The following is a 57,024-nucleotide window of genomic DNA, read 5'->3' on the forward strand; positions in this document are numbered from 1 at the left end:
TAGCCCTGGTAGCCGTGGCGGGCTTCGCTGCCCCAGCCGCCTTCGGACTCGCTGCCCCAGCCGCCCTCGGATCCGTAGCCCTGGTAGCCGTGGCGCTTGTAGTCGTGGCCCTTGTAGTCGTGGCCCTTGTCTTTCCAGTCGTGACCGCCCTTGCCCCGGTGGTCCTTGCCGTCCCGTCGGTCCTCAGCTGGCCGGAGCGGGACCTTGCCGGTCACCTTCGACCAGACATAGGCGTGCTCCTGCGGCGTCGGGCAGAACTGGATCAGCTTGACCTCCTGGCCGGCCCTGACCGCATGCGGCTTCGCTAGGACCTTGCCTTCATCATCCCGGTGATGATCGTCCGCGACCGCGATACCCGGCGCGCACACGAGCAGGGAGGCGCCACCGAGGGCCGCACCTGCCACGACCTTCCCGAGCAGCTTCTTTGCCATAACGTGCGTCACTCCATCCCCTGTTGTCCTGAACTCGGTGACAACCGAGCTAGGGCAGACGTTAGTCCGTTTCACAACCTATGAAGGAGAAATTTCGTCTTTTCCGACTTTAGGAGCTATGTAGGGTTTGATGACCTTCGGTCTCGATGGGCTGGTGTGCTCTTCCCGCGTTGTGCACCTTTATTCCGGCGAGGGTTGACGGTCAGAGTCGCTTCCGTCGAAGGATTGCGATGGAAGCGCTCCCATGGGAGAATCGGCGTACCTAGGGAGCCACACCAGCAGCGGCAGGGGCATCGAGGGCAACCGGTTCGCCGGACGATCATCCTGCCGGTCCGACCGACCTGCATCGCAGGTCTGCAAAGACCACCACCACCCGGTCCAGGACGGCCTCGGAAAATATCCGCTGGCATCGGTGGCTGTCCACGTCGGCATCCACCGGGCCGATCGGCCCGGCCGTCCACGGAACGGTCTCGCCCAAGGAGATCTGTGGCATGAATGTGTGGAGAAGACTCGCCGGCCCGCGCCCGTCCCTCGCGTTGGCCGGCGCGGGCGTCCTGGTCGTGGGCGGGTTGGTGACCCTGCCGGTCACCATGGCCCACGCCGCGACCCAGTGTGAGGTGTCGTATACCACGAATGACTGGCCTGGCGGTTTCACCGCCTCCGTCAGTATCAAGAACACCGGGGAGGCGCTCGACGGCTGGACGCTCCGCTTTACCTTCCCGAGCAGCAGTCAGCAGGTTGTGCACGGCTGGTCGGCTCGGTACAGCCAGTCCGGGCAGAACGTCACCGCACAGAACGAGTCGTACAACGGTTCAGTAGCAAGCGGTGCCACGATCGATATCGGCTTCAACGGCTCGTGGAGTGGTAGCAACCCCAAACCGGCGTCGTTCACCCTCAACGAGGTGGCCTGCAGCGGCGGCGGCGGACCCACCACGGCACCGCCGACCACCCCACCCCCCACCACCTCCCCACCCGGAAGCCGGGTCGATAACCCGTACCTGAACGCGGTGGGGTACGTGAACCCGGAGTGGAAGGCCAAGGCCGAGTCGGTGCCCGGTGGCGATCGGGTTTCGGATACGTCGACCGCCGTCTGGATCGACCGGATCGCTGCCATCGAGGGCACTGACGACAGCCAGTCCAACGGACCGATGGGCGTGCGGGATCACCTGGACGAGGCGTTGAGTCAGGGGGCGGACTACATCCAGTTCGTCGTCTACAACCTGCCGGGTCGGGACTGCGCCGCGCTCGCCTCGAACGGTGAACTGGCGCCAGACGAGTTGCCCCGCTACAAGTCCGAGTTCATCGATCCGATCGCGGCAATCCAGAGTGACCCGGCGTATCAGGACCTCCGGATCATCAACATCATCGAAATTGACTCGCTGCCGAACCTGCACGCCAACACCGGCAGCAACCCAGGCGCCACTCCGACCTGTGACCTGGTCAAGCAGAACGGCGCCTACGTCAACGGCATCGGCTATGCGCTGGCCACGTTGGGTGCGATCGGCAACGTCTACAACTATGTGGACGCCGCCCACCATGGCTGGATCGGTTGGGACTCCAACTTCAGCCCGGTCGCCCTGCTCCTAAAGGATGCCGCCACCGCCTCGGGCAGCACGGTCGACAACGTGCACGGCTTCATCGTCAACACCGCCAACTACTCGGCACTACGTGAGCCCTACTTCCAGATCAACGACACGGTCAACGGTCAGACGATCCGCCAGTCCACGTGGGTGGACTGGAATCAGTACGTGGACGAGCTGACGTTCGCGCAGGCGTTCCGGGACGAACTGGTTGGCCAGGGCTTCGACGCGGAAGTGGGAATGTTGATCGACACCTCCCGCAACGGCTGGGGTGGCAGCGCCCGACCAGCCGGCCCCGGGCCGATGACCGATGTCGACAGCTACGTCGACGGTGGTCGAGTTGATCGACGGATCCATGCCGGCAACTGGTGCAACCAGTCTGGCGCGGGCCTGGGCGAGCGGCCGCAGGCCGGACCGGAGCCGGGGATCGATGCCTACGTCTGGGTGAAGCCACCGGGTGAGTCGGACGGCTCCAGCGAGGAGATCCCGAACGACGACGGCAAGGGCTTTGACCGGATGTGCGACCCGACGTACGAGGGCAACGCCCGGAACGGCTTCAACCCCACCGGGGCCCTGCCCGATGCGCCGATCTCCGGTGCCTGGTTCCCGGCGCAGTTCCAGCAGCTCATGCAGAACGCCCATCCGCCGCTGCCCTGATTTGGAACTCAGCCGCTGGGGTTGTGAGGCGCTTGGGCGGCGGGTTTCCCGAGTCCCGGACCCGATCAGTTCGATCGGGTCCGGGGCGCCGGCGGCTACGGGTCAGGGGACCGTACGTTCGATCGCCGCCCGGCCCTTCTCGACCAGGTCTCGGCGGGCCCGCTCAACATTCTCCGGGGTCAGGTCCTGACCGCGGGCCGCCACCAGATCCTCCGGCTCCCACGGCTGCTCCGCGCCGGTGCGGATGCCGCCCCCACCGGCCCCGGCGTCGTACGGGTCGCCAAGGAGGTCCTCGGTCGACGGGCCGCTTTCGGCCTGCTCCCCAGCGGCCGCGAAGGTGGGGGTGTTCCGGTCGCCACCCCCGTCGGTCATCAGCTGGGGGACGCCGGTGTCATCCTCGACCGCCGCGGCTGCCTCAGCGCTCTCCTCCAACGGTCGGTACCGGTCCCGATCGGTCATGGTGTCGCCCTCCCGTCCGTACGTGCGCTACCTCTCCGCGTACCCCGTGCACTGGGTGCCATGCCACCTGCATCGCGCCGTGGCTCAGCGGTGGAGTCGGCGGTCCGCGTCGCGTCGTCCTCCCGCTGCTCGCGGTGGCTCTCGGCGGCGGAAGGCTCGGCAGTTTCCGAAGCGCGTTCGGCCCGCCGCTGCACCCATCCCGGGCCTCCGCGGAATTCGGCCGTCGGGTCTGCCCGCCAGCCTTCTCGCGCCACGTCAACGGCACCGTCGCCGGGTCGGGGGGTTGACTCGGCCCGCGCGTCCGGAGCTTCTGCCCCGCCGGCCAGCGCGGACGCGGCGACCGCCCCGCCGACTGAGGGTGCACCGAGGGCGCTCGGGACCGGGGCGGGTCGGTGAAATTCGGGCCGGTCGTCCCTGTCGCCGTCCGGCGTGACGCGCTGGTCGTTTTCGTCGCCGGTCGTCGGTCGACCACCCTTCGGTCGTGCTGGTGCGGCTGCGACGGGTGCTCCCTCTGGGTGCTCAGTGTCGGCCTGCTGCTCGTCCTGGCGCATTCTCGACTCCTCAACCTGGCTCCTCCGCTGCCTTGGGTATCCCACCTGATGCAGCGCATCAATCCCGGTCCGGCGCACTTTTCGGTGGCCGGAGGGAATCCCCCATTCGGGTTTTGCCGGCTAAAATCGCGTAATCAGGTAGCTAGTGGATGGACGGTACGCTGAGGTCGTGGCGTCGTGGGTAGCCGCCGTGCGGGGTTCCGTGGCCGTCTGGTTGGGGGCGGAGTACGTGTTGGGCGTCCCGTTGCCCGGGCTGGCGGCATCCGGCTGTCCCGTCCATGCCCAGGCAGACGGTAGTGCAACTGGAGCAAATTCCGTATCCTGCCCAAGGCGACCGCCAATGGCGCCCCGGTACGATTTGGGGCGCGTTCCGGCGGGTGCTGTCCGGCGTGTGCCGCGCCCCGCAGCCCCCCACGATCTGGGCGAGGTCCTGATTGAACATTCGCGACTGGCCGATCCGCTCCAAGCTGACCGCACTGGTCGTGGCGCCGATAGCCGCGCTCCTCGCACTGTGGATCTTCGCCACCACGCTCGCCTTTGGACCCGCACAGAGCCTGCTCTCCGCCCGGACCCGCCTCAATGAGTTTGGGCGGCCCGGCGAGGCGGTCGTCGCCGAGCTGCAACGCGAGCGTCGGCTCTCGGTCGTGTACCTGGCTGCCGAGTCTGCTGAGGTTGGCCTCGATGAACAGCGGAGGCATACGGACGAGGCGATCGCCGAACTGCGTCTTCGAGCTGCCGGCGACGACCTTCGGGACGCCACCAACGACCTGTTGGATGTGCGGTTGGACCAGTTCCTCATCGCCCTAGATGCGTTGTCAGCCGGGCGTGGTCAGATCGACCGGGGAGAGGCGGACACGTCCGACATCGTTGATCTCTACAGCGGAATGATCTCGTCGGCTTTCCAGGCCTTCGCGGCGCTGTCAGCGTTGCCGGACCCCGAACTACACCGGGAGGCGTTGGCGATAGCCGCGCTCGGCCACTCCCGCGAACTGCTCGGTCAGGCCGATGCCGTGTTGGCCGGGGCATTCGTCTCGGGCAGCTTCGCCGAGGGCGAGCACCGCAAGCTCGTGCAGACAATCGCCAACCAGCGGTTCCTCGCTGATTCGGCGGTGGCCGACCTACCGGCGGCGGAACGTAGCGAGTATCAGCGGTTGACCCAGCAGGCGGAGTTCCGCCGACTGGGTCAGATGCAGGAACTTCTGCTCGAGAACTCCGCCGATCGGCTGCCGATAGTGGCTGCGAGCTGGCAGGCCGACTACGACGCGGTCCAGCAGGCGATGCGGGACTATGAGCTGAACCAGGCCGACGGCTTGGCCGATCGGTCGAAGCCTCTGGCCATACGCGTCTTGCTACTGCTTGCCTCCGCCGGGTTGCTGGGCCTCGTCGCGGTCGTGGTCTCCCTGGTGGTGGCGGTTCGGGTCGGCCGTTCCCTGGCCAGCCGGCTGGCCGGGTTGCACACCGTACTCGAACGGGCGGAACGCCAGTTGCCCGAGCTGGTGGCGCGGATGCGCCAGGGTGAGACGGTGGACGTGGAACGGGAAGCGCCGTCCGTCGATTTCGGCACGGACGAGATCGGCCGGGTGGGGCGCGCCTTCACCGCGGTGCGGCGGACCGCCATCCGGTCTGCCGAGGGTGAGGTGAACCTGCGCCGTGGTCTCAACGAGGTCTTCCTCAACATCGCCCGCCGTAGCCAGGGGCTCGTGCATCGCCAACTCGCGCTGCTTGACCGGATGGAGCGGCGCGCCGAGAAACCGGACGAACTAGCTGACCTCTTCCAGGTCGACCACCTGGCCGCCCGGCTGCGACGGCACGCGGAGGACCTGGTGATCCTGGCTGGCTCAGCTCCGAGCCGGGGCTGGCGCAACCCAGTCGCCATGGTCGATCTGATTCGGGGGGCGCTGTCCGAGGTCGAGGCGTACAAGCGGGTTGATATCGGCGGCGTGCAGTCGGCTGGGCTCATCGGCCGGACCGTGGGTGACCTGATCCACCTGCTCTCCGAGCTGATCGAGAACGCCACCAGGTTCTCACCGCCGGGGACCCGGGTCCAGGTCGCCGGGGTGTGCAGGGCTGACGGCTACCTCTTCGAGATCACTGACCATGGCCTTGGTATGAGCGCGGAGGCGTTGGCGGACGCCAACTCGCTGTTGTCCTCGTCGCCCGAGTTCGACCCAACCCGGACCGACCGGCTCGGGCTCTTCGTGGTGGCCCGGTTGGCCGCCCGACACGGGGTACGGGTTCGGCTGCGTCCGTCCGAGTCGGCTGGTCTGACCGCGGTCGTTCTCATCCCGGACGAGTTGATCACCGAGGAGCCGCTGCCGGCGGGCTTGGCCGGCGGCGAGCGAGAGCGTCCGGAGTCCCGGGCAGTTCGGCGGGAGCCGCCGCGTCGCTCGTCCGCCGAGCCGGAGCCGTTGGCGCTCGCCGACAGTACGTCGGTCCCGACTGCCGGCGAGTCGGCCGGGACCGATGCCGGCCCGGTGCCCGTCGAGGTGGCCGGCGAGATCGACGGGCTGCCGCGGCGGGTTCGCCGTCGTCCGGCCGGGGCGCCGCGGAGCCGGATGGGCGCGGCGGTGCCCGACGGGGCAACCACCGAGACCCGGCGGCTGCGGCCGACCGTGGCAGAGCCGATGGCGCGGCAGCCGGCCGGGGACGGTCGGCAGTCCCTGTCGTCGGACCCAACCCCCCGCTCCCCGGAGGAAGCCCGCCGGATAATGGCGGCGCTACAAGCCGGCACGACGAGGGGGCGTCGGGTCGCCGCCGCCCGAGTATCAATGTCCGAGGTCGGACCCGGCGCTCAGCCGGTCGACCCCTCGAACGATCTCGAACCCCCGACCGCAGCTGAGAGGGATGCGTGATGCTGCAATCTGCCAGGCAGAATGTTGATCTCGACTGGTTGCTCGACGAACTGGTGGAGCGGGTGCCGCCCGCCCGGCAGGCGGTGGTGCTCTCCGCCGATGGGCTGCTGCTGGGGGCCTCCGCCGGGCAGGAACGGGACGATGCGGAGCACCTGTGCGCTCTTGCCTCTGGCCTATCCAGCCTGGCCCGGGGCACGAGCCGGCAGGTGGCCGGTGGTCCCGTTCGGCAGACTGTCGTCGAGATGGAATCGGCATTTCTGTTCGTGACCACGGCCGGGCAGGGCGCCTGCCTCGCTGTGGTCAGTGACGCAGACGCCGACATCGGGCTGGTGGCGTACGAGATGGCGATGCTGGTGACCCAGGTGGGGGAGACGATGAGCATCCCGGCTCGGCCAGCGGTGGGCCCACGCGATGTGGGCTGAGCCCGGAATGCCGCATGACTGGCTGGATGCCGATGCGGTTCCGGTGGTGCGCCCCTACACCCTGACCGGGGGACGTGTTCGGGCGGCGGGCGGGTTCGACCTGGTCGCGTACGTCCTCGCCGACCGGAACGCGCAGCCCGCCGTACACCTCGACCTGCATCCCGAGCACCTACGGCTGGTGGCGTTGGCCGCCCGGCCGGTCCCGGTGGCCGAGTTGGCGGCCGGCCTCGACCTGGCGGTTGGCGTCGTCCGGGTGCTGCTCGGCGATTTGGTGGACCGGGGTCTGGTGACGGTCCACCAGCCCTCGGCCGGCCCGTACCTGCCCGACAACAATATTCTCAAGGCGGTGGTCAGTGGACTCCGTGCGCTCTGAACTTCCACAAACCGGGGCCCGCATCCCGATCGCACTCAAGATCCTCATCGCCGGGGGCTTCGGCGCCGGGAAGACGACGCTGGTGAGCGCGTTGAGTGAGGTTCGCCCGCTCCAGACCGAGGAGATGTTGACCGATGCCGGGGTCGGCACCGACGATCTTGCGGGGGTGGAGGCGAAGTCCACCACCACGGTGGCGATGGACTTCGGTCGAATCACCATCAACGAAGATCTTCTGGTCTACCTCTTCGGTGCGCCGGGACAGGACCGGTTCTGGTTCCTCTGGGACGAGTTGGCGTTCGGGGCGCTGGGCGCGGTGGTGCTCGCCGACACCCGACGACTGGCCGACTGTTTCCCATCCATCGGCTACTTCGAACAGCGGGGGATTCCGTTCGTGGTCGGTGTCAACTGTTTCGATGGGGCGCGCCGGTTCAACCTGGAGACCGTACGTGAGGCGTTGGACCTGGACCCCGACGTGCCGATGCTGCTCTGTGACGCCCGGGAGCGGCAGTCCGGCAAGCAGGTGTTGATCGCACTCGTCGAACATGTGGCCCGGCAGCATGGGGAACCGGTGCCGGTCTGATCCGGTGCCGGCCGGTGCGAGGCGTCCGCCTCGCCGCGGTGCGCTGTCGGCCCGGGCGGTAGCTCGCTCCGGACGTGGAGCCGCGCGGTGGCGTTCCAGCGTGACGCGCCGCGGCTTGGACGAAGCTCTGGTTGGATCGGAGGAGTCGGCGCGGAGGGGGTCCGGTGGCGGTTCAGGGCGTGTTCGTCTACCTCGGTTGCTACACGGCGGCCGCCGGGGGGCGCGGCGAGGGGATCGTCGTCGCTCAGCGGGAGCCGGATTCGGGTGCGCTCACGCCGCTCGGCACGGTCGCGGTCACCCCGGCGCCGTCGTTCCTCGCTCGGCATCCGGACCTGCCAGTCCTGTACGCGGTCAATGAGGTGGCCGATGGCGGGGTCAGCGCGTTCCGAGTCGCCGCGGATGGGGGTCTCACCGTGTTGGGTAGCCGGCCCACCGGTGGCGCCGAACCATGCCATCTCGCTGTCGCCGACGATGGCCGGCACCTCTTCGTGGCCAACTACGGCGGCGGGAGCGTGACGGTATTCCCGCTCGACCGGCAGGGGGTGCCCGGGGAGCGCACCGACCTGGTCCGGCACGAGGGGCATGGCCTGGACCCACAGCGGCAGGAGCGGGCGCACACCCACATGGTCGCTCCGGGCCGAAACGGAGGGCCGCTGCTCGTGGTTGACCTCGGCACCGACTCGATCTACCGGTATGAGCTCGACGCCGGGCCGGGGCGGTTGGTGGTACGGGCTCCGCGGGTGCGCATCGCCGCTGGTGTCGGTCCCCGGCACCTGGCCCGGCACCCGGACGGAAGACGCTGCTGGCTGGTCGGGGAACTGGACGGGTCGGTCCTGGCCTACGAGGTCACCACTGACGCTTCGCTGCGGTTCCGGGGCCGGGTTCCGGCCAGCGGGCGGCCGGGGCAGGTGCAGCCTTCGGAGGTCGCGGTCGGGCCGGAGGGGCACTTCCTCTACGTCGCGAACCGGGGTGTCGGCACGATCGCTGTCTTCGCGCTCGACGGCGAGTTGCCGGTGCTGGTCGCCGAGGTGGACTCCGGCGGTGAGTGGCCCCGGCACTTCGCGCGGATCGGCGCCGACCTGTACGTCGCGGACGAGCGGGCCGACCTGATCGGCGTGTTCCGGGTCAACCCGGAGACCGGCGTGCCGTCGCTGGTCAACGAGGCGGTTGGTGTCCGGAGCCCCACCTGCGTCCTGCCCTGGACGGAGGAGTACGGCACACGGGGTTCTGGTGTTCACGTAGCGTAGTAGATGTGCGGGTACTTGTTGCTGCTGCGTAACTAAAGTTGACCGGAGGTGGCCGTTGCTCGCCGGCAGCCGGAAAATGACCCCGTGTCTGCAGGCCGCCATCGCAACCGAACGAACATCCACCTCGCCAGCGTCGCCGCAGCCGTCGGCGTGTTGGTGGTTACTGCTGGTGGATACTTCGGCTACCGGCAGCTCGCGGCGCCGGACTGTTCCGGCTCGGTCCAGCTGGCGGTAGCGGTCGCGGCTGAGCTGGCACCGGCGGTCGATTCCGCGGCGACCGAGTGGGAGAACGGGGGTGCGGCGGTTGGCGGCACCTGCGTTGAGGTGAGCGTGACCGCGTCCGAGCCGGTCGGGATAGCTGCCACCGTCGCCGCCAAACACGGTGCCATCCTGCCCGGGGTGGGTCAGGTCAGCGGCGCAGTGGTAAGCCCCGATGTCTGGGTGCCGGATTCGTCGGCGTGGCTGCTGCGGCTCAAAAGCGGTGGAGCGTCCGAGTTCAACCCGGGTAACGGAGCATCGATCGCCCGGAGCCCGGTGGTCGTGGGCGTACCCGAGCCGATCGCCTCCCAGCTTGGCTGGCCGGAGCAGGAGTTCACCTGGTCCGCGCTGGTCAGCCAGGTCAACGACACGGAGCCGCTCAAGGCCGGCACCGTGAACCCGACCCAGGATGCCGCCGGCCTCTCCGGGCTACTCGCGTTGAGCGCCGCCGCCGCGGCCGGGGAGGACGGCCAGGCAGCAACCGTCGGTGCGTTACGTGCGTTGTCAGCCAGCAGTGCGGATCGGCGTCAGGAACTGCTCGCGAAGTTCCCCACCTCTGTCGACCCGACCACGATGGCCCGTAGTCTCGGCGCGGCAGCGTTGTCGGAGGAGGATCTGCTCTCCTACAACGCCGGGGATCCGGTGGTGCCGCTGGCCGCGCTCTATCCGAAGCCGGCGGCGACACCGTTGGACTATCCGTATGCGGTGCTGCCGGGGATCGGGTCGGCCAAGACGGCGGCCGCCCGGATGCTCTTCGATGTGCTCACCACGGCCAGCTTCAAGGACCGGTTGGCGTCGTTGTCGCTGCGGGGGCCGGACGGTACCTGGGGTGCCGGCTTCAGCGTGCCCGAAGGGGCGCCGAGCCCGGCGGCCGATGGCGACAGCGCCACCGGCGACCTGGATCTACTGGCGGTCGAGCGGGTGGTCTCCAGCTGGTCAATCGCCACCCAGTCCGGCCGGATGCTCTGTGTCATCGACGTCTCTGGCTCGATGCGGGAACCCGTGGCGAGCGCCAACGGCATGAGCCGTCAGCAGGTCACCCTCGCTGCGGCAGGGCGTGGGCTCCACCTTTTCGACGACAGTTGGCAGATCGGGCTGTGGGAGTTCTCGACGAACCTGGGCAGCGGACGGGACTATCGGCGGCTGGTTGAGATCGGCCCGCTGAGTAGTCAGCGGAGCGAGCTTGAGGCGGCGTTGACCCAGATCCAGCCGACCCGGGGTGACACTGGTCTGTTCGACACGGTGCTCGCCGCGTACGAGGCGGTCCAGGAGGGCTGGGACCAGGGGCAGGTCAATTCGATCGTGCTCTTCACCGACGGTAAGAATGACGACGACAACGGCATCAGCCAGCAGCAACTGATCACCGAACTGGAGCGGATCAAGGACCCGGAGCGGCCGGTGCAGGTGGTTCTGATCGGGATCGGCGCGGACGTCAGCAAGGCAGAGCTGGAGTCGATCACGAAGGTTACCGGCGGCGGCTCCTTCATCACCGAGGACCCGACCAAGATTGGTGACATCTTCCTGAACGCCATCGCGCTGCGCGAGACGGGTTCCTGACCTGACCCGAGGATCAGCGGCGCGGCGCCAGCAGCGTCGAGAACGATGCGGCGGGACTCTCGGCAGGGCGGCGGCCGCGCAAAGTGACGGTAATATGTCGGAAAGAATCGGCGTCCACAATGCGCAGGGCAGGATGTCGTTGTTCCGGCGGGAACCAGGCCATCCTCGGCTCGGACCACCGGGCCGCCTCCGGCCGTGACCACCGGGGGCGAGGTGAGGTGGGGAGGGTCGGTGAACTCAGCCACGCTGCTGACCTCCGGACGGTCAATGGCGGGCGGTCTGACCCCGCCGAGGACTCGCGCTGCGCTGCGGTCCTACCTTCGGGCTCTGGTGGTACTCGACACCGCGGCGCTGAGTCTCGCCGTTCTCCTCGGGTACCTCACCCGCTTCGGCATCGGGCCCCCCGGCGGCGCTGTGCTGCCCTACGCCGTCTTCGCGCCCGGCCTGGTGCTGGCGTGGCTGGTCTCGCTCAAGGCTCTTCGCTGCTACGACGATCGGGTAGTCGGCTATGGCGCCGACGAGTATCGGCGGGTGGGTGTGGCCAGCCTGCGCCTGGCCAGTGGGGTCGTGATCGTGGGCTGGATCCTGGATGTCGGCGTGCCCCGGGGGTTCCTCGTCACCTCCTTCGCCGCCGGTGTGGTCGGGCTCGAGCTGGCCCGCTTCGTCGCCCGCAAGAGGTTGCACCGGTCCCGCGCACGGGGCCGCGGTTGGTCCCGGAAGGTTCTCGTGGTCGGGGACGCCGCGCATGTCCTGGAGTTGGTGCACACCCTGCGGCGCGAGCTGTACGCGGGCTACCAGGTCATCGGGGCGTGCATCCCGGACGTGTTGCTCGCGCCGGTCCCGCAGCAGTTGGGGGACGTGCCCGTGGTGGGCTCGTTTCGAGGCATCCCCGAGGCTGCCACCGCCATCGGCGCCGACACCGTGGCGGTGACCGCCTCCGGAGAACTGACCGCCACCCGGCTGCGTCGGCTCGGCTGGCAGCTGGAGAGCACCGGGGTTGATCTCGTGGTCGCGCCGGCACTGACCGATGTCGCGGGACCCCGGATCCACACCCGTCCGGTGGCCGGGCTACCGCTGATCCACGTCGAGGCCCCGGAGTTCCGGGGCGCCCGTAAACTGGTGAAAGGGCTGGTCGACAAGGCGTTCGCGATCTTCGCACTGACCCTGCTGCTGCCGCTGCTGATCGTGATTGCGTTGACCGTGCTGGTCGACAGCCGGGGGCCGGTGTTGTTTCGGCAGACCCGGGTCGGGCAGGGAGGCCGGGAGTTCGGGGTGTGGAAGTTCCGCACGATGGAAGTCAACGCCGACGCCCGGCTGGTGGAGCTGGCGCCGCGGAACGAGACCGACGGCCTGCTGTTCAAACTGCGGGACGACCCCCGGGTGACCCGGGTCGGTCGACTGCTGCGCAACTGGTCACTGGACGAACTGCCACAGCTGGTCAACGTCCTGTTCGGGCAGATGAGCCTGGTCGGCCCCCGCCCACCGCTGCCCTCGGAGGTCGCCCGGTACGACGGCGATGTCGCCCGGCGGCTGTTGGTCAAGCCCGGCATGACCGGCCTCTGGCAGATCAGTGGCCGATCTGACCTGAGCTGGGAGGACGGTGTTCGGCTCGACCTCTACTACGTGGAGAACTGGTCCCTCGCCGCCGACCTGACCATCCTGTGGAAGACCTTCGGCGCAGTGGTGAACCGCCGCGGGGCGTACTAGTGCGGGTGCGTGGAGCGTTCCGGCGGCGCTCCCCCCGCGGCTTCGGGATGGCGTGCGTGGTGGGACTGTTGGCCTCGGTCTGGTAAACCAACCACAGAACCTGGCGGACGACACCCGGAGGCTGGCATGGCGCCCCGTCCCACCCCTGCCGACAAGTTCTCCTTCGGTCTCTGGACGGTGGGCTGGCAGGCCCGGGACCCGTTCGGCGATGCCACCCGGCCGGAGCTGGACGCCGTCGAGGCGGTGCATCGCCTCGCCGAGTTGGGGGCGTACGGCATCACCTTCCACGATGACGACCTGCTCCCCTTCGGGGCGAACGCTGCCACTCGCGACGCTCACCTCACCCGGTTTCGCCGGGCCCTCGACGAGACCGGCATGGTGGTCCCGATGGTCACCAGCAACCTCTTCACCCATCCCGTGTTCAAGGACGGCGGCTTCACCAGCAACGACCGGGATGCCCGGCGGTACGCGCTCCGCAAGGCGCTGCGCGCCGTGGACCTCGCCGCGGAGCTGGGCGCGGGCACCTTCGTCCTGTGGGGCGGTCGGGAGGGCGCCGAGTACGACCTCGCCAAGGATGTCCGCGCCGCGCTGGACCGCTACCGCGAGGCGGTTGACCTGCTCTGCCAGTACGTGGTGGCGCAGGGATACGAGCTGCGGTTCGCGATCGAGCCGAAGCCCAACGAGCCGCGCGGCGACATTCTGCTGCCCACCGTCGGGCACGCGCTCGCCTTCATCGCCACCCTGGCCCGCCCGGAGTTGGTCGGTCTCAACCCGGAGGTCGGGCATGAGCAGATGGCCGGGCTCAACTTCGTCCACGGCATCGCGCAGGCGCTTTGGCAGGGCAAGCTGTTCCACCTCGACCTCAATGGCCAGCGTGGGGTGAAGTACGACCAGGATCTGGTCTTCGGCCACGGTGATCTGCTCAATGCCTTCGCCCTGGTCGACCTCCTGGAGAACGGCGGTCCGGGCGGCGGGCCAGCCTACGACGGCCCCCGGCACTTCGACTACAAGCCGTCGCGCACCGAGGACCGGACCGGGGTGTGGGCCTCGGCCGAGGCGAACATGCGCACCTATCTGCTCCTCAAGGAGCGGGCTGCGGCGTTCCGGGCGGACCCGGAGGTGACCGCGGCGCTGGCCATGAGCCGGGTGGATGAGCTGACAACACCAACCCTGGCCCCGGGCGAGACCCACGCCGGGCTTCGCGCCGACCGTACTGCCTTCGAGGAGTACGACGTGACCGCTGCCGGCGCCCGTGGCTACCACTTTGTTCGGCTCAACCAACTCGCCGTCGAGCATCTGCTCGGCGCGCGCTGAAGGCGGCCGGATGCCGCTGGTCGCCGGAGTCGACTCGTCGACCCAGTCCTGCAAAATCGTTATTCGGGATGCGGAGAGCGGCGTCCTGGTCCGCCAGGGTCGGGCGCCGCACCCGGATGGCACCGAGGTCGACCCGGCGGCCTGGTGGTCCGCCCTGGGCGAGGCGGTGTCGGCCGCCGGCGGGCTCGCCGACGTCGCGGCGGTCTCGGTCGCCGGGCAACAGCACGGCATGGTCTGCCTTGACGATGCCGGCGCGGTGGTCCGCCCGGCGCTGCTCTGGAACGACACCCGCTCCGCCGGCGCCGCCGCCGACCTGGTGGCCGAGGCGGGCGCGGGCGACACCGGGCGGCGGTTCTGGGCGGACGCGGTGGGCGTGGTGCCGGTCGCCAGTCTCACCGTTACCAAGCTGCGTTGGCTGGCCCGGCACGAGCCGGGCAACGCCGCCCGGGTGGCTGCTGTCTGCCTGCCGCACGACTGGCTTACCTGGCGGCTCGCCGGCGCCCCCGGCCTGGCGGCGCTGAGCACCGACCGCAGCGACGCCAGTGGCACCGGCTACTGGTCCCCGGCCCGCGCCACGTACCGACGGGACCTGTTCGAGCAGGCGTTCGGCCGGATGGTGACCGTGCCCCGGGTACTCGGTCCGGTGGAGTCGGCCGGCCGACTTGACCCGGCCGTGCTCGCCGGAGCACCGGAGCGGGGGGAGGTCTCGCTCGGCCCCGGCGCGGGTGACAACGCCGCCGCCGCGTTCGCGGTCGGCGCTGGCCCCGGCGACGTGGTCGTCTCAATCGGCACCTCCGGAACCGTGTGCGGCGTCGCGGAGCAGCCGACCGCGGACCCGACGGGTGTCGTCGCCGGCTTCGCCGACAGCACCGGCCGATACCTGCCGTTGGTCTGTACGCTCAACGCGGCCCGGGTGCTCGACGCCGCCGCCGCGCTGCTCGGGGTCGGCCTCGCTGAGCTGGCCGACCTGGCGTTGTCCGCGCCACCCGGGGCGGACGGTCTGGTCCTGGTGCCCTACCTGGCGGGGGAGCGGACGCCGAACCGGCCGGACGCCAGCGGTGCGGTGCACGGGCTGACGCTGCGTACCGCCACCCCGGCGCACCTGGCGCGGGCGGCAGTCGAGGGAATGCTCTGCGCGCTCGCCGACGGACTGGACGCCCTCGTCGCGCAGGGCGTCGCCGTCGGGCGGGTGATTCTGGTTGGTGGTGGCGCCCGCTCCGCCGCGGTACGACGGGTCGCTCCGCAGGTCTTCGGTGTGCCGGTGGTGGTTCCGCCCCCGGGCGAGTACGTCGCCGACGGCGCCGCCCGCCAGGCCGCCTGGGCTGTCCTGGGTGCGGTGCAGCCGCCGAGGTGGACCGTGGCCGGGTCGCGAAGCTACGAGGCGGACTCGGTGCCGGCGATTCGGGCCCGGTATGCGGAGGCGCGGGAGCATGTCCTCGACCACGGGGGCGCACCGCGATCACCCCGGTGACGGGGCGGTGGGCCGGCCCTGGTTGGCTGCCGGTATGGCCTTGGTCACCGGTGGCCCGGTGCGGGCGTGGGGTGGCAGCCCGGCGCACCGGTTCTACAGCGTCGTGGTGTTTGTGCTGCTCGCTTCTTTGGACAATGTGGCGATCGGCCTGGTGCCTCCGCTGTATGGTTCGATCGCCGACGCGCTCGATGTGTCCCGGCGCCTACTCGGCCTGGTCACCGCGGCCAACTTTCTGGTCAGCGCGGTGGCGGCGGTGGGTTGGGCCTACGTCGGGGACCGCACCAACCGTAAGCCGCTGCTCATGGTCGGCACGCTGATCTGGGCGTTCGGCACCGGTGGCAGTGCGGTGGCGGGCAGCTATCCGACGTTTCTGGCCGCCCAGGTGGTCGGTGCGGTGGGGCTCGGCGCCGTGGGGTCGGTTGGCTTCTCGGTGGTCACCGACTTGATCTCACCCCGCCGGCGGGGTCTGGTGATGAGCTTCTGGGGGCTGTCCCAGGGGGTCGGCACGCTGGCCGGCACCCTGGTGGGCGGCCTGCTCGGGGCGGCGGACTGGCGACGTCCGTTCCTGGTGCTCACCGTGGTGGGGCTCGGTGCCACCGCGGCCTACCTGTTCACCTTCGACATCCAGCGTGGTCAGAACGAACCGGAGTTGGCCGACCGGTTGGCCGGTGGCGCCGAGTACGACCACCGGATCAGCCGGGCCGACCTGCCGCGGATTCTGGGCCGCCCGACGAATCGCTGGCTGATCCTGCAGGGGCTCACCGCGCAGGCCGCGTTCGGCTCGCTGGTCTGGCTGCCGGTGCTCTTCGCCGAACGGGCCGAGGCGCAGGGCTACTCGGCCGCGACGGCGGTCGTGGTCGGCAGTGTCTTCGCCACCCTGTTCCAGCTCGGTGGGGTCTTCTCCATCGTCGGCGGACTGGTCGGCGACGCGCTGCAACGCCGTACCCCGTCCGGCCGGGCGATGGTCGCCGCGGTCGGGATCCTCGCGGCGTTGCCGTTCTATCTGGTGCTCTTCTTCGTGCCGATTCGGATTGATGTGCCCGACGGGGCCGGCTCGGGCACCATCGTCCGGGCGGTGCTGGCGAGTGTGCTGACCGAGCCGACGGTCGGGCTGAGTCTGCTCACGGCGTTGCTGGCGCTTGCCCTGACCTCGGCCAACTCACCGAACTGGTTCGCCCTGATCGCGGACGTCAACCCGCCGGAGCATCGCGGCACTGTGTACAGTCTCGGCAACCTGGTCAACGGGGTCGGCCGGGCGACCGGGAACGGACTGGTCGGGGTGGTGTTCCATGGGCTGCGGGCGGCCTTCCCGCCGCCGTTGAACTACGCGGTCGGGCTCGCCGCGTTCCAGCTGTTCTTCGTGCCGACCGGGATCATGTACTGGCTCGCCGCCCGCAGTTCCCCACGGGACATCGCTGCGGTGCGACTACTGCTCCGGGCCCGTGCCAGGCGGATGTAGTACGGGGCGTGGTCATCCCTTGACGCTGCCGGCGAGGAGCCCGCGGACGAAGTAGCGCTGCAACGACAGGAAGACGAGCAGCGGTACGACGATGGCGACGAACGCGCCGGAGGTGAGGCGTTGCCACTCGTTGCCCCGGGTGCCGGCGAGCTCGGCGAGGCGGACGGTGAGCGGTGCGGTTTCGTCCCCGCCGCCCGCGAAGATCAACGCGACCAGCAGGTCGTTCCAGACCCAGAGGAACTGGAAGATGCCGTACGCGGCGAGCGCTGGGGTGATCAGCGGCAGCACGATCGTACGGAAGATCTTCGGGTGGGTGGCACCGTCGACCCGGGCTGCTTCCATCAGGTCCCGGGGCAGCTGGGACACGAAGTTGTGCAGCAGAAAGACACCCAGGGGCAGCGCGAAGCAGGTGTGGGCGAACCAGACCTGGATGAACCGCTGTTCGTCGTCGAGGTTCCAGGCGGGCAGGAGGTCGATGCCGCCGATACCGACGCCCTGGGAGAAGAAGCTGAGCAGTGGGACCAGGGCCATCTGGAGCGGGACGATCTGCAACGCGAAGATTCCGATATAGATCCAGTCCCGGCCCCGGAAGTTGATCCATGCCAGCGCGTACGCGGCCAGCGCCGCGAAGGCCAACGGGAACAACACCGACGGCAGCGTGATGACGATCGAGTTGAGGAAGTAGCTGGCCAGCTGGCCGGTCGACGAGGAGCGGCCGAAGAGTACCTGCTCGTAGTTCTCCAGTGTCAGCTGTGGATCAGCGAAGAACGTCCACCAGCCGGTCGTCTTGATCTGGTCCTCGGGTCGGAAGGACGAGATGAGGAGCCCGAAGGTCGGGATGGTCCAGACAATCGCGATCACGATTGAGGCAGCGGTGGCCCAGCGGGTGTTGAGCCGCCGGCGGACGCGGCCGGCGATGGTCGCCGGTGCGTCGGTTCCGGCCCGGGTCGGGGTGGTGGTCACGAGGTCATACCTCCCGCTGCCGGCGCAGGCTGCGTACCTGGTAGATGACGATGGGGATGACCAGGATGAACAGGACGACAGCGAGGGCCGAGCCCTGGCCGGTCTGCCCGTACCGGAACGCCTGGTTGTACATCTCGGTCGCGATCACGTTGGTGTCGAAGTTGCCGTTCGTCATCGTGCGGACGATGTCGAAGAGTTTCAGCGTGGCGATCGAGATGGTCACCACCACCACGACCAGGGCGGGCCGGATACCCGGCAGGGTGATCCGCCAGAACTGCTGCCAGGCGTTCACGCCATCGAGGCGAGCCGCCTCGATCATGTCGGTGGGGATGGCCTTGATGGCGGCCGAGAGCACCACCATGGCGAAACCGGCCTGGATCCAGATCATCACCACGATCAGCAGCAGGGTGTTCAGCGGCGGGTTCGCCAACCACTGTTGGGGCTCGCCGCCGAGCCACACCCAGATCTGGTTCAACAGGCCGATCTGGTCTGCCTCCGCGGGCCGGAACGCGTAGACGAACTTCCAGATGATGCCGGCGCCGACGAACGAGATCGCCATCGGCAGGAAGATCAGGGACTTGGCCAGGGCCTCGAGGCGGGCGCGGTCAACGAGCACTGCGTAGATCAGGCCGACCGAGGTGGCGAGCAGCGGCACCAGGAGTACCCAGAGCGCGGTGTTTCGCAGGATGTCGACTATCTCGGGCCGGTCGACCATCCAGCCGTAGTTGCGCAGCCCGACCCACTGCGTGCTGTCGCCGTTCTTGAGCGACAGCACGAGGGTGCGGATCGCGGGGATGACCAGCCCGACGCCGAGCATCAGGACCGTGGGTAGCAGAAAGAAGAGGGCGAACAGGCCCTCGCGGGAGCGGCGTCGGCCCGGCCCGAGCGGCGTCCCGGCGGGGACGGTCGCGGCGAGCCGGGCCTGCCGACGGCGGGCGAGCCGGGTGGGGACGACGTCGAGTAGCAGCAGCAGGCCACCGACCACCACCACGAAGGCGACCACCCCATACAGCAACATGGCGAGTTTCGGCGCCTCGTCGGCGAAGTCGAAGTTCATCCACCCTCCGGGGGTGCGTGGGCTGCCGGTGGCCCGGCCCCGCGGCCGGGCCACCGGGGCGGTTGATCAGCTGGGCCAGGAACTCTCGATGGCGGCCAGGGCCGCCGCGGTGTCCTTGCCGCTGATCCAGGACACCATCTCCTTCCAGAACGTTCCGGCGCCGACGGCGGCGGGCATCAGGTCGGAACCGTCGAAGCGGAAGACCGTCCGCTCGTCCTGAAGGAGCTCGACCGAGAGCCGGTCGATCGGGTTGGTCACGTTCGCGAGGTCGAGCTTCGTGTTCGCCGATACCCAGTTGCCCAGCTTGGCCCGGCTGTTGGCGTACTCACCGGAGGCGAGGTACGTCTGCACCGCCTGGACCTCCGGGCGGTCGTCGAAGGCGACGGTGAACTCGCCGCCCCCCAACACCGGGTTGCCCTTCGCCGGGTCGATGGGCGGGAAGTAGAACGCGAAGATGTCGCCGTCCTCGGCGACCTCGCTCTCCTCGGGCCACTGATTGGCGTAGAACGACGCCTGTCGGTGCAGGGCGCACTCGCCCTGGAGGATCGGCAGTCCGGCCTCCTGGAACGAGGTGGTGGCGATGCTCTTCACTCCGCCGTAGCCGCCGTTGACGTACGTGTCGTTTCGCAGGATGGTGCCGGCGCGATCGACGGCGTCCACGACGCGCTGGTCGTTGAAGGGAATGGCGTGGGTGGTCCACTGGTCGTAGACCTCGGGGGTCTGCGTCCGCAGCAGCACGTCCTCGATCCAGTCGGTGGCTGGCCAACCGGTGGCGTCACCGGACTCGATGCCGACGCACCACGGCGTGATGCCGTCGGCAGCGGCCCGGTCACTGAGTTTGATCAGATCGTCCCAGCTGGTCGGCACCGACCAGCCCTGCTCCTGGAACATCTTCGGGGAGTACCAGACGAATGACTTGACGTTCGAGCCCAGCGGAGCACCGTAGAACTCGCCGTTGACGGTGCTGTACTGCAGCCAGTCGGCGGCGTAGTTCTCCTCGGCCATCGCCTTGGTCTCGGCCGATGCCGGCTTGAGCTTGCCGGCCTGCGCGAAGCGGTTCAGCAGGCCCGGCTGTGGGATGAAGGCGATGTCTGGCGCGTTGCCGCCGTCCACCCGGACCTGGAGCTGTGCCTCGAACTCGCCGCTGCCCTCGTAGTCGATCTCAATGCCGGTGCAGTCGGCGAACTGCTCCCAGGACTGCTCGAGCAGGTCCGCCTCGGCATCACGGATAGATGCGTAGATGGAGACCTCGGTGTCGCTGTTGCCCTGGTACTGCTCGTATACCGCGCATTCTGGGGAATCGGCCCTGCCACTGTCGCCGTCGTCGCTACCGCAGGCGGTGGCGCCGACGGCCAGGCTGAGTACGCCAGCTAATACGAAGGCTTTGCGTGGTCTGACGAAGACCGCCATGCCGTCCTCCTTCCTGGCCGGCGCGGGTCGGTACGACAGACCTGGCGCCGGTCCGATGGGCGTGCTCCACACAAAAGCGTTTGCGGCTGGTGTGGTCTACCCCGAAGACGACACGAGCGGGTAACGATCTGAAAACGTCGATGCGATGGCCGGGTCGGTCAGGCGTTGAGCCGCCAGATGGCCAGGTTGAGCAGGGCGGCGTAGGAGACCCAGACCCAGTACGGCAGCAGCAGAATCGCGGCGACCCGGGAGATCCGGGAGGAGAGCAGGACGGTCCCGCCGATCGCCGACCACAAGAGAATAATGTCGGCGAACGCCAGCCCGTACTGACCGGCTCCGAAGAAGAGCGGGCTCCACACCGCGTTGAGCGCCAGCTGGGTGCTCCACGCCCAGAGCGCGGAACCGAAGCCACCGCGCCGCCAGAGCAGCCAGCCGGAGACCGCGATCATCGCGTAGAGCACCGTCCAGACCGGGCCGAACACTCCCGCCGGGGGCGCCCAGGCAGGCTGCTCCAGGCCGGCGTAGTCGGTGCTGCTGTCGCGGACCGCCAGTCCGCCGATCGCGGCAGCGCAGCAGACGGCCGCGCCGAAACCAAGTGGGGCCCACCACCGGCGTCGATCACCGGCCGCCTCGGACCTACCCGCGCTCTGGTGCACCCGGGAGTGCTTTCGCTCCACCGTCAGCTGATGACGTTGACCCCACCCGGTCCGACCAGCAGGCCACCGACGATGAGGACGACTCCCCACAGGATCCGCTGTCGGAACAGGGCGAGAATCCCGGCCACCACCAGGACGACCGAGATCAGCCAGAGAATCAGCTCCACGCCGGCCTAGTACCCAGGCTGCCCATCCGGGAAACCTCGCCCGGTTCGAGGTGCTCACCCAGGTGGAAGACGCTGTACGCCTGTTTGATCACCGGGTGTGCCACGTTCCGCACCCGTACTCCTCCGGGTGTGGTGCCGCGTTCGGTCCCGTGGTGAGCATGTCCGTGTAGGGCGAGTGCGGTGGGGGCGGAGTCGATCGCCTGGCCCAGCTGGTAGCAGCCGAGGAAGGCATAGATCTCCGGCGGCTCGCCGGCCAGCGTGTCGGGCACCGGGGCGTAGTGGGTCAGGGCCACCAGCAGGTCGCAGTCGAGGGAGTGCAGGGCGGCCCCGAGCGCGTCCGCGCTGTCGGTGCTGGCCTTCACGAACGCCTTCATCTCCGGTTCGCCGAAGTCCGCGGCGCACCGCCCGGCGAAGCCACCACCGAACCCCTTCGCCCCGGCGACGCCGAGCCGGCTGCCGCCGCAGTCCAACACCGTCCCGTTCCCCTCCAGCACGGTGATGCCAGCGGCCTCAAGCACCTCCACCACCTGCGGTACCTCGTTGCACTGGTAGTCGTGGTTGCCGAGTACGGCCACCACCGGCACCCCCAGGCCACCGAACTCGCGTGCCACACACCGCGCCTCCGCCTCGGTGCCGTGGCGGGTCAGATCACCGGCGAGCAGCAGCACATCGGCGTAATTCGGCATCTCCTCTAGAGCCGGCCGGAAGCGGCCAACCACGTCCTCGTCCAGATGCACGTCGCCCACGGCGGCGATTCGGATCACCATCGGGTCTCCCTCAGGGCAGTTGTTCGATCTCCGTGGGCGGGTGCGCGCGGATCACCCCGATGTCACTGGTGACCGCCAGCTCCGGAAAGTGCTCGGCGACCCGCCGGAGAATCTCGTCCCGGCGCTGCACGCTCTCCACCTCGCCGTGCAACACCAGGCCGAGTTCCCGGCGGACCACGGTGATGCCCTGCTCGGCCACGTCGGGGTCCTCGGCGAGGAGCCGGTGAATTTCGGCTGCGACGTACTCGTCGGTCGCCCGTCGCGTGGCAACGTCGTGGTGTTCGGTCACGGTGTCTCCCTTCGTTCCGGGGTGCCGGCGTACGCCACCACCTCGAGTCGGTCCAGCAGCACCAGGAACGCCTCGGCGTACGGCGAGTGGCGTGTGTCCCGGCATACCCGTTCCCAGTCGATCTGCTCGCGCAGGGAGCGAGCCAGGGGCAGGCCCCGGGTGAAGTCGCAGTAGTGCTGCGAGAAGCTGAGCAGTTTGTGCACCATCAGCTGGGTCGCCGAGAGCACCGGCATGTGGATCGCGTCCACCGGCCGGATGATGGTCTCGACGAAGGTGCTGTCCGTCACCGGTGTTTCGATGGGTCGGTGGATCAGGTCCACCGCGCGGTCGTCGTCAAAGACCTTGACCAGCCAGTCCTCGGGCGGGCGCTCGGCGAGGAAGCCAGCCGCGACCAGGGCGCCCAGGGCCTGGTCAACGTCTGCCTCCCGGATCAGGAAGTCGACGTCGTGTTCGCTGGAGTGGCCGCCGTGCGCGTAGACCGCGAAGCTGCCGCCGAGCGCGAAGGGGATGTCTTCCTGCTTGAGCACGGCGGCGACCTTTTTCAGCGTGTGCACCAGGGTCTCGGCCCCGCGCTCGGCCATCTGGCTCTCCGTTCCTGGTGGTCGGGAGGAGGTGTTAGGTCGGTACCCGGCATCGTGGTCTGCCACACCTGGCGCAGCGCGCGGGAAAGCGTCACCTGCCGCCAAAGGTGGTGGATAGGTCGAAAGAGCGTGAGCATGGGTCGGATAGCGTGTGCAGGGTGGCCGATTCCAAGGTGGCGCGACGCGGCAGGGCCCGATTGCGGCGCGGCAGGGCCCGACTGCGTGCCGTCGCCCTGATCGGCATCGACGGTTCGGGTAAGACGACGCAGGCCCACCGGCTGGCCGCGGGACTGACCGCGATCGGGCTTCCCGCCACCTATCATCGCAACGCCGGTGGTCGGCGTTTCCTCGGCCGGGTGGCGCGGCGGCTGGGTCGGCGGGACGCGCAGCGGCTCCTCGGGCGGGCTGGCCTCCTGGCCGCAGAGTCCGTTCTGCGTTGGCTTGCCATCGCCGCCGCCCTGCTGGGGCGCCGGCTGACCGGCCGGGTCGCGGTGATGGACCGCTACTCCGCCTGCCAGTACGCGAGCATCCGGGCGCACGGCGGTCACCGGTGGGAGCGGCTGGCCCGGCTCGGCTACCGCGTCTTCCCCCGACCGCAGGTGACGTTTCTGCTGGTTGTTGACCCCGTCGAGGCGTACCGGCGGATCGAGCGGCGCGGCACTGACCACGAGAGCATGCGATACCTGGTCGCGGCGGATCGCGCGTACCGGAGTCTGCCAGAGCACCCCACCTTCGTGCTGGTGGATGCGGACCGTCCGGCGGACGAAGTGACCCGGCAGATCAGGGAGCACCTGCACAGTTGGTTGGGCGCGGCGCCGGAGCCGGCTCGGGTTCCGGTGCCGCGGTGATCGGCACGAGTGGTGGGGTGGCCGCCGGCTGGCCCCGGCCCGGCCGGGAACCCGCCCGCGGATTGTTCACCCGGGCGTGGGGTATCACCACGGGTGTGGATGAACCGACCGGGCCGCCGTGGCAGATCCGGGCGTGACCAGGATCGCAGCTCGGTGGTGACCCGGGTCGCTGTGCCCTTGGTCGGGGTGGTGTTGCCTCATACCTGGACCTGGCCTGGACCTGGCCTGGCCGGCGGCCGTCGATCCAGCTATCGGACGTCGTGCTCGGCTCAGGGCCGCCAGCTGAGGTGCTGACAGCAAATATGGACCCTGCTCTCAGCTAATTATCAGGCATTCGTGACACGTTCGACTCACGGAATGGAATCCCTGACGCGTCTCAACTGTTGTGCAGGTGTCAGCGCCGACGAGCAGCAGCGGAAGGTACGGGGAGGGAGCTGGCGGACGTGGGGATGGCAAGGAACCGGGCAACCGGCGCGAGCGAGGGGACCGTGAGCAACGTGGACAAGAATATCGGCATGCGGACCGACGAGGTCGCCGAGGAGCGCGACCTGGTCGGCGTCTACCTTCACGAGATTTCCCGGACGCCGTTGCTGGACGCCGCCACGGAGGTCGATCTCTCCAAGGCGATCGAGGCCGGCCTCTACGCCGAGCATCTGCTCGACGAGGACCGCGTCCCGGCCGGCGTCGAGAAGACCGAACTCCAACGACTGGTCACTGACGGGGCGCGGGCCAAGGACCTGTTCATCCGGGCCAACCTGCGACTGGTCGTGTCGATCGCCCGACGGTATGTCCGCTCCGGGATGCCGATGTTGGACCTGATCCAGGAGGGCAACACCGGCCTGGTCCGGGCGGTGGAGAAGTTCGACTACGAGCGTGGCTTCAAGTTCTCCACCTACGCGACCTGGTGGATCCGTCAGGCGATCAGCCGGGCGATCGCCCAGCAGGAGCGCACCGTGCGGCTGCCGGTGCACCTGGTGGAAGATGTCAACCGGATGCGGAACATGGCCCGGCAGCTCACCCGTGAGCTCGGTAGCGACCCGGAGCCGGAGCAGATCGCGACGGCGCTCGGCGTCACCGTCGAGCGGGTCAACGAGCTGGTTCGCTGGTCGCAGGACACCGTGTCGTTGGATACGCCGGTCGGTGACGACGGCGACACCAACCTCGGTGACCTGGTCGCCGACACCGACGCGCCGTCACCGGAGGAGATCGTCCTCACTGGCTTGGAGCGGCAGCGCATCGAGGGCCTCCTCAGTCACCTGGACGACCGGTCGGCGGGCATCATGCGCGCCCGCTACGGCCTCGAGGACGGTCGGGAGCACTCGCTGACCGAGGTGGCCTCCCGGTTTTCGCTCTCGCGGGAGCGGATCCGGCAGTTGGAGATTCAGGCGCTCGGCCGGCTGCGTGAGCTGGCCCGCGCCGAAGGGCTACAGACAGCAGCCTGAGCGGTACCGGGCCGGCGTCCGTCGGGGCGCCGGCCCGACCCTACTCATGCGGGTGCTGGTCAGCGGACCCGGCCGTACCCCACGATCGGCATGATGTTCATGTCGCGCTTGAGTACATTGCGCCCCGCGGTGGGGGCGTCGATAATCTGACCACTGCCCACGTAGAGGGCGACATGCCCGAGCCCACGGTAGAAGACCAGGTCGCCGGGGCGCAGGTCGTGGCGTTTGAGGTGCGCCACCACCTTCCACTGCCGGCGGGTGCTGTGCGGCAGCGACTTCCCGGCCGCTCGCCACGCCGCCGAGGTCAGGCCGGAGCAGTCGTACCCGGCGCCGTCGTCCCCGCCCCACCGGTAGGGCTTGCCCAGCGCCCCGTACGCGTACCGCACCGCCACCCCGGCCGCGCCGGAGACCGGTGGTGCCGCTCGGACCTGGTCCGGGTCGGCTCCGGCGGGTTCGGTTGCCCGGCCGTACGCCTGCCGGCGCAGCTCGTACAGGTCGGCCAGGTCGCGCTCGATCCGCTCGCGGGTGCTGGCCAGCCCTCGGGCCTGCGCTGTCACCTTCGCCACGGTTTCCTCCAGCCGGGTCCGCTGCGCGAGGAGCTGACGCTGGTCGTCGGTGAAGGTGGTGATGCGCTGCTGCCGCTCCTGGGCGAGTCGGTCGACGGTGGTGAACCGGTTGACCAGGGTCGTGGCGTCGTCTGGGCGTAGTAATGCGGTGGCGGTGCCGAGCTCACCGGTCTTGTACGCGGCCACCGCCAGCTGGTGGACCTCGGCCCGGCCCCGCGCGACCTGTTGCTCCAGCGGGCCCAGCCGGGCAGTCAACCGGGCCAGGGTGGCTTTGGTTGTCTTGAGGTCTTCGGCGAGGGTGTTGTGTGCCTCCACGACCTGCTCCAGCTCGGTGGAGGCTTTCTCGATCCGCCGGGTCAGCTCGGCGGGGGAGGGCTCGGCCTGGGCGGGCGCGACCGGTGCGACCAGCGTGGCCGAGATCGCCGCGACGGCGAGGGCGGGAAGTCGTTTCCGGACGGACGGCAAGTGCGACGGCTCCTTCTCCCACCAGCCACCGGGTAGGGGCGGAGGCCCCAGCGGCGCCGGACCCGTGCCCTCCGGACGGACGGCGTCGAGCGGGCCGACCCGGACAAGGTAACCCGGGGCAGGAGTGAACCGCAGGGGAAGTTGAGGCGATTGTTGCCAGACGGAAGTACGTGAACCTCTATCGGACGGGGGTGTTGGCAACCGGCTCCGGAATCGCGGCCTGCGCGGTCACCCACCTGCTCACCCGCCGCTCAGCGAAGAAGGAGACGAACGGAACGGTTCCCGCCAACATCACTAGAATCATGCGGGACAACGGCCAGCCCGCTCGCCGGGACAGGTCGAAGGCGGCCACCAGATAGACCATGTAGAGGAAGCCGTGGGCCTGGCCCACCGTCTCCACCACGAGCGGGTAGTCGAAGCCGTATTTGAGCGGCATTCCGATCACCATGAGCAGGATCAGCACCACGCCGACGATCCAGGCGATCACGCGGTACCGGGTCAGGGCTGCGCCCACCGTCGTCCGTCCTTCCGACCCGGCCTAGCCGGGGTAGTCGCCGGGTCGAGCACCCGGATTGTCGGTCAACCACCGCAGGTAGCGGTTGTAGGCGGTGAGCTCCGGATCGTCACTGTCCGGCACGGTGGCCGCGGTACGGCTGGCCCGTACCGGCCGGCGCACCGCCAGCCGGGTCGGCTCGGCGGTCGTGGACGACTCGGTGGTCTCCGCCGCTGGCCCCGGCGCCTCGGGCCCGCGGAGTTCCTGGCGGACCTCCCGCCACCAGACGAAGACGACGAAGCCGGCGAAAACCGGCCATTCAACGGCGTATCCCCAGCTGATCGGATTGCCGCCGGCCGCACGGCTGAGCTGCCACCAGCCGAGCCCGAGGAAGCCCACGACGAGCACGACCAGGGCCACGTGGCGCACGATCCACGCCGGGGTCCAGAGCCGCTTCATGGCCTCGAGGGTACCGGGGGCGCGGGCGCGTTCCGACAGCCGTGTCCTCGCGGCGGGCTGGTTTGCCGGCACCCTCGGGTGGGCATCCGGCCAGACGCCAGCCCAGAACAGTGAAGGGGGCGATGATGACCGGATCCGTGCGGCGGGATGAGTACCCGAGCCCGGAGCAGCGGATGCCCGAATGGGACGGGGACCACCTGCACGACCGGGCCTCCGGCACCGCGGACTCCGACGGCGAGGTGCTCGGCGTCGACCCTGCCGAACTCGGCGATGCCGACCTGATCCGTGAGTTGCACAGCCTGCACCGAACGCGGCTGGACACCCTGCGGCACGCCGCCGACGCGGCGCTCGCCACCCACCTGCGGCGGACCGCCGAGCTCGAGACCGAGTATCTCGCCCGGCGTCCGGGGCGGGAGGTCGACCCGAGCCGACTACGGGAGTCGTGATGGCGTCAGCCGAGCGGGGTATCTCGGCCCCCCCGGAGGTCGTGTTCAACACGGCGATCGACCCGAACCGGATGTCGGCGTGGCTCCCCGAGCCGCTTCGCGCCGACGGCCGACCGGCCACTGACATCCGTCCGACGGAGCTTACGGCCCGCTGGCGGGCCACCGGGGACTGGACCGCCGAGATCCGGGTTGACCCGGCCGACGCCGGTGGGGCGTGGATCCGGCTCGACCTGACCGGTGGCACCGCCGAGCGGCTGGTGGACGAGGCGTTGGAAGACCTCGCCCAAGCGGTGGCCGACAACCTGCAGGCGGGCTGAGCCGGGGGCAACCGTCGAGCCGTTCGGCTCGGCGACCAGACCGAGGAAGCGGTGACCGAGTTGAAGGCGAAGGTGACCCGTCTGCGTCGGGCCTACGCGCCACACGAGTACCGGCCGCTCGGCGGCTATCTGGTGGCCATGGGAGCCTACGCTGGGGTGACGTCCGCGATCGCCGGGCTGGTGAAGGCCACTCGACGGCCGCTGCCGGAGCGGCCCGCGACGGCCGACGTGGTCCTGCTGGCCATCGCGACCTACAAACTCAGCCGGCTGCTCACCAAAGAGGCCGTGACCAGTCCGCTGCGGGCCCCGTTCACCCGCTACGCCCGCCCGATCGGCAGCGGCGAGGTGATGGAGGAGGTGCGCGACTCGGGCAGCTCCACCCGACACGCTGTCGGTGAGCTGCTCAGTTGCCCGTTCTGCCTGGCCGTCTGGGTAGCTACCGGGCTCACCGGAGGACTGGTGCTGACGCCGCGGCTGACCCGGCTCGTCGCCACCGCTCTCACCGCTATGACGGCGTCGGACTTCCTCCAGTTGGCGCACGCGATGGCGCAGCAGGCGGCCGAGCGGAGCTAGGGTCAGTCAGCCGGCTGACCTCCGTCGCACGATCGCGACGGTCCGGGCAACCGGACCGCCGCGATCGTGCGACCTCTCGGCCTGCGCCGAGCGGAGCAGGCGCTCAGCTCTCCTCGCCCGACCAACCTCGGGGAGACTCCTCCTCCCGCTCGTCGGCGTCCGCGCCGGTGATGATGTCTCGATCAACCGCCGTGACATCGTGCTCCCGGGCGAAGTCCGGCTCCGGCAGGGTGTCCCGGCCCTCCGGCGGCTGGCCGAGAGCCGCGAGCTGTTCCTGCTGCTCCGAATGCCGCCGGGCGGGCTGGGACATGTCACTCTCCTTCGCGTCGGATCACCGGGCTGCACACCCGTCGCCGGGCATCGCCGGACCGGCGGCCCGGCTCGTCGGCCGCGGCCCAGTCAGGTGGCCGACCCGCCCAGCAGGTCGGCCGCCTCGTCTACCGAGTACTCGCCCTCGGGCAGCCCGCAGATGCGGGTGAGCAGCTCCGCCGGCATCTGTGCGGCGACCGCCCGCCGGTAGATGTCGCCCTGGCTGATCCGTTCCTGGCCCCGGTAGAGATCCTCGAGGAGGTCGTCGAGACGGCGCAGGTCCGACTCGGTCTCGGGCACCGCGGTTACGGGTGGGTTGTCGGTCACGGCGCCCAACTACCCGGGGCCGTAACCGGTAAACCACCCGCCCGGAGATCAGACCGGGGTGACGGCCGGAGCCCGCCGCCGGGTGCGTACGGCGGCCGCCAGGTTGGCCAGGACCTGCTCCGTGGTGTCCCAGCCGATGCAGGCATCGGTGATCGACTGTCCGTACGTCAGCTCACGGGTCGGGTCCAGGTCCTGCCGACCCGCGACCAGGAAGCTCTCCAGCATGACGCCGACGATGCCGTGCTGGCCGCCGGCGAGCTGGGCGGCCACGTCGGCGGCGACGAGCGGTTGGTTTCGGTGGTCCTTGCCGCTGTTGGCGTGGCTGGCGTCGATGACCAGCCGTTCGGGAAGCCCGGCGGCGCGCAGCAGCGCCAGCGCGTCGTTCACCGACTCGGCGTCGTAGTTCGGCTGATTACCGCCGCCGCGGAGCACCAGGTGGCCGTCGGTGTTGCCGCGGGTATGCATGATCGCCGGGGTGCCGGAGGCGTCGATGCCGGGGAAGACGTGCGGCACGCCGGCCGCCCGGATGGCGTCCACCGCGGTGGAGATGCTGCCGTCGGGACGGTTCTTCATTCCGATCGGCATCGACAGGCCGGAGGCGAGCTGGCGGTGCACCTGACTCTCCACCGTCCGGGCGCCGATCGCGCCCCAGGCCACCGTGTCGGCGATGTACTGCGGGGTGATCGGGTCGAGGAACTCGCAGCCGACCGGAAGACCCAGGCGCAGCACGTCGATCAGGAGCGCCCGGGCTCGGCGCAGGCCGGTGTTCACATCACCGGAGCCGTCCAGGCCGGGGTCGTTGATAAGCCCCTTCCAGCCGACGGTCGAGCGCGGCTTCTCGAAGTAGACCCGCATCACCACGAGCAGGTCGTCGGCGAGTCGATCGGCGAGCTCGCGGAGTCGGTGCGCGTAGGCGAGGGCGGCGACCGGGTCATGTACCGAACAGGGGCCGACCACTACCAGGAGGCGGTCGTCGGTGCGGTCCAACACCCGGCCGACGGCCCGTCTGCCAGTCAGCACGGCCGAGGTGAGCGGAGTGTCCAGGGGGAGTTCGTGGTGTAGCAGGGCCGGGGTGGTCAGCGGCACCACGCGGTCGATCCGCTGGTCGCTGATCCGGTTCGTCTCGGAGGTGGTCACGGTGGGCATCCCTTCGCCGGACCGTGCCCGGGGCCGGTGCCCGGGAGAGCCGGCTGCTCGTACGCAAAAAGGCAGGAGCGGAAGCTCCTGCCTTGCCGGCTCGTGCGGGTGACTTCAGCTCACGATGAGGTCACCGGCGGGAGCCGGCTGCCTAAACCATCGATACGAGCGTGTCACGTCAGTGAGTCTACCTGACTCGACGGAAACGGCCACCCGCCCGTCCAGAAATACTCATTTGATTTTTACCAGCTTCGATGGAGATTTCGATAGGTTTGTGGTGCCAACGACCGACCACTCCCCCTCCCGGAGGTTTTCGATGGATCGTCGTACTCTGCTCCGCGTTGGCGTCGCCGGTGGCGCCGCGGCCTTCTCCGGCAGCCTCTGGGCTGGCGCCGCGCTGGCCGACCCCGCCCAGCCCGGGGAGAGCCCCTACGGGCCCCTGCAGTCGGCCGACGCCCTGGGTATCCAGCTGCCCGTGGGATTCACCAGTCGGATCGTGGCCCGCTCCCGGCAGGCCGTCACCGGTACCGCCCACACCTGGCACGACGCGCCCGACGGCGGCGCCTGCTTCGCCGCCGGTGCCGGCTGGATCTACGTCTCCAACTCGGAGATCACCCCCGGCGGGGGCGCGTCGGCGATCCGGTTCGACGCCGACGGCAGTGTCGCCTCGGCCTACCAGATCCTGTCGGGCACCCGGCAGAACTGCGCGGGTGGGGCGACGCCGTGGGAGACCTGGCTCTCCTGCGAGGAGGTCAGTCGGGGCTACGTCTATGAGACCGACCCGACCGGTGGCGCGGACGCCCTACGGCGGGACGCGATGGGTCGGTTCAAGCACGAGGCCGCCGCCTGCGATCCAACTCGACAGGTGATCTACCTCACCGAGGACGAGCGCGACGGCTGCCTCTACCGGTTCCGGCCGACGACCTGGGGTGACCTCTCGGCCGGGACCCTGGAGGTGCTGGTGGCTGGCACCGCCACCAGCGGCCCGGTGTCCTGGGCCCCGGTGCCCGACCCGGACGGCTGGCCGAGGCACACCCGAGACCAGGTCTCCGGGGCGAAGCGATTCAACGGCGGCGAGGGCTGTTGGTACGCCGACGGGACCTGTTGGTTCACCACGAAGGGGGACAACCGGGTTTGGGCGTACGACGCGGTCAACGAGCGGATCGACCTCGCGTACGACGACTCGTTGGTCTCCGGTACCGCCCCGCTAACCGGGGTGGACAACATCACCGGTAGCGCTGGCGGTGACCTCTACGTCGCCGAGGACGGCGGGAACATGGAGATCAACATCATCACCCCGGACGAGGTCGTCGCCCCGTTCCTGCGGATCACCGGTCAGTCCCGGTCGGAGATCTGCGGTCCAGCGTTCTCGCCCGACGGCACCCGGTTCTACTTCTCGTCCCAGCGCGGCACCTCCGGATGGTCCTCCGGCGGCATCACCTACGAGGTACGCGGCCCGTTCCGCTGAGCGAGCGGCGGGGCCCGCGGCTGAGCCAGCGTGTTGGGCCCCGTCCCGCGGCACACCGTCGGCGCTGGGCCCCGTTTCGTGGCGCGCGCCCTCCCCGCGTCGGGCCCGTCCCGCGGCGCACCGCCCCCGCGCCTCGGAGATCGGATAGCGTCCTCCCATGCCCGACAGCGGTTTTCCCTGGCCCATCGAGACGACCCGACTGGATAACGGCCTGCGCGTGGTGGTGAGTGAGGACCGCACCGCCCCAGCCGTGGCCGTGAACCTCTGGTACGACATCGGCTCCCGGCACGAACCGGAGGGGCAGACCGGCTTCGCCCACCTCTTCGAGCACCTGATGTTCGAGGGCTCGACAAACGTGGCGAAGACCGAACACATGAAGCTGGTCCAGGGATGTGGTGGGTCCCTCAACGCCACCACCAACCCGGACCGCACCAACTACTTCGAGACGGTCCCCGCCGAGCACCTTGAGCTGACGCTCTGGCTCGAGGCCGACCGGATGGGCGGGTTGGTGCCGGCGTTGACCCAGGAGACGCTGGACAACCAGCGGGACGTGGTCAAGAACGAGCGACGGCAGCGCTACGAGAACGTCCCGTACGGCGACGCCTGGCTGCGGCTGCTGCCGCTGCTCTACCCACCCGGCCACCCGTACCACCACGCGACGATTGGCTCGATGGCCGACCTGAACGCCGCCGACCTCCCCGCCTTCCAGGCGTTCCACGCCGCGTACTACGCGCCGAACAACGCTGTTCTGACGGTTGTCGGCGACACCTCCGCCGACGAGGTGTTCGCCCTGGCCGAGAAGTACTTCGGCGCGATCCCACCCCGAGCGGAGATCCCTGCCGCGCCGGACGGCCAGCACGTTTCCGGCGCCGGCGTGGCGACGACGGAGACGGTCGTCACCGAGGTACCCGCGCCCCGGGTGTACGTCGCGCACCGTACCCACCCGTTCGGCACCGCCGGGTACGACGTGACCAGCGTGCTCGCCACCGTCCTCGGCAGCGGGCGGGGCAGCCGGCTCTACCAACGGCTTGTCGACGGGGAGCGGATCGCGCAGCCGGACCTGGTCGGGGCGTACGGGGTGGACCTGGCATACGCGCCGGCGCCGTTGATCGTCACCGCCACCGCCCGCCCCGGGGTGGCGGCGAAGCGGTTGGCCGCCGGGTTGGGCGAGGTGGTTGACGAGTTGGCCACCGTGCCGGTTACCGCCGCGGAGCTGGACCGGGCCAAGGCGCTGCTCAGCACCGCCTGGTGGCGGCAGATGTCAACGGTGGAGGGCCGAGCCGACACCCTCGGCCGGTACGCGACACAGTTCGGTGACCCGCGCCGGGCAGCCGAGCGGCTGCCGGCGTGGCTGGCGGTGACCGCCGACCAGATCGCGGCGGTGGCCGCCGAGGTGCTCGCCCCCGCCGACCGGGTGACCCTGACCTACCTGCCCGAGGAGAACTCATGACGCTGATCAGCACCCGGCCCGCTCCGGGGGCCGCCCGACCGTACCGGTTTCCGCAGGTCGTTCGCCGTGGTGTCGCAGGTGGGCAACTGGTCGCCGCGCACCTGCCGGGGCAGTCGCTGGCGGTGGCGCTGTTGCTGCTCGATGCGGGCGCCGGCCGCGAGCCACAGGGGCGGGAGGGGCTGGGCGCGGTGCTCGCCAAGGCCCTGGAAGAGGGGACAGCGCAGCGGGACGCGACGGCGTACGCGCTGGCCATCGAGGCGCTCGGTACCGAGCTGGTGGCCGGCCTTGACTGGGACTCCTTCCAGGTGAGCGTGCAGGTGCCGGTGGATCGGCTGCCCGCCGCCGTGGAGCTGTTGGCGGAGGCGGTGCGCACGCCGCGGCTGGAGCCGGACGATGTTCGGCGGGTACGCGACGACGAGGCGACCGCGCAGCGCATGGATTGGGCGAATCCGGGCCCGCGGGCCGATGCGGCGCTGCGGGCCGACCTGTTCGGCGCCGAGAACCGCTGGGGCCGGCCGCTGTACGGCGATCCGGAGACGGTCGCCGCGCTGGAGGTCGAGGACGTCCGGATCTTTCACTCGGAGTGGTTCCTCCGGCCGGGCACCTTGATCGTCGTCGGGGACCTGGAGCGTCTCGACCTGGACGCGCTCGCGGCGACGGCGTTCGCCGGCGCCGGTGGTGGTGCGGCGGACCGGGGCGGCCCGGTCGAGGTCACCCCGCGCCAGGGACGAAAGATCATCTTGGTGGACCGGCCGGGTTCGGTGCAGTCGACGCTGCGGCTCGGGCATCCGTCGCCGCACCGCGCGCACCCCGACCATGTGCCGATGCGGCTCGCCGGCACCGTTCTCGGCGGCGCCTTCACCTCCCGGCTCAACCATCTGATCCGTGAGGTGCGGGGCTACACGTACGGGATCCGGGGTGACTTCGTGTCGTCGCGTCGGTTCGGGCGGTTCGCGGTCAGCTCCGGCGTGCAGACCGCGGTGACCGCGCCCGCGTTGGTCGAGGCGGTTGGCGAGATCACCCGTACCCAGCAGACCGGGGTGACCGAAGCGGAGCTGGCGGTGGCCCGCTCCTGGCTGGCCGGCCAGCTCTCGGTCGAGCTGCAGACCCCGCGGGCGATCGCCACGGCGCTAACCACGCTGGTCGTCCACGACCTACCTGACGACTACCATGCCCGGCTGCGTGCGGCGCTGCTCGCCGCCGAGGTCGATGAGGTCTCGGCGGCCGCCGCCGCGCACCTGCACCCGGAGGAGTTGACCCTGGTGGTCGAGGGGGACGCCGCCCTGATCCGGGCCGAGTTGGCGGCGACCGACCTGGGGGAGGTCATCACCAGCACGCGCTGACCGCCCACCGCCCGGATCGCCAGGTCCGGGCGGTGGGAAAGGATTCTTGGTTGGCGGGCTCCGCTGGGTAGCCTCGCGGGTATGAGGATCGGCATTGTGGGGGCCACCGGCCAGGTCGGTGGGGTAATGCGGCAGGTGTTGGCGGAGCGGGAGTTCCCCGCGGAACAGGTTCGGCTGTTCGCCTCCGCGCGGTCGGCGGGGCGGACCCTGCCCTGGCGCGGCGGCGAGTTGACGGTGGAGGACGCCGCCGCCGCCGACTACTCGGGGCTGGACGTCGTTCTCTTCTCGGCCGGCAAGGATTCCGCCCGGGATCTGGCCCCCCGGGTTGCCGAAGCCGGAGCCGTGGTGATCGACAACTCGTCGGCTTTTCGAATGGACCCGGCGGTGCCGCTCGTCGTCGCCGAGGTGAATCCACACGCCGCGCGGCACCGGCCCCGAGGGATCATCGCCAACCCGAACTGCACCACGATGGCCGCGATGCCGGTGCTGCGTCCACTACACGCCGAGGCGGAGCTGGTGAGTCTCGTCGTCTCGACCTACCAGGCGGTCTCCGGGGCCGGCCTCGCCGGCGTGGCTGAGCTGGACGAGCAGGTCCGGAAGGTGGCCGAGCACGCGAGCGGCCTCACCTTCGACGGCGCGGCGGTGGACTTCCCGGTGCCCCGGTCGTTCGCCCAGTCGATCGCGTTCAACGTGCTCCCGCTCGCCGGTTCGATCGTGGACGACGGGTCCGAGGAGACCGACGAGGAGCAGAAGCTGCGGAACGAGAGCCGCAAAATCCTCGAGATTCCGGAGCTCAAGGTCTCCGGCACCTGCGTCCGGGTACCGGTCTTCACCGGTCACTCACTTCAGGTCAACGCGCGCTTCGCCCGGCCGATCACCCCGCAGCGGGCCCGGGAGTTGCTCGCTGACGCGCCCGGCGTCGCCCTCTCCGAGGTGCCCACGCCGCTGCAGGCCGCCGGTCAGGACCCGACCTATGTGGGCCGAATTCGCGCCGACCAGACCGTCGAACACGGTCTCGCCTTCTTCTGCGCCAACGACAACCTGCGGAAGGGGGCGGCGCTCAACGCCGTGCAGATCGCCGAACTGGTCGCCGCCGAACGCGCCTGAGCCACACCGTCGGCGCCGCTCATACCCCCGGGCGGCGCCGACGTGTTTGGATTGTGGGTGACCAGACGAGGGAGGCAACCGTGACCGACCAGAGCCAGGCGCCGCTGCTCGAGCTCCTCACGGAGCACCGGATGGGTGTGTTGGCGACGCTGCGGCGGGACGGGCCGGCGCAGCTCTCCACCGTGCTCTACCAGTACGACCCGGCGGCCGGGCTGATCCGGATCTCGGTCACCGACAACCGGGCCAAGGTCGCCAACCTGCGCCGGGATCCGCGGGCCAGCTTCCACGTCAGCAGCGGTGCCGGCTGGGCGTACGCGGTCGTCGAGGGGCGGGCCGAGCTGACGCCGGTCGCCGAGCGCGCGGACGACCCCACGGTCGAGGAGCTGGTTTCTCTCTACCGGGCGATGCAGGGGGAACACCCGGACTGGGACGACTTCCGCCGGGAGATGGTGGCGCAGCGCCGGCTGGTGTTGCGGCTGCACGTCGAGCGGGTCTACGGCCTGCCCCCGCGCGGCTGAGCGGCCACCCCATCGCGTCTGGGCTCGTTATCTGCCGCCCTGGTGGGGGTAGTCCGCGGTGCCGACAGCGAGAGGGGGAGCACCATGACAACGGTCGAAGAGTTCATGACGACCCGGTTGGTGACGATGGACGGCAACGACACACTCATCGCGGCCGCCCAGGAGATGCGGGACTGCGCCATTGGGGACGTCGTGGTCACGGATGGTGACGATGTCGTCGGTATTGTGACGGACCGTGACATTACCGTGCGAGCGGTGGCGGAGAACATGAACCCGGCCTCGACCCGGCTGAACGAGATCACCACCCGGGACGTGATCACGGTCAGCCAGCACGACGACGCCGTGGCCGCCGCCGACCTGATGCGGACCTACGCGGTGCGTCGGCTGCCGGTGGTCGAGGATGGGCAGCTGATCGGCCTGGTGTCCATGGGGGACCTGGCGGTGGAGCGTGAACCGCAGTCGGTGCTCGCGGACATCAGCGCGGACGACCCGAACAACTAGCGCGGCCCGGCCAGGTCTCACCCGATCCGGGCGAGGTTGACCGCTCCGGATCGGGGGACCCGTGCGCGGAGGCCGATGGCACCACGGTGGGAGGTGCCATGGGCAGCCCAGTCGCGCGTGCGGACGGGCCGGCGGGGAGGTGGGGACCAATGTCGGAAGCGACCACGGCCTTCTTCAAGGATCTCGACCGGCGGGGCTGCGAGCCGTTGCTGATCAAGACCACCGGGACGGTCCGGTTCGACCTGCACGAGGGGGCGCACACGACGCACTGGCTCCTCCGGATCGACCGGGGGCAGTTGCGGGTGAGTCGGGAGGACCTGGAGGCCGACGCGGTCATCGGGCTCAGCCCGGGGCTCTTCGAGGAGTTGGCCGCCGGTCGGGAGCACGGCATCGCGGCCAGCCTGCGGGGAGACCTGAGGGTCAGCGGTGATCCACGGCTCTTCGTTCAGGTGGAGCGGCTCTTCCCGGGCAATCCACGCGCACGTGGCCCGCGCCGAGCCTTCGAGCGGGAGGTTCGTTGATGCCGGGCAACACGGTGCGCATCCTCGACGGCAACACCTTCGTGGTCTCCGCGGAGAGTGGGGACATCGAGGCGACACCGACCGAGCCGACCGGTCTCTTCTCCCTCGACACCCGCTTCCTGTCCACCTGGGTGCTGACGATCAACGGCGAACGGCTCAACCCGCTCTCCTATGACGACCTGCAGTACTACGAGGCGCGGTTCTTCCTGGTGCCGGGGGCGGCGACGCACTACGTGGACGCCAAGCTCTCGGTCATCCGGGAGCGGGCGGTGGGGGGGAGCTTCCGGGAGACGCTCACCATTCTCAATCACGACGAGAATCCAGTGCAGCTGGAGGTCCGGATGGCGGCGGCAGCCGACTTCGCCGATCTGTTCGAGATCAAGGATGACCAGCTGACCAAGAAGGGCGAGCGCTACACCGAGGCCGAGTCGGACCGGCTGCGGTTGGGCTACCGGCGTGGCAACTTCCGGCGCGAAACCATGATCACCTCGTCGGTGCCGGCCCGGTTCGACCAGGGCGGCTTCACGTACACCATCGACCTGGCGGCGAATGAGCAGTGGGTGGCGGAGATCGACGTCCGGACCCTGACCCTCGGCCCCGGCGGCCGGGACCTGCGCAGGGGTCTGCGTGCGCACGGCGACGAGCGGCTCGCCCTGGAACAGGACCTCAAGGAGTGGATCGCGAACGCCCCCAAGGTCAACAGTGAACGCAAGGATCTGACCAAGACCTACCGCCGTTGCCTGGTCGACCTGGCGGCGCTGCGCTTCGTTCCCTTCTCGCTGGGTGGGGCGGCGCTACCGGCCGCCGGCCTGCCGTGGTTCATGACCATGTTCGGCCGGGACAGCATCCTGACCTGCCTGCAGGTACTGCCGTTCACCCCGGAGTTGTCCAAGACGACGCTGCAGATCCTCGCCGCCCTTCAGGGCACTCGGTTCGACGACTTCCGGGAGGAGGACCCGGGCCGGATACTGCACGAGATGCGGTACGGCGAGACGGCGGCCTTCGAGGAGCAGCCACACTCGCCGTACTACGGCTCGGTGGACGCGACCCCGCTGTTCATTGTGCTCCTCGACGAGTACGAGCGGTGGAGTGGGGACGCCGAACTGGTGCGGGCGTTGCAGGTCGAGTGTCGGGCCGCGTTGAAGTGGATTGACAGCTGTGCCGACCTGGTGGGCAACGGTTACATCTGGTACGAACGGCGCAATACCGACACCGGGCTGGAAAACCAGTGCTGGAAGGACTCCTGGGACTCCATTTCCTACCGCGACGGCACCCTGCCGCCGTTCCCCCGCGCCACCTGCGAGGTGCAGGGATACGCGTACGACGCCAAGGTGCGGGCGGCTCGGCTGGCCCGTGAGTTCTGGGACGACCCGGCCTACGCCGAGCAACTGGAGCGGGAGGCGGCCGACCTCAAGGAACGGTTCAACCGGGAGTGGTGGGTGGAGGACAGCGGGTACTACGCACTCGCTCTGGACCCGGACGGCCGGCAGTGCGACGTGCTCAGCTCCAACATCGGGCATCTGCTCTGGAGCGGCATCGTCGACGACGAGCGAGCCCCGACGATCGCTGAGCACCTGGTGGGGCCACGGCTCTTCTCCGGCTGGGGGGTGCGGACGCTGGCCAGGGGGGAGGCCCGATACAACCCAATCGGCTATCACAACGGCACCATCTGGCCGTTCGACAACTCGTTCGTCGCCTGGGGTCTGCGCAGGTACGGCTTCGCGGAGGAGGCGGCGACAGTCGCCAACGGCATCCTCGACGCCGCCCGCTACTTCGACGGTCGGCTGCCGGAGGCGTTCGGCGGCTACCCACGGGAGCTGACCAAGTTCCCGGTCGAATACCCGACCGCGTGTACGCCCCAGGCCTGGTCCACCGGCGCCCCGCTGTTGCTGCTGCGGACCATGCTCGGGCTGGAGCCGCACCAGGGCCACCTGGTTGTCGAGCCGCGACTGCCAGCGGGGATGGGGCGGATCGAGGTACTGGACATCCCGGGCCGGTGGGGTCGAGTGGACGCGTTCGCCCGCGGCCGGCTCGACCTGCGCCAGCGCGGCGAGTGAGGTGAGCCGGCCCGGCCCCGGCCCCGGCCCCGGCCCCGGCCCCGGCCCCGGCCCCGGCCCCGGCCCCGGCCCCGGCCCCGGCCCCGGCCCCGGCCCCGGCCCCGGCCCCGGCCCCGGCCCCGGCCCCGGCCCCGGCCCCGGCCCCGGCCCCGGCCCCGGCCCCGGCCCCGGCCCGGCCCTGGGCAGGCGGACGGCCCCAACAATGGGGGCTTCCACCTACCGAGCGGTTACCGAAACCGGGGTAAGGTCGGCGGATGCCGGAACTCGTGTATCCGCCCGTGATCGCCGCCGCCAAGACAATGTTCCGGGTACTCGACCTGAAGATCACCATTGAGGGTGCCCACCACATACCGCGGACCGGCGGCGCGGTCCTCGCCAGCAACCACGTCAGCTACCTCGACTTCATCTTCTGCGGTCTGGGCGCGCGCGAGTCGAAGCGGCTGGTTCGGTTCATGGCCAAGAAGTCCGTGTTCACGCACCGGATCTCCGGGCCGTTGATGCGGGGCATGCGGCACATTCCGGTCGACCGCCGGGCCGGAACCGGCTCCTTCGTCGAGGCGGTCGCCGCGCTGCGGCGGGGCGAGGTGGTCGGAGTCTTCCCCGAGGCGACGATCAGCCGGTCCTTCACCGTCAAGCAGCTAAAGAGCGGTGCGACCCGGATGGCCCGGGAAGCCGAGGTGCCGGTGCTGCCGGTGGCGGTCTGGGGAACCCAGCGGCTGTGGACCAAGGGACGGCCCCGCACCCTTGCCCGGCGGCACACCCCGATCACCATCCTGATCGGGGAGCCGATGAAACCGGCCGCCTACCCGGATGCGAACGCGATGACCACCGACCTGGCCGAGCGGCTGAGCGCCCTGGTCGACCGGAACCAACGGGAGTACCCGGAGCGCCCCGCTGGCCCCGACGACACCTGGTGGCTCCCGGCGCACCTGGGCGGCAGCGCACCAACCCCCGCCGAGGCGGGCACCCTGGATCGCTCCTGAGTCGCCCACGGGTCTGGATTACTTCGGAGCGGAGGCGATCACCCGCCCGCCTCCGTGGCTGCGGCGAGCAGATGACCAAGCTCGGTCTGGGCGGGTGGAAGTGGGTCGTCAGCGGGTTCGGTTGAGCTCGTAGTCGGCGAGCACGGCGCCGGAGGGGGTTCCCTCCAGCCGCAGCAGATTCCACTGTCGTAGCTGCTCGTCACCCTCGCCGAGCAGTCGTCGCCCGGAGCCCAGCACCGTCGGGGCGATGACGAGTCGGAGCTCGTCAACCAGATTCTCCGCCAGGAGGGACTGGGCGAGGCGGATGCTGCCGTGGACGCCGATGTCGCCACCCGGACGCTCCTTGAGCCGGCGAACGAGATCGGCGACCGGGCTTGAGACGGCCGTGGTGTTGGTCCACGGTACGGTCGGAGCCGCCGAGCTGATCAGGAACTTCTCCACCTCGTTGATGAAGTCGGCGAAGGGCTGTTCCGCCGCCGTCGGCCAGTACAGCGCCCACTCGTCGTAGGTCCGTCGGCCGAGCAGCACGGTATCCTGGGCCTTGATCGTGCGGGCGAGGTTGGCGTACATCACCTCGTCGAAGTCGAAAATGTAGCGGTCGGGTGCCTCCACCACCCCGTCCAGTGACATCAGCGTGTAGAGCACGAGCTTACGCATGCAGATCTCCCTCGGTCGTCGTACGGGATAGCTGATTGTCGAGCCCTGGTATGACAAACGGCTCCGGGCCGCGCGGGGTGGCGGAGGCCGGGCCGGTAGCCGACGGTCGCGGCCGGCGCATACCTACAACTTGCCGAAGCACTCGTGCGTAACCCCGCGACGAGCAAGCGCTCGCAGCCGCGGCAGTAACGCCGCGGAGAGCGACGACCGCCACCCGGGAGAGCCTAGGCATCAGCAGGCTCGGTGCCACGCTGACGGGCCAGGAACTCCTCGATCCGGGCGAGTACACCGTCCCACCCCTCGTCGACGAAGAAGTTCCGAACCTCGGGAGTCGGGAAGCCGCTCTGGACGACGGTCATCAGGGTGCCGCCGTCTTTCTCTTCGAACGTAACCTCGATGCGGGTCGTCATGGTCGTGCCGTCCGGGCTGGCGCCGGTGGAGTCGGTGACGAGCCGGTGCGGGCGGTCGATCTCGACGAAGGTCTGCGTCTCCCGGAACAGCTGGTCGGGGCTGGGTCCCCACACCGCGGTCTGCTGCCCACCAACCCGAAGATCGACCTCGATTTCGACGGCGCCGGGCTGTTCGTCGAGGATGGTGAACCAGATCTTCTGCTTCTCGGCGTCCGTGTACGCGTCGAAGACCTCCTCGGGTGTCGCGGGCAGGTGCCGCGTTATCCGCAGGTCGAGCGTCATGAGTTCTGTCCCTTCGGGTCGGGCTGGAGAGTGAGGTAGGCGTCGAGCCCGTCGAGGCGGCGGGCCCAGAGCCGTTGGTAGAAGCCGATCCAGGCCATCGCCTCGTTTAGCGGCGCGGCACCGAGGCGGCACTGGCGTGACCGACCGACTTTCTCGGTGACCACGAGCCCGGCGTCTTCGAGCACTTGGACGTGCTTCTTCATGCCGGTCAGGCTCATCCCGGTGGGCTCGGCGAGCTCGCCGATGGTGGCCGGGCCATCGCCGAGCCGGATCAGAATGCCGCGGCGGGTCGGATCGGCCAGCGACGCGAACACCCGGTCCAGGACATCTTGGTGAACCATGCAGTTCACCTTATGATACTGAACCCCTGAGTTCAATGAATGCGGCAGGCATCCCTGGTAGTGCGGCTACCGGGGCCTACCGCCGCGTCCGGAGTGGCGGAAGCTCTCCGCGAGGGTGCCGACGAACTGTCGCGGGATGAACGGGAACGTGTCGGTGAGGACGTAGTAGTAGGTGCCGTCGGGGTACTCGGGCGTGACTCCGTGTCGGCCGTTGGCCGCGTCCAGCACACCGTGGCCCGCCACGAACTCGAAGTCCTCGGTGTAGGTGCCGTCGTAGGCTCCGCCCGGGCCGTCCGGTCGGACACCGGAGCGGAGTCGGTACGAGGAGGTCAACTCGGTGATGCCGGAGGCCGGGTCCATCGCCTCGGCGTAACCGAGTCCCGCGTAGATGGGGAAGCCGTCGCCGGCCCAGCCGAGCAGCGGAGAGTGGCGGCTCGCGTCCCGCTGGCCGGCCACTGCCGTGGGTAGGCCGTGGTAGTGGTAAGCCCCAGTCGGCTGGACATGCGCGTTGTTGTCGTCCAAACCGAGATTCGTCTTGGGGCTGATCGCCTCGACTGTCCAGCCGGAGGCCGGGTCTCGTCGGTACCACTCGGCGGCGAGCGGGTCGAAGGGGACCCCGTTGATCGCGATGCCGAAGGGTTGCGGCAGGACGAGTGGGGTGGCGCGGCTGGCCTGGGTGCCGTTGCGTGGCAGCTGGAACTCGTACGCCTGGGCCGAGACGGTGTGGGGGTTGTTGGCGTTCGGGAAGCTGCCCCTCGGGTGGTTCGGCACTCCGTTGGCACGGATGATTCGACTGTCCCCGGTGACCGTCACGTCGATCTGGGTGCCGGTGGCGCTGTCGGCGATCGAGTAGCTGCCCGTCAACTCGGTCGACACCGGGGTGGTCGGTGCGTCGACGGGGGTGGCTGACGTCGAGGGGTCGTTGACCCCGGTGACCGTCGTCCGGCCACACGCCGATACCCCGAGGGCGGCGGCGAGCCCACCGAGCAGGAGGACACGGCGGGTGGGTCGACCAGAGCCGTTTCGAGGAGAAGTCATGCCACTACTGTGGTCGCTGATCTCGGGTGCGGACTGTGCGCGGCCTGTGGACCAGCTGGAAATCGCTGAAACGACACCGGTCCGAGTTGTCGACCAAGCCCTACGGGCCGGCTGTCAATCACGATCCTGACGACGAGACCACGAATATCTCCGATTCGCAGGTTTGGGCCGCCACACGAGGAAGGGGCGGTAAGTTGAGAGGCGCTGCGAGCTCGCTCCCGCCCCCCGGGGTAGGTCAGAAATGTGAAAGGTTTCGCGCGGTGCGTACCAGAAAGATCTGCCTGGTGGGAATGGGTCCGCGGGGGCTCGCGGTCCTGGAGCGACTGTGCGCCAACCACGATGGTGAGAACGAGTTGGTGCTCCACCTGGTGGATCCCTTTCCGCCGGGGTCAGGAAGGATATGGCGGGAGCAGCAGTCGCCACATCTGTTGATGAATACGGTTACCGCCCAGGTGAGCCAGTTTACCGATGAGAGTGTCGACTGCGCGGGTCCGATCAGGCCGGGTCCGAGTCTGCACGGTTGGATGGAGAGCCGTGCTGCCGGGGCGGACCAGGGGCACCGGGGGCCGGACGAATACTCCTCGCGGAGATTGTACGGCCGCTATCTGAGATGGGTCTTTGAACGCGTGGTTTCGGGCGCGCCCGAAACCGTCCACGTCAATGTCCACCGCGCCACCGCAGTGGCGTTGGAGGACGGGAGTGACGGTCAGTGCGTCACTCTGGACAACGGGGATCGACTGCCGGACATGGACGCCGTGGTGCTGTCGCTTGGCCACCTCGACACGGAACTCACGGGTGACGAGCGTGAGCTGGCGGATTTCGCCGAGCATCACGGGCTGCGCTACTTCCCGCCCGGAAATCCAGCGGATTTCGACCTGGATGGAATCGATGCTGGGGAGGCGGTCGCCGTCCGGGGGCTCGGGCTTGCCTTCTTCGACATCCTCGCCCTGGTCACGGAGGGGCGCGGTGGCCGGTTCACACCGCTGGATCAGGGGTTACGGTATGAGCCCTCCGGTCGGGAACCAGTTCTCTACGCCGGGGCGCATCACGGCATTCCGGACTATGCCCGGGGGCGGAACCAGAAGGGCGCCGCGGGCAAGCACAGCCCCCGGTTTCTGACCGGCAGCGCTGCCCGTCGTATTCGTGAAAATCCAGAGTCAACGTTCCGGCGAGACGTGTGGCCCCTACTGGATGCCGAGGTCCGCATGGTCTATTATGCGGCTCTCGTTACGCAACGCCACGGACCAGATGCCGCCAGCGAATTCCAGGAAGAGTACCTTTCTGCGCCGGATGACTCCGAGATTCTTCGACGGCACGGCGTAACCGAGTCGGACGAGTGGAGTTGGGAGAGCGTCGGCCGGCCCTGGCGTTCGCGCGAGTTCCCCGAACGAGGTAACTTCAATCAATGGCTGCTCGACCACCTCCGCAAAGATATTGACCGTGCCAAGGTCGGTAATATTGACGACCCCATAAAAACCGCGCTGGACGTCATACGCGACCTGCACGGGGAGATCCGAATGGCCATCGACCTGTCCGGAGTCACCGGGTCCTCGTATCGCGACGAGGTGGTCCACTGGTTCACGCCGCTGAGCACTCTTTTTTCCGCCGGTCCGCCGCCGTTGCGGGTCGAGCAGATGGTGGCGCTCATCGAGTGTGGCTTGCTGCAGGTTGTGGGCCCCGAGCCGGAGGTGCGAACAGATCCGCAAGGTGGCTGTTTCACGGTGCGGTCCACCATGATTCCGGGGCGGCCAACCCGGGCCACGGCACTGATTGAGGCGCGTATTCCCAAACCAGACCTACCGCACAGCGCCAACCCGCTGCTACGTTTCCTGCTCGATGCTGGCGAGTGTCGACCGTATCGCATTCCGGACGCCAGCGGTGCCTACGAGAGCGGTGGGCTCGACGTCACCCCACGACCGTTTCGCCTGATTGATGCCGCCGGTGAGCCTCATCCGTACCGTTTCGCCTACGGGCCACCGATCGAGTCGGTTTCCTGGTCGCTGAACGAAACAATCCGGCCCGGCGTCGGGTCCGCGATTCTTGCGAATGCGGACGCAATTGCTCGGGCCGCGCTTTCCTGTTAGCCGCCCATCAACGCGCCGAGAATCCCCAGCCCGGTCGGACCTCGACTGAGGAATCTCGGCGCGTTGGGGGTCTGCCCTGGGCGAGGTGGGTCAGGGCTGCTCGGGGAGCTGCGCGACAAACGCGCGCCAGGCCGTGGGCCCGAACACCAGCGCCGGGCCGCTCGGGTCCTTGGAATCCCGGACGCCGACGACTCCCGGCAGGTTGTCGGCGACCTCGGAGCAGTTGCCGCCGCTCGCCCCGCTGCGGGTGGACTTCTTCCAGCGGGCGCTATTGAGGTCCATAGTAGGTCTCTACTTCCCTCAACAGGTCGACGGACGGGTGGCGCGGCAGAGCCTCGTTGCGAACGCTCTCCCACATCATGTGCAGCTTAGCCACTCCATCGTCTTCGTCGACCACCTCGCCACCAAGCTGATTTTCCAGGTGGCCGATCCACCGCCCCTCGGTCGATCGGGCCAGCGCGAACGGCCGCGACAGCCCGATGTGGATACCGGTGGCGGCGGGGACGATCAGTACGTTTACGTGCGGCAACTCGGTCATGGAGATCAAGTGGGCGATCTGTTGTGCCATGATTCCGCTGAAGCTGTCGCCGGTGCGCCGAAGGGTGCCCTCGTCCAGTACCGCGACGAGTTGCGGCGGGTGATCGTTCGTCAGGATTTTCTGTCGCTCCATCCGAGCGGCGGTCAACTGGTCAACCTCACCGCCGCTGAGGCTGTCGTCGGTGCGCAGAACCGTCCGGGCATAGTGCTCCGTCTGGAGCAGACCGGGAATCAGGATCGGCTCGAAGTAGCGATGTTGGGTCGCGGTGCGCTCCGCGTCCAGCCACGGCAGGAACCAGGACGGGGCACCCAGCTTGGCGGCCAGCCGCTCGAACAGGCCGCCGGTCCTGAGCGCGCGGTCGGTGCCCTGGATGAAGTCGATAGTGAGCGCGCGGCTGCCGTTCTCCACGGCGTTGACGTGTGAGGCAGTGTATCCCGCCGCCCGCCCGAAGGCTTCCTGCGTCAAGCCCGCCGCACCTCTGGCGCGGCGAATCTCGCTCACGATGAAGTCGGCGATTGGCCCTGGCCCATCGGTCATTCAGCACTCCTCAATCTGGTAATCGACCACCCATCGCGCTACCTGGCGGACTGGCGTCAGCCCACGGCCCAGCGGACCCACATGCCTGGTAATCCCGGGGCTGTGGCGTGCAACCTGGAGTTAGCGCCTTAGTTGGTGGAGGTATCCGAGTCCACCGGAGGCGCAGTCGGGGTCGCCCTTCGGTTAAGGGGCTCAGCCGAGTGGGACGTTACCAATGTCCATTCAGATGTGGGAGTGTCGTCGTGCCGACAGTAGTTAGCCAAGTGTCAACACCGCCCCAAACTTGGCTCTGGCACACATTTTGTGAGTCGTGCTCGTTGGTAGTTGGGGTTGGGTGCCGGGATGGAGATCATTCCGGCGTTACTGCCGCACCTGACGGGCCTGCGGCTGGATGCGGTGGTGATCCGGGCTGTCGGGGTCCGGATCAACGCGGCGACGCAGACGGTGCGGGCACGGTGTGGCGCCTGCGGCACCTGGTCGACCACTGTGCATGGCCGCTATGTGCGGCGGCTGGCCGATGTCAGGTTAGGTAGCCGTGAGGTGCTGGTCGCATTGACGGTCCGCCGATTCGCCTGCGTGAACGCCGGATGCGGGCGGCGGACGTTCGTCGCGCAGGTGCCCGGGCTGACGCGGCGGCATGCCCGTCACACCGTCGTGGCCGCGGGCGACCTGGAAGCCGTCGCGGTGGCGCTGGGCGGTCGACCGGGCAGCCGGCTGGCGCATCGGTTAGCNGNNNCGGTGTCGCGNNNGACNTTGATCCGGATGATCCGCCGGATGCCCGACCCGCCGCCGGTGACACCGACAGCGCTGGGCGTGGACGGCTTCGCCCGCCGTCGGGGCCACCGCTACGCGACCGTGCTGCTCGACATGCACACCCGCCGGCCGATCGACATTCTGCCCGACCGCACCGCCGACACCCTCGCCGCCTGGCTGCGCGACCATCCTGGCGTTCAGATCATCTGCCGCGATCGAGGCGGCAGTTACGCCGACGGTGCGCGCAAGGGAGCACCTGACGCGGTCCAGGTCGCCGACCGGTGGCACCTGCTGAAGAACCTCAGCGACACCGTCGAGAAAGTCATGCGCGGGCACCGCCGATGCCTACGCACCCACGCCGAACCGACATCTGCCCTGGCCGCACCGGCCGACGAGCCGAGCGAGGCGGGGCGCCGGGCGGCGAACACCCGCCAACGCCACGCGGCCGTGCACGCCCTGCGAGCCGAAGGGCTATCGATCAGCGCGACCGCCCGCCGCCTCGACATGAACGTCAGAACCGCCCGCAAATACGCCCACGCCGCCACCGCCGAGGCGTTGATCGGCCCGAACGCCAGCAGCCGACCCAGCGTCCTCGCCCCGTTCCACTCCTACCTGCGGCAACGCCTCACCGACGGCGTCCACCAGACAGCCGTGCTGCATGCTGAGCTCCTGGCCCGCGGCTATCAGGGCAGCTTGCGGGTACTGCGGGACTGGCTCACCATCAACCGCACCCGACCCGCCCCTGCCGCCGCAATCCAGGTGCCGTCGGCCCGGCGGATCACCGCCTGGATCATGCGACCCGGCCACAAACTCACCGACGACGACCNGTGGCCGGAGGTTGTCGACAGGCCCAGCGCGATCTCAGCGATCGGCAGCGCCCCCGCAGGGTGCGCGAGCGTGGCCGGCGCGTCCGCGCCAACGGTAAACAGTTGCGTGGTGGTCAGCCCTGGGAAGAGACCTTCAAGGATGCGACACGAATCCGGGTGCGGCAGACCCTTCAGGTCGCATGCTAGCCACCGGGCAAGTTGGGACCGGCTTGGGTAGCCACCCACAAGATCAGGGTCAACCCGCTCGGCAACCCGATCCCACTCCTTACAGAACGTCGAGTACTTCTGCCAGTGACGCTCGCGAAGCAGCGCCTTTAGCAAAGTCGATGCCTTGGCCACGTCACCCATCCCTGTCCGGTTGGCTACGCCCGGCGTCCACATCGTAGCGCCGGGATCGTGGATTGGCTGTTGGTGATGGCGTCCGAACGTCATGCGACACATAGACGCGACAGATACGCGACCGAAACTCCCCTACAGCTAGTGGCATGCAGTCGAAATGCGACGCGCGCTGACCACATGCTGTTAGGCATACGGTAAGGGCTGGCAGCTTCAGCCGACTCCCAGCTCGGTCCGACGACCTATCTACTCGAGGTAGCAGTCTCTACCGACGGGCACTTAGGACTACTTTGGTGGGTGGCGAACGGGTTTAGCGCATGAGCAACACTACGTGGTCGCCCAAGCCGCGCACGTCGTCCAGACCGGTTGAGACAAGGACATATTTGGTAACCCGCCACTGCTACAACAAGGATAAGCGGCGCGCATTGATACCTTCACTCGCTGTGGTCAATTAACACCTATTTACCGGGAGGCTCGCCATGCCGACAGTCACGAATGAACACAAAGACTGCCTGTCCCAGCGAGGTAGCGGAACTTTCCTGGCCACGTCGTCCAATTCAGCCAGCACTCGGATTACCGCGTCAGAGCTGGATTCTGAGCGCTTGCTTTCGACTGGTCGTGCTGTGGGCCGGGCGCGGGTGTACTACACCTCCCATCCTGGCTTGGACGTTCTTCAGTCCGTGCTGGACGGGCTGAGGAGGCTGTGATGGTCGACGGCAGCAGGCGCCCGCTACATGGCAACCGTGATCCACACGGATCGCCTCCGCTGCCGGATGGCGAGGGGGTTCCAGTGGTGCCGAGGGAGCCTGGTCCGCCGACAACCAGGCAGAAGCTGGTCGCGGCGCTCGTTGTGATGATCGTTGTTGTTGGGGTTGTGATCGGGGCGTTGCGGTGATGGGCCAGGTCGCCCGGGGCTGTGGGTTGCGGGCCGGGAAGTCCGTTCGCCTGGACCGAACTTGTTCCCCGCAGTTCGTTCGCCCCGTTGTGGTTCGGGTGATTCGAGTTCATGATCGGCCTACCTATCCCGGGTGGGTGTGGGTGGAGGGGCTACGAGCTTGACGCGTCCGGTGATGCGTTGCGGCGGCGACAACTGTTCATCCGGCACGACGGGACTCGGCCGACGATGTCTGGCCATGGGTGGGGCCGCTCGATCCGCGACGGACGGCGGCACTTACCGGGCGCCCCGGGCTGCACCCTGGCCGGCGAGTGCCTCGGCCAAACCGTGGTCCTGCACCGCCTAACTCCCATTAGCAGGCACACCCGAAAAGATCGATGACGCTGGAGCCAGGTTCGCCCAGGCTATTTGCCAGCAGGGTCGGAGATTCGCCGCCGAGGCCGCGAGCAAACTCCACTGATACGAGGTCAATGTGGCGTTCCATCGCAGGCTAACGCGATCACCAAGGAGGCCACTGAGGTGTGCTGACTTGCCACGGCTGAACCAATCAATCGACTGAAAGGACGCTCCGGAGATGTCTAATCAAACTCTCAACGCTCAGGATGTAACTCCGCGTGACCGCCTTATGGATGCCGTCGAACGCTGCACAGATAAAGCTGTTTCCTCGAACGAACTACGACGACTGCCGCTGGAACAACCACACGTGTTACGCCGAGCGCTGGAGGACCTACTGCCGGGGCGAGTTGTAGTCACCGGCACAATCGAGCGCCGGCTGCTGCTCATCGAACACGGGCACGGGGAGCGATGGATGGCCGTGGACCTGTCTGGCGAGGCGCACGCCACTCGGCGTTGGCCCGGTTGGACAGCGGATCACCTCATGCTAGAAACACCGAACTCGTGGCTGTCGCCAGCGGCTATCGATGAACAGGGAATGCAGCGCCTACTCCGCCCGCGTGTCCTGCTGACAGCTCTGTACCGGCCGGAGATTTTTCCATTGCCGCGGTTTCCGTTGGCGATTTCTGATCTTGCACGAGCAGCGCGAAGCACCCTGACCGGCCAGGTGGACCTGTTGGATATGCAGTTGGGGGTCACCCTCGACGACCTCATCGCCGCTCTTGAGGAGAATCCCCCCGACATCCTCGGAGTGTCCGCGACGTTTGGACAGCACGACCTGATGCTCCGGCTGCTGGATCAGGTGTACGGCATGGCCGTAGCCCCGCTGGCGCTTGCCGGCGGCAGCCTCACCGCGCGCAACGAGCGCCTACTGCTGGACCGATACCCGCAGCTACTCATAGCCCGTGGGGCCGGCGAGCCGACGATCCAGGACGCGATCAGCTACTGGCACGGCGACCTCTCACTGCCCGACATTCGAGGCATCGGCTACTCCGGCAACAGCCGTGCACAGAAGGGCCTACTGCAGGTGGGCCGGTACCGCCGGACCCGGACGATCGCCAACCGCGCACAGACAGACAACTTGCCGGAGCTGGACCTGCTCGATGCCACCTTCACCCACCGCGGCGTCGCGCAACTTGAAACGTCGCGAGGATGCACCAACTACTGCTCGTTCTGCCCACGCGGACATAAGGGCACGTGGTCCGGGGCACGCGCCGACGGAATGCCGGCGGTCCTGGCAGCGATGTCGAAGGTGTTTGACCGCCATCCCGAAACCTCGCGCACGCTGTACCTGGTAGACGAAGAGTTCATCGGCGGCGACCCGGATGCCGCGCCCCGGGCCTTGGCCGTCGCCGACACTGTTCATTCGGCGGGCTTTCGCTGGGAGTCGTCATGCCGGGTTGACCAGGTAGTGGACCCGCACCGCGACCGACAGTGGCACCTCGACCGCGCCCACATGTGGCACGGGCTGCTGCAGCGGGGACTACGTCGCATGCTGTTCGGGGTCGAGTCCGGGGTCACGTCGATCCTTGAGCGATTCAACAAGGAGACCACAGCCGAGCAGAACGCTCTGGCTATCCGGACCCTGACCGCACTGGGGGTACCAACCCGGTTCACCTATATCACCTTCGACCCGCTCATGACCCGCGACGAACTTGCCGAGAGCCACGCGTTCCAGGCCCGCACCGACCTCCTCCTACGGCCGCTGCCCCACCTTCCGGTCGCGACCATCGTGGACGGGGTCCGCGATGAGACGTTCGTCGCCGCGCATACCACCGGTCGGCCGCTGCACACCGGCATCTCCTACATGCTCGTGTCCATGGAGTGCCTGATCGGAGCTGCGTACACCCGTCGCGCTGAACAGGCTGGCCTGACCCGCACAGTCCGCCCGTCAATGGGCCGCGTTGACGCCGACTACGCCGACTGGCGCATCGGCAGCGCCTCCCACCACGCGCAGCTATGGATCGACCGGAACTTCGCGTTCGACTACACCCTCAAAAGCCTGGAGAAAATCCTCGACGGCCAGGCGCGACGCCAGGTCCGCGCCGCGCGGGTGGTCCTCAAGAACGCCGCAGCGACACTGCTCGGCCGTATGCTCGACCTCATCGACCGGCACCCACTCCACACCCCCGCCCCGGAAGCTCTCAACCCCGCGTTGATTGACCTGCTGAACCGAGGGCTTGGCGAGGTACAGGCGGCCATGACACCGACCATCGCCACGGTCCTCGCCGTGCTTCCCGCCGACCGAGCGGACATCCTCACCACTGCCCACACTCACTGGACCACCCCGACCGGCTGGGCGCTGATCAACACGGCAGACCCATGCGGCACGTGACCGCGCCCGAGCTGCCGCCGCGACAACTCACTCGGCTCGGCCGGACCTCCCCGGCACTGGCCGCCGGCTGCTGGCCCCTCGCCGGTCCCTGCGTCAACGATGGCGCGGATGTCGGCTGGGCACCCACCCACGACATCATGGCATTGGACGCGCTACGCGCCGCCTGGGAAAGGGGTCTGCGACTGTTCGATACCGCCGACGTATACGGCCACGGCCGAGGCGAGGAACGTCTCGGCTACCTGCTGGCCGAGGTACCCCGCGACCAGGTGATCGTCAGCACCAAGACCGGCTACGACCGGCGCAGTGGACACCCTTACCAGGCGCTTCAGATGACGCGGCACCTACGACGGTCACTGACCCGACTAGGCACCGACTACGTCGACATCTACGCCTACCACAGCACAGACTTCGGCTCAAATGACCAATACCTCGCCGAGGCGATCGTACAAATGCACGAGTTCAAACGCGAGGGCCTGATCCGCGCTATCGCGATTCGTGCTCCCCATGAATTCGCCACGCAGTGGGCGGACGAGAGCAATCCCCGCGGGAAACAAGCACGACGATTCCTGCACCTGCTCGACCGCTGCCAACCAGATCTGATCGCTGTCCGTCACAACCTGCTCAGCCCTGCCTACCGGACCGACGAGACCACCGTGATCGACCTGGCGCGACAACGCGGAATGGACCTGCTCATCAAGCAGGTCCTCGGACAGGGTCTTCTTATCCGCCACCCCGGACTCCCAGCGACAGCATCGCTGTTCGGCCCGGGTGACCACCGCCGACAGCACAACTGGTTTAGCCCCCTGGGCCGACGTCTGATCTGGGACGGTCTACAGCCGGTCCGGGACCGCTACGGTCACACACCTGCCGCACTGGCCAACGTAGCCATACGCTTCGCACTGACAACAGCCCCGACCGCCGTTGCGATGCTCGGCTTCCGCACTGCCAACCAGATCACCACGATCACTACCCCCGGCCCCGCCCTGACACCGCCAGAGGTCGCGGACCTGGCCGCGACAGGCGCCCGAATTCGCACAAGCCTTGACCAGGTTTCCCCACAACCGGACCCGACCATGACTGGAGTGCAGAGATGACCGAACCCCACCGCTTTCCCGTCGACGTCCTCATACTCCTTCAACGACCCGACGGACGGATCCTACTCACCAAACGCGCCGGCTCCATCTACCTCGCCGGCTCCTGGGCTGTCCCCGGAGGCAAAGTCGACGCCGACGAAGACGTAATCACCGCCGCCATCCGAGAGCTCCATGAAGAAACAGGAGTAACGGTCACCCACGACCAGCTCACATTCATCGGAGTCACACACCACCGCCCCCCACACCACGACTCCCGCATCGGGTTCGGCTTCCTCGCCACCGCCTGGACCAGCGAACCCCGCAACGTCGAGCCCGACAAATGCTCCCAACTCGCCTGGTTCCCACCAGACGAGCTACCCGACCCGACCATGCCCTACACCGCCGAGGTGATCCGCCTCCACCAAGAGAAACAACCCTTCTCCTTGCACGACTGGTGGGGGATCGGTCACTGAAGTGACACCGGGATGCCCCCGCTACCACTAATACCCCGCGAGGTCGACAGTGCGGCGCCTGACCGGGCTTATCCTTGCGCGGGCTGGTCCCCGCAACTGGCGTATCGCTGCGGGGACCAGCTTGTCGGTGGCCTGCGGCCAAGGCTGCTCCACCTGCGCGTGGCGGTGGCCAGCAGCCGAGCGGTGACCTCGTCGACCTGTTCAGGTTCGCCGCCGGCCCGACCGCTCGCCAGCGCCGGTCCCTGCGCTGTGGATAACTCCGATGTTTGTGGATGATCTCCTGATCATGGCCGGATCTGTTTGCTCTCGTGTCACCAGCAGCGCGGATGCAGGGGCGGGCTGTAGAGGGGATTACACGTCGTCGGGGGGTGATCGCGTTCTTCCTCCCTGCCCGACCAGCGTCGAGGGTGTTGCGAGCCTTCGCTGGCATGCGTTGTTGCGGATCTTCGCCCGAGAGAGCCCACATCTGTCCCAGGATGGGTGTGGGGGTGCGGACATGAGCGGCACCGGCGGTCGGTGTGACGGGGGCTGGGGTGACGTCAAGGCACGTATGGTCGAGCGCCGGGCCGGGACCGGTGTTGCGTCGGCCAGTCGCGCCGATGCTCGCGGCGCCGGTCGACATCATGCCCGAGGGCCCGGGCCTGGTGCACGAGCCGAAGTGGGACGGTTCTCCAGAGACTTCGAGGTGTCTCAGGGGTGAGACGCCGCCGCGCAGTCAACCTGACCATGCCGACCCACGCGGCTCGATCGAGACCACGGTGATTTGCTACCGGCGCCTCTACGACATCGATGCGGTGTCCGCTTCTAGCCGATGAGCGGATGTCGAGGGGGCAGTCCGACGGGATTTACGGACCAGGCTGACTGTTATCGTCCGCCGCGTGAAGAGCGATGACGAGCTCCTGGAATTGGTTCGCCATGACCTGAATCTCGCCGAGTTGCTGTGGGAGGTCTGCGAGTTTGACCTCACGCGCGGTGATCACGGGGAGACTGTCCTACTGTCGTCCGGGCAGGCACTGGAAGGCACAGCAGGTGACTTCACTGGCGGCACATTCTTCCTCTGCGGTGAACGCCGCTCGATCCGTCCGGTCTTGTATGCCAGCTCCGAAGGGCAGGCCGGCCTTATCGGCCATAGCCTTGCCGAAGCCTTGGAGGTCATGATCGGGCTACCGTCCTGGTGGGACTGCCTGAAGTTTTCCGCCAGCGGGGATCTGGTGACCATGCAGGCGGCTGCGGAGCACCTGCAGCGCGACGAGCTCAGAGACCAGCCGGAGGTTGGAGCTAAGCGAGTCCAACTCGCGACAGCACTGTCGTTGGACCTGGCGACTGTCCCGCTGCTGCTGGCCCGCTTGCATGATGCGGTGGCGGGGACCGCACCTGATTTCCTCCTCACCGTCGAGACTGGTGAGGAGTACGAGTCGCTGTTTGGGCCGTGGCTGCCGAGCCGCAATCCCTCCTGGAGTTGAGAACCTCCGTTGCAGCCTGTCATCGACTATTTCGTCAGGAAGGTCCTCGCCGAGTGGGACGCCGAGCGTACCGACCAGCTACGTCAGGTCCACGAGCCAGGCGGGGCATAGTCTGTCGCCTACCCGGCTCACCATAGAATTTTTCGGACGGCAACCGGGAGAAGGGGCGAGGGTGGCGTTCAAGGGCGGGGTGGAGAAGGTGGTTGCGGCGGCCAGCCCAGAAGTTCTGTGTCGCGACCTCCCGTGCAGGCCTGACGCGGTGTCGGGGCTATGGACTCGGCGTCCGTTCCTTGCTGGGATCACAGTTCAATGGCAGCTCGTGAATCACAATTGGCCTGGCCCGGGGCTCGAACTTTGACAACTTCACAAACGCGCGCTCGCTTTCTGTGAGCACCTTGCAGTTGATCTAGGAACCTGAAGTGGGTGTCCCATGCGCTGTAGGTTCCGAGCTTCGGAATGGGGGCCAAAGTAGCAATTCAGGCAGGCGGTCAGTGTTTAGCCAATGATGGGTGGCTATCCTCGCTGCTCGCGAGCTCCTTCACCGGCCCGTAGCGGTCGGTCTCCATTGCGGCCCGTAGCCAGGCCACGTCCGCGCCCGGTCGCAGCTGGCCTTCACCGGCCCGTAGCGGTCGGTCTCCATTGCGGCAGGTGGGGGATGTCGAAAGCTTTGCCGTTGTAGTGCACCCTTCACCGGCCCGTAGCGGTCGGTCTCCATTGCGGCAGCCTCGTTACCCGCATGGTCCTCATCGTGGTCACCGCCTTCACCGGCCCGTAGCGGTCGGTCTCCATTGCGGCAAAGGTTTACGCTGTGACCCATGAGTACCGGCCCACCTTCACCGGCCCGTAGCGGTCGGTCTCCATTGCGGCAGGCGGACGTACCTGCTGAACACCNTGACCGCCCGACCTTCACCGGCCCGTAGCGGTCGGTCTCCATTGCGGCCTTGCCGTGTCCCAGCCGGTGGGTGTGGGCGTCCAGGTCTCTCCATCGGCCCATAGTGGTTGCTCTCCATTGCGGCGACGGGCGATGTGGTCTGCGTCCTCCCCGACATGCCATGCCTTTACCGGTCAGTAGCGATCGGTGTCCATTATGGCAGGTTCTGTCGAGGAGCGGATGGGTAGCTGTTGGTCTGTGTGTTGCCGCCGCTCGTACTCGCGGGGAGGTGTGGGCGAGTAGAGTCGCGCGTCAAGCGAAGGTCGGTCCAGTGCTGTTATCTTCTTCCGGTGTCGCTCAGTCCCGGCTCTGTTTGTGACGGCACCGTGCTCCGTTGTGGCGATGCAGGTCGTGCGACCTTTTGTGGATCGGATGCATGTCCCTGGCCCTAGGTCAGGGCTCCGATCTTTCTGTCGGGAATCGGACGTAGATTAGATGCAGGTCGTGCGACAGGCATGCAGGAGGTTCAGAGTAGGTTGACCGTACGCCAAGGTCCTCGGGTAAGTAGCGATGCGGGTGACCTTCACCGAACTCCGCCCCCCTTGCAGGGAGTGTCGATGTCCTCTTTTGAGGCCTTTTTCGAGCAAGCGACCGGTGTGCCTCCGTACGGGTATCAGGCTCGGCTGGCGCGCGATGGTCTACCGGCGGTGGTTCAGGCGCCGACCGGTTCGGGTAAGACGGCTGTCATTTTGGCGTGGTTGTGGCGGCGGCTGCACGGCCCTGTGCGGGAAGGCACGCCGCGACGGCTGGTCTTCGCTTTGCCTCAGCGCACGTTGGTCGAGCAGGTGGCTGCTGAGGTTCGCAGATGGTTAACCAGTCTCGATCTTTCCGATGAGGTTGCCCTGCATGTGGTGATGGGGGGTGAAGGGCGCACACAGCGTCAGTGGCGGTTGGATATGCACCATCCCGCGATTGTGGTGGGTACGGTCGACTCGTTGGTCAGTAAGGCGCTCAACCGGGGCTATGGCGTCAGTCGGGCCGTGTATCCGATCGACTTCGCGTTGGTGACCAACGGTGCGCAGTGGATCGTCGATGAGGTTCAGCTTTGCCGGGAGTCGACGACGACGTTGCGTCAGCTCGCTGGGTTTGTGGCGGCAGCGGGGAGTGGATGGCCGACGGCGGAGCCGTTGGCGTTGACGTGCATGTCGGCCACAGTTTCCGAATCGCTGTTGGACACGGTGGATAATCCGCTGCCCGGCATCGGCGACGTTTTGCGTATCGTTCCGGAGGAACGGGTTGGTGAGTTGGCGACGAGGCTGAACGCTAAGCGGACGATCCGCCGGTTGCCGGCCGAGCCAGGTGATCACAAGGCGATTGCTGGGGCGGTGCGGGATCGACACCGGCCGGGCACGTTGACCCTCGTCGTGGTCAACACGGTGGCCACCGCCAGAGGCGTTTACACCGCGCTTCGCGATAGCGCAGCGCCCCGTACGTTACTGCATTCCCGGTTCCGTGGTGTCGAGCGTGAGCGGCTGGTTGGGCAGGTAGTCGCCGAGCCTGGCGAGCTCGGCCGAATCGTC

General features: G+C 68.5%; 53 protein-coding genes, 3 pseudogenes and 1 CRISPR repeat array (1 of these 57 only partly in view). Of the genes and pseudogenes, 33 read left to right on the top strand and 23 right to left on the bottom strand.

Annotated features, from left to right (window positions below):
* Positions 1-431: pseudogene (locus tag B118_RS0112720) on the bottom strand (hypothetical protein); the annotation flags it as partial.
* Positions 432-922: 491 nt separating this feature from the next.
* Here B118_RS0112720 and B118_RS0112730 point away from each other — a divergent pair.
* Positions 923-2,668 (top strand): glycoside hydrolase family 6 protein, encoded by a 1,746-nt coding sequence (locus B118_RS0112730; RefSeq protein WP_026270940.1) that lies wholly within the window; start codon positions 923-925, stop codon positions 2,666-2,668.
* 102 nt (positions 2,669-2,770) lie between these two features.
* Here B118_RS0112730 and B118_RS0112735 read toward each other — a convergent pair whose 3' ends face one another.
* A complete protein-coding gene (locus tag B118_RS0112735) occupies positions 2,771-3,127 on the bottom strand; it encodes a hypothetical protein (protein ID WP_018812625.1) in 357 nt (118 codons plus the stop codon).
* 985 nt (positions 3,128-4,112) lie between these two features.
* Here B118_RS0112735 and B118_RS0112745 point away from each other — a divergent pair.
* The 10 genes from B118_RS0112745 (at position 4,113) to B118_RS0112790 (ending at position 16,918) form a co-directional block, all read left to right on the top strand.
* Positions 4,113-6,530, top strand: a complete 2,418-nt coding sequence (locus B118_RS0112745) for a sensor histidine kinase (protein WP_028184886.1) — start codon at positions 4,113-4,115, stop codon at positions 6,528-6,530.
* Entirely contained in the window at positions 6,527-6,952 is a 426-nt protein-coding gene (locus B118_RS0112750) for a roadblock/LC7 domain-containing protein (protein ID WP_018222886.1), read from the top strand. Before B118_RS0112745 ends, B118_RS0112750 begins: the two co-directional genes overlap by 4 nt.
* Positions 6,942-7,325, top strand: coding sequence for a DUF742 domain-containing protein (locus B118_RS0112755; protein WP_026185736.1), 384 nt, complete (start codon positions 6,942-6,944; stop codon positions 7,323-7,325). The genes B118_RS0112750 and B118_RS0112755 overlap by 11 nt, the downstream gene beginning before the upstream one ends.
* Positions 7,306-7,905 (top strand): GTP-binding protein, encoded by a 600-nt coding sequence (locus tag B118_RS0112760; RefSeq protein WP_018812627.1) that lies wholly within the window; start codon positions 7,306-7,308, stop codon positions 7,903-7,905. The genes B118_RS0112755 and B118_RS0112760 overlap by 20 nt, the downstream gene beginning before the upstream one ends.
* Before the next feature lie 164 nt (positions 7,906-8,069).
* Entirely contained in the window at positions 8,070-9,152 is a 1,083-nt protein-coding gene (locus B118_RS0112765) for a lactonase family protein (protein ID WP_018222889.1), read from the top strand.
* A gap of 84 nt (positions 9,153-9,236) precedes the next feature.
* Entirely contained in the window at positions 9,237-10,967 is a 1,731-nt protein-coding gene (locus B118_RS0112770) for a substrate-binding domain-containing protein (RefSeq protein ID WP_028184884.1), read from the top strand.
* 231 nt (positions 10,968-11,198) lie between these two features.
* Complete coding sequence (locus tag B118_RS0112775) at positions 11,199-12,674, top strand: sugar transferase (protein WP_028192866.1); 1,476 nt, start codon at positions 11,199-11,201, stop codon at positions 12,672-12,674.
* A 126-nt stretch (positions 12,675-12,800) separates the two neighbouring features.
* A complete protein-coding gene (gene xylA, locus B118_RS0112780) occupies positions 12,801-13,988 on the top strand; it encodes a xylose isomerase (RefSeq protein WP_018222892.1) in 1,188 nt (395 codons plus the stop codon).
* Between the two features lie 10 nt (positions 13,989-13,998).
* On the top strand, positions 13,999-15,459 hold the full coding sequence (gene xylB / locus B118_RS0112785; RefSeq protein WP_018812630.1) for a xylulokinase: 1,461 nt from the start codon (positions 13,999-14,001) through the stop codon (positions 15,457-15,459).
* 34 nt (positions 15,460-15,493) lie between these two features.
* Positions 15,494-16,918, top strand: a complete 1,425-nt coding sequence (locus B118_RS0112790; RefSeq protein ID WP_028192867.1) for an MFS transporter — start codon at positions 15,494-15,496, stop codon at positions 16,916-16,918.
* A 12-nt stretch (positions 16,919-16,930) separates the two neighbouring features.
* On the opposite strand, the gene B118_RS0112795 is transcribed toward B118_RS0112790, so the two are convergent.
* The 8 genes from B118_RS0112795 to B118_RS0112830 all read right to left on the bottom strand — a co-directional run bounded on the left by B118_RS0112795 (position 16,931) and on the right by B118_RS0112830 (position 22,808).
* On the bottom strand, positions 16,931-17,881 hold the full coding sequence (locus tag B118_RS0112795) for a carbohydrate ABC transporter permease (protein WP_018812631.1): 951 nt from the start codon (positions 17,879-17,881) through the stop codon (positions 16,931-16,933).
* Positions 17,882-17,885: 4 nt separating this feature from the next.
* Complete coding sequence (locus B118_RS0112800) at positions 17,886-18,938, bottom strand: carbohydrate ABC transporter permease (RefSeq protein ID WP_027648003.1); 1,053 nt, start codon at positions 18,936-18,938, stop codon at positions 17,886-17,888.
* 66 nt (positions 18,939-19,004) lie between these two features.
* A complete protein-coding gene (locus tag B118_RS0112805) occupies positions 19,005-20,348 on the bottom strand; it encodes an ABC transporter substrate-binding protein (RefSeq protein WP_018222897.1) in 1,344 nt (447 codons plus the stop codon).
* 158 nt (positions 20,349-20,506) lie between these two features.
* On the bottom strand, positions 20,507-21,025 hold the full coding sequence (locus tag B118_RS0112810) for a TspO/MBR family protein (RefSeq protein WP_018222898.1): 519 nt from the start codon (positions 21,023-21,025) through the stop codon (positions 20,507-20,509).
* Between the two features lie 2 nt (positions 21,026-21,027).
* The gene (locus B118_RS32380) at positions 21,028-21,171 is read right to left on the bottom strand and encodes a GPGG-motif small membrane protein (RefSeq protein WP_018222899.1); all 144 of its coding nucleotides are present in this window, start codon (positions 21,169-21,171) and stop codon (positions 21,028-21,030) included.
* The gene (locus B118_RS0112820; protein WP_018222900.1) at positions 21,162-21,938 is read right to left on the bottom strand and encodes a metallophosphoesterase family protein; all 777 of its coding nucleotides are present in this window, start codon (positions 21,936-21,938) and stop codon (positions 21,162-21,164) included. The genes B118_RS32380 and B118_RS0112820 overlap by 10 nt, the downstream gene beginning before the upstream one ends.
* A gap of 10 nt (positions 21,939-21,948) precedes the next feature.
* On the bottom strand, positions 21,949-22,227 hold the full coding sequence (locus B118_RS0112825; protein ID WP_018222901.1) for a hypothetical protein: 279 nt from the start codon (positions 22,225-22,227) through the stop codon (positions 21,949-21,951).
* Positions 22,224-22,808, bottom strand: a complete 585-nt coding sequence (locus B118_RS0112830; protein WP_018222902.1) for a nucleotidyltransferase family protein — start codon at positions 22,806-22,808, stop codon at positions 22,224-22,226. Before B118_RS0112830 ends, B118_RS0112825 begins: the two co-directional genes overlap by 4 nt.
* A gap of 158 nt (positions 22,809-22,966) precedes the next feature.
* On the opposite strand from B118_RS0112830, the gene B118_RS0112835 reads away from it, so the two are divergent.
* Both B118_RS0112835 and B118_RS0112845 read left to right on the top strand, forming a co-directional pair.
* On the top strand, positions 22,967-23,656 hold the full coding sequence (locus B118_RS0112835) for a dTMP kinase (RefSeq protein WP_196230347.1): 690 nt from the start codon (positions 22,967-22,969) through the stop codon (positions 23,654-23,656).
* A 449-nt stretch (positions 23,657-24,105) separates the two neighbouring features.
* Positions 24,106-25,098 carry a sigma-70 family RNA polymerase sigma factor gene (locus tag B118_RS0112845; RefSeq protein ID WP_026185740.1) on the top strand — a complete coding sequence of 331 codons (993 nt, stop codon included), beginning with the start codon at positions 24,106-24,108 and terminating at the stop codon, positions 25,096-25,098.
* A gap of 59 nt (positions 25,099-25,157) precedes the next feature.
* Here the strand turns inward: B118_RS0112845 and B118_RS0112850 are convergent, their stop codons facing one another.
* From B118_RS0112850 to B118_RS0112860, 3 genes are all read right to left on the bottom strand, one after another.
* Positions 25,158-26,129 (bottom strand): C40 family peptidase, encoded by a 972-nt coding sequence (locus B118_RS0112850; RefSeq protein WP_018222906.1) that lies wholly within the window; start codon positions 26,127-26,129, stop codon positions 25,158-25,160.
* Positions 26,130-26,307: 178 nt separating this feature from the next.
* Positions 26,308-26,643 carry a DUF3817 domain-containing protein gene (locus B118_RS0112855; protein ID WP_018222907.1) on the bottom strand — a complete coding sequence of 112 codons (336 nt, stop codon included), beginning with the start codon at positions 26,641-26,643 and terminating at the stop codon, positions 26,308-26,310.
* A gap of 24 nt (positions 26,644-26,667) precedes the next feature.
* Complete coding sequence (locus B118_RS0112860; protein ID WP_018812633.1) at positions 26,668-27,081, bottom strand: hypothetical protein; 414 nt, start codon at positions 27,079-27,081, stop codon at positions 26,668-26,670.
* Between the two features lie 122 nt (positions 27,082-27,203).
* Here B118_RS0112860 and B118_RS0112865 point away from each other — a divergent pair, with 122 nt between their 5' ends.
* From B118_RS0112865 to B118_RS0112875, 3 genes are read left to right on the top strand one after another with little or no spacing between them, the layout of a single operon-like run.
* Entirely contained in the window at positions 27,204-27,527 is a 324-nt protein-coding gene (locus tag B118_RS0112865) for a DUF6158 family protein (RefSeq protein WP_018222909.1), read from the top strand.
* Complete coding sequence (locus B118_RS0112870) at positions 27,527-27,844, top strand: SRPBCC family protein (RefSeq protein WP_018222910.1); 318 nt, start codon at positions 27,527-27,529, stop codon at positions 27,842-27,844. The genes B118_RS0112865 and B118_RS0112870 overlap by 1 nt, the downstream gene beginning before the upstream one ends.
* A 51-nt stretch (positions 27,845-27,895) precedes the next feature.
* Positions 27,896-28,417: a DUF1360 domain-containing protein gene (locus tag B118_RS0112875; protein ID WP_018222911.1), complete on the top strand. Its 522-nt coding sequence runs from the start codon at positions 27,896-27,898 to the stop codon at positions 28,415-28,417.
* Between the two features lie 103 nt (positions 28,418-28,520).
* Here the strand turns inward: B118_RS0112875 and B118_RS0112880 are convergent, their stop codons facing one another.
* From B118_RS0112880 to B118_RS0112890, 3 genes are all read right to left on the bottom strand, one after another.
* Complete coding sequence (locus B118_RS0112880; protein WP_018222912.1) at positions 28,521-28,727, bottom strand: hypothetical protein; 207 nt, start codon at positions 28,725-28,727, stop codon at positions 28,521-28,523.
* A gap of 89 nt (positions 28,728-28,816) precedes the next feature.
* Positions 28,817-29,062, bottom strand: a complete 246-nt coding sequence (locus B118_RS0112885; RefSeq protein WP_196230348.1) for a hypothetical protein — start codon at positions 29,060-29,062, stop codon at positions 28,817-28,819.
* Positions 29,063-29,101: 39 nt separating this feature from the next.
* On the bottom strand, positions 29,102-30,199 hold the full coding sequence (locus tag B118_RS0112890) for a 3-deoxy-7-phosphoheptulonate synthase (protein WP_018812634.1): 1,098 nt from the start codon (positions 30,197-30,199) through the stop codon (positions 29,102-29,104).
* Between the two features lie 307 nt (positions 30,200-30,506).
* On the opposite strand from B118_RS0112890, the gene B118_RS0112895 reads away from it, so the two are divergent.
* The 9 genes from B118_RS0112895 (at position 30,507) to B118_RS0112935 (ending at position 40,138) form a co-directional block, all read left to right on the top strand.
* The gene (locus tag B118_RS0112895) at positions 30,507-31,658 is read left to right on the top strand and encodes an alkaline phosphatase PhoX (protein ID WP_018812635.1); all 1,152 of its coding nucleotides are present in this window, start codon (positions 30,507-30,509) and stop codon (positions 31,656-31,658) included.
* Positions 31,659-31,815: 157 nt separating this feature from the next.
* Positions 31,816-33,108: a M16 family metallopeptidase gene (locus B118_RS0112900; protein WP_028192868.1), complete on the top strand. Its 1,293-nt coding sequence runs from the start codon at positions 31,816-31,818 to the stop codon at positions 33,106-33,108.
* Positions 33,105-34,451, top strand: a complete 1,347-nt coding sequence (locus B118_RS0112905) for a M16 family metallopeptidase (RefSeq protein WP_028192869.1) — start codon at positions 33,105-33,107, stop codon at positions 34,449-34,451. The genes B118_RS0112900 and B118_RS0112905 overlap by 4 nt, the downstream gene beginning before the upstream one ends.
* A gap of 81 nt (positions 34,452-34,532) precedes the next feature.
* Positions 34,533-35,558, top strand: coding sequence for an aspartate-semialdehyde dehydrogenase (locus B118_RS0112910; protein WP_018812636.1), 1,026 nt, complete (start codon positions 34,533-34,535; stop codon positions 35,556-35,558).
* 80 nt (positions 35,559-35,638) lie between these two features.
* Positions 35,639-36,076, top strand: a complete 438-nt coding sequence (locus tag B118_RS0112915; protein ID WP_018222919.1) for a PPOX class F420-dependent oxidoreductase — start codon at positions 35,639-35,641, stop codon at positions 36,074-36,076.
* A gap of 84 nt (positions 36,077-36,160) precedes the next feature.
* A complete protein-coding gene (locus B118_RS0112920) occupies positions 36,161-36,577 on the top strand; it encodes a CBS domain-containing protein (protein ID WP_018222920.1) in 417 nt (138 codons plus the stop codon).
* A 149-nt stretch (positions 36,578-36,726) separates the two neighbouring features.
* Complete coding sequence (locus B118_RS0112925) at positions 36,727-37,098, top strand: SCP2 sterol-binding domain-containing protein (RefSeq protein ID WP_018222921.1); 372 nt, start codon at positions 36,727-36,729, stop codon at positions 37,096-37,098.
* Positions 37,098-39,155 carry an amylo-alpha-1,6-glucosidase gene (locus tag B118_RS0112930; RefSeq protein ID WP_018812638.1) on the top strand — a complete coding sequence of 686 codons (2,058 nt, stop codon included), beginning with the start codon at positions 37,098-37,100 and terminating at the stop codon, positions 39,153-39,155. The genes B118_RS0112925 and B118_RS0112930 overlap by 1 nt, the downstream gene beginning before the upstream one ends.
* 254 nt (positions 39,156-39,409) lie before the next feature.
* Positions 39,410-40,138, top strand: coding sequence for a lysophospholipid acyltransferase family protein (locus tag B118_RS0112935; protein ID WP_018827636.1), 729 nt, complete (start codon positions 39,410-39,412; stop codon positions 40,136-40,138).
* A 108-nt stretch (positions 40,139-40,246) separates the two neighbouring features.
* On the opposite strand, the gene B118_RS0112940 is transcribed toward B118_RS0112935, so the two are convergent.
* From B118_RS0112940 to B118_RS0112955, 4 genes are all read right to left on the bottom strand, one after another.
* On the bottom strand, positions 40,247-40,795 hold the full coding sequence (locus tag B118_RS0112940; protein ID WP_028192870.1) for a dihydrofolate reductase family protein: 549 nt from the start codon (positions 40,793-40,795) through the stop codon (positions 40,247-40,249).
* A 224-nt stretch (positions 40,796-41,019) separates the two neighbouring features.
* On the bottom strand, positions 41,020-41,487 hold the full coding sequence (locus B118_RS0112945) for an SRPBCC family protein (protein WP_027646829.1): 468 nt from the start codon (positions 41,485-41,487) through the stop codon (positions 41,020-41,022).
* A complete protein-coding gene (locus B118_RS0112950; RefSeq protein ID WP_018222926.1) occupies positions 41,484-41,828 on the bottom strand; it encodes an ArsR/SmtB family transcription factor in 345 nt (114 codons plus the stop codon). Before B118_RS0112950 ends, B118_RS0112945 begins: the two co-directional genes overlap by 4 nt.
* Before the next feature lie 66 nt (positions 41,829-41,894).
* Positions 41,895-42,866 carry a YHYH protein gene (locus tag B118_RS0112955; protein ID WP_028192871.1) on the bottom strand — a complete coding sequence of 324 codons (972 nt, stop codon included), beginning with the start codon at positions 42,864-42,866 and terminating at the stop codon, positions 41,895-41,897.
* A 290-nt stretch (positions 42,867-43,156) separates the two neighbouring features.
* Here B118_RS0112955 and B118_RS0112960 point away from each other — a divergent pair, with 290 nt between their 5' ends.
* Entirely contained in the window at positions 43,157-44,950 is a 1,794-nt protein-coding gene (locus B118_RS0112960; RefSeq protein ID WP_080678050.1) for an FAD/NAD(P)-binding protein, read from the top strand.
* A gap of 90 nt (positions 44,951-45,040) precedes the next feature.
* Here B118_RS0112960 and B118_RS0112965 read toward each other — a convergent pair whose 3' ends face one another.
* Both B118_RS0112965 and B118_RS0112970 read right to left on the bottom strand, forming a co-directional pair.
* Entirely contained in the window at positions 45,041-45,232 is a 192-nt protein-coding gene (locus B118_RS0112965; protein WP_018827641.1) for a DUF397 domain-containing protein, read from the bottom strand.
* Entirely contained in the window at positions 45,219-46,025 is an 807-nt protein-coding gene (locus B118_RS0112970) for a helix-turn-helix domain-containing protein (protein ID WP_028192872.1), read from the bottom strand. The genes B118_RS0112965 and B118_RS0112970 overlap by 14 nt, the downstream gene beginning before the upstream one ends.
* A gap of 342 nt (positions 46,026-46,367) precedes the next feature.
* Here B118_RS0112970 and B118_RS33865 point away from each other — a divergent pair.
* Positions 46,368-47,603 (top strand): annotated as a pseudogene (locus B118_RS33865) (ISL3 family transposase); the annotation flags it as partial.
* 5 nt (positions 47,604-47,608) lie between these two features.
* Here B118_RS33865 and B118_RS33650 read toward each other — a convergent pair.
* A pseudogene (locus B118_RS33650) lies at positions 47,609-47,953 on the bottom strand (hypothetical protein); the annotation flags it as partial.
* A 694-nt stretch (positions 47,954-48,647) separates the two neighbouring features.
* Between B118_RS33650 and B118_RS32830 the strand changes: the two are divergent.
* From B118_RS32830 to B118_RS0113000, 6 genes are all read left to right on the top strand, one after another.
* A complete protein-coding gene (locus B118_RS32830; RefSeq protein ID WP_026272828.1) occupies positions 48,648-48,836 on the top strand; it encodes a hypothetical protein in 189 nt (62 codons plus the stop codon).
* A gap of 931 nt (positions 48,837-49,767) precedes the next feature.
* Positions 49,768-51,564 carry a B12-binding domain-containing radical SAM protein gene (locus B118_RS0112980; protein ID WP_028192873.1) on the top strand — a complete coding sequence of 599 codons (1,797 nt, stop codon included), beginning with the start codon at positions 49,768-49,770 and terminating at the stop codon, positions 51,562-51,564.
* On the top strand, positions 51,552-52,658 hold the full coding sequence (locus B118_RS0112985; protein WP_028192874.1) for an aldo/keto reductase: 1,107 nt from the start codon (positions 51,552-51,554) through the stop codon (positions 52,656-52,658). Before B118_RS0112980 ends, B118_RS0112985 begins: the two co-directional genes overlap by 13 nt.
* Positions 52,655-53,110, top strand: coding sequence for an NUDIX hydrolase (locus B118_RS0112990; protein ID WP_028192875.1), 456 nt, complete (start codon positions 52,655-52,657; stop codon positions 53,108-53,110). Before B118_RS0112985 ends, B118_RS0112990 begins: the two co-directional genes overlap by 4 nt.
* Positions 53,111-53,988: 878 nt before the next feature.
* Positions 53,989-54,573: a hypothetical protein gene (locus tag B118_RS0112995; protein ID WP_027650531.1), complete on the top strand. Its 585-nt coding sequence runs from the start codon at positions 53,989-53,991 to the stop codon at positions 54,571-54,573.
* Positions 54,574-55,108: 535 nt separating this feature from the next.
* A CRISPR array of direct repeats spans positions 55,109-55,514; the repeat unit is 38 nt; unit sequence CCTTCACCGGCCCGTAGCGGTCGGTCTCCATTGCGGCA.
* A 547-nt stretch (positions 55,515-56,061) separates the two neighbouring features.
* Positions 56,062-57,024 carry the beginning of a CRISPR-associated helicase/endonuclease Cas3 gene (locus B118_RS0113000; RefSeq protein WP_026272801.1) on the top strand. It continues 1,437 nt past the right edge of the window, so the window shows 963 of its 2,400 coding nt (coding positions 1-963); the start codon lies at positions 56,062-56,064; the stop codon falls past the right edge of the window.

The sequence above is a fragment of the Salinispora pacifica CNR114 genome (assembly GCF_000514775.1).
GTDB classification, from domain to species: Bacteria; Actinomycetota; Actinomycetes; order Mycobacteriales; family Micromonosporaceae; genus Micromonospora; species Micromonospora pacifica.

Bases quoted from the DNA above. Each gene is read 5' to 3' on its own strand.
- B118_RS0112730 (WP_026270940.1), top strand. From the start codon at position 923: ATGAATGTGTGGAGAAGACTCGCCGGCCCGCGCCCGTCCCTCGCGTTG.
- B118_RS0112735 (WP_018812625.1), bottom strand. From the start codon at position 3,127: ATGACCGATCGGGACCGGTACCGACCGTTGGAGGAGAGCGCTGAGGCA.
- B118_RS0112755 (WP_026185736.1), top strand. From the start codon at position 6,942: ATGTGGGCTGAGCCCGGAATGCCGCATGACTGGCTGGATGCCGATGCG.
- xylA (WP_018222892.1), top strand. From the start codon at position 12,801: ATGGCGCCCCGTCCCACCCCTGCCGACAAGTTCTCCTTCGGTCTCTGG.
- xylB (WP_018812630.1), top strand. From the start codon at position 13,999: ATGCCGCTGGTCGCCGGAGTCGACTCGTCGACCCAGTCCTGCAAAATC.
- B118_RS0112790 (WP_028192867.1), top strand. From the start codon at position 15,494: ATGGCCTTGGTCACCGGTGGCCCGGTGCGGGCGTGGGGTGGCAGCCCG.
- B118_RS0112800 (WP_027648003.1), bottom strand. From the start codon at position 18,938: ATGAACTTCGACTTCGCCGACGAGGCGCCGAAACTCGCCATGTTGCTG.
- B118_RS0112805 (WP_018222897.1), bottom strand. From the start codon at position 20,348: ATGGCGGTCTTCGTCAGACCACGCAAAGCCTTCGTATTAGCTGGCGTA.
- B118_RS0112820 (WP_018222900.1), bottom strand. From the start codon at position 21,938: ATGGTGATCCGAATCGCCGCCGTGGGCGACGTGCATCTGGACGAGGAC.
- B118_RS0112830 (WP_018222902.1), bottom strand. From the start codon at position 22,808: ATGGCCGAGCGCGGGGCCGAGACCCTGGTGCACACGCTGAAAAAGGTC.
- B118_RS0112845 (WP_026185740.1), top strand. From the start codon at position 24,106: ATGGCAAGGAACCGGGCAACCGGCGCGAGCGAGGGGACCGTGAGCAAC.
- B118_RS0112860 (WP_018812633.1), bottom strand. From the start codon at position 27,081: ATGAAGCGGCTCTGGACCCCGGCGTGGATCGTGCGCCACGTGGCCCTG.
- B118_RS0112865 (WP_018222909.1), top strand. From the start codon at position 27,204: ATGATGACCGGATCCGTGCGGCGGGATGAGTACCCGAGCCCGGAGCAG.
- B118_RS0112870 (WP_018222910.1), top strand. From the start codon at position 27,527: ATGGCGTCAGCCGAGCGGGGTATCTCGGCCCCCCCGGAGGTCGTGTTC.
- B118_RS0112880 (WP_018222912.1), bottom strand. From the start codon at position 28,727: ATGTCCCAGCCCGCCCGGCGGCATTCGGAGCAGCAGGAACAGCTCGCG.
- B118_RS0112890 (WP_018812634.1), bottom strand. From the start codon at position 30,199: ATGCCCACCGTGACCACCTCCGAGACGAACCGGATCAGCGACCAGCGG.
- B118_RS0112895 (WP_018812635.1), top strand. From the start codon at position 30,507: ATGGATCGTCGTACTCTGCTCCGCGTTGGCGTCGCCGGTGGCGCCGCG.
- B118_RS0112900 (WP_028192868.1), top strand. From the start codon at position 31,816: ATGCCCGACAGCGGTTTTCCCTGGCCCATCGAGACGACCCGACTGGAT.
- B118_RS0112905 (WP_028192869.1), top strand. From the start codon at position 33,105: ATGACGCTGATCAGCACCCGGCCCGCTCCGGGGGCCGCCCGACCGTAC.
- B118_RS0112910 (WP_018812636.1), top strand. From the start codon at position 34,533: ATGAGGATCGGCATTGTGGGGGCCACCGGCCAGGTCGGTGGGGTAATG.
- B118_RS0112920 (WP_018222920.1), top strand. From the start codon at position 36,161: ATGACAACGGTCGAAGAGTTCATGACGACCCGGTTGGTGACGATGGAC.
- B118_RS0112925 (WP_018222921.1), top strand. From the start codon at position 36,727: ATGTCGGAAGCGACCACGGCCTTCTTCAAGGATCTCGACCGGCGGGGC.
- B118_RS0112930 (WP_018812638.1), top strand. From the start codon at position 37,098: ATGCCGGGCAACACGGTGCGCATCCTCGACGGCAACACCTTCGTGGTC.
- B118_RS0112935 (WP_018827636.1), top strand. From the start codon at position 39,410: ATGCCGGAACTCGTGTATCCGCCCGTGATCGCCGCCGCCAAGACAATG.
- B118_RS0112940 (WP_028192870.1), bottom strand. From the start codon at position 40,795: ATGCGTAAGCTCGTGCTCTACACGCTGATGTCACTGGACGGGGTGGTG.
- B118_RS0112945 (WP_027646829.1), bottom strand. From the start codon at position 41,487: ATGACGCTCGACCTGCGGATAACGCGGCACCTGCCCGCGACACCCGAG.
- B118_RS0112950 (WP_018222926.1), bottom strand. From the start codon at position 41,828: ATGGTTCACCAAGATGTCCTGGACCGGGTGTTCGCGTCGCTGGCCGAT.
- B118_RS0112955 (WP_028192871.1), bottom strand. From the start codon at position 42,866: ATGACTTCTCCTCGAAACGGCTCTGGTCGACCCACCCGCCGTGTCCTC.
- B118_RS0112960 (WP_080678050.1), top strand. From the start codon at position 43,157: ATGGGTCCGCGGGGGCTCGCGGTCCTGGAGCGACTGTGCGCCAACCAC.
- B118_RS0112965 (WP_018827641.1), bottom strand. From the start codon at position 45,232: ATGGACCTCAATAGCGCCCGCTGGAAGAAGTCCACCCGCAGCGGGGCG.
- B118_RS0112970 (WP_028192872.1), bottom strand. From the start codon at position 46,025: ATGACCGATGGGCCAGGGCCAATCGCCGACTTCATCGTGAGCGAGATT.
- B118_RS32830 (WP_026272828.1), top strand. From the start codon at position 48,648: ATGGTCGACGGCAGCAGGCGCCCGCTACATGGCAACCGTGATCCACAC.
- B118_RS0112980 (WP_028192873.1), top strand. From the start codon at position 49,768: ATGCAGCGCCTACTCCGCCCGCGTGTCCTGCTGACAGCTCTGTACCGG.
- B118_RS0112985 (WP_028192874.1), top strand. From the start codon at position 51,552: ATGCGGCACGTGACCGCGCCCGAGCTGCCGCCGCGACAACTCACTCGG.
- B118_RS0112990 (WP_028192875.1), top strand. From the start codon at position 52,655: ATGACCGAACCCCACCGCTTTCCCGTCGACGTCCTCATACTCCTTCAA.